Consider the following 54,821-nt stretch of genomic DNA (forward strand, 5'->3'; position numbering starts at 1 on the left):
CGGTCGCCGACATCGCCGGCCGGCTCCATCTGTCCGAGTCCACCGTCCGCAACTACCTCTCGGCGGCGATCGGCAAGACGGGCACCCGCAACCGGACGGAGGCGGTACGGGAGGCCCGGCAGCGGGGGTGGTTGTGACCGGGGTTTCTTCGGCGGCGATTCACTTCGTCACCTTCACGTCCTTGTAGGCCGTCCCGTCGGGGGCGGCGCACACGAACCAGTTCGCGGCGGGGTAGCCGTCCACCGGCACGATGGCGGGGTCCGGCACATTGTGCCGGTAGTTCACGGGCCCGCTCCGGACGACGGTCGTACGGCCGTCCCGCCAGGTGCAGGTGACCTCCCGCGCGGTGGTGGCGACCTTGCCGACCACGAGGCGCGACACCTCGTCGCCGCCGGACTCGATGGGGGCGGCCGCGGCCTCCAGGTCCGTGCCCCGCAGGTGGTCCGGGTTCTTCACCGTGTCGAAGGTGAGCTGCTGGGGAAGGCCGACACCGTACTTCCGGGTCACGAAGTGCGAGGTCTTGCCGATCAGGCCGGCCGGTGTGGTGGCGGCGGGCTTGAGTCCCCGCTCGGCCATGGCGTCGAACTGCCGGTCCGCCTCGTGTTCGTCGCGTGGCGCTCCCCACACCTGGATGTCGACGTACCAGGGCTTGCCGCGGTAGGTGCCCCGCGACAGCTCCGTCTCCTGCGGCTCGTACACATGCCGTGCCTCGGGAGACGCCGGCCGTGTCGCCACGTGCGCACCCCGGTCCCCGCGGTCCCCGGGCAGCCCGGCGACCGCCAGTGTCGCGCCCGTCGACCCCGCCAGGACCAGGGCCGTCGTCGCCGCGAGGGCCCAGCGGCGCGCCCTGCGGCGGCGGCCGCCGCGGACGACCGCCTGCACCGGGGCTATGCCGATCTCGACCTCGTCCGCGGCGTCCGCGAGGAGGAAGGCGATGTCCGACTGTGTCATCTCGTGGTTCTCCCGGTCCGCGCTCATCACTTCCGCCCTCCCTGCGTCACCGTCTCCAGCAGCCCCGGTATGGCCCGCAGTTTGGCGATGCCCTTGGCCGCGTTGCTCTTCACCGTGCCGACCGAGCAGCCCATCGCCTCGGCCGTCTGCGTCTCCGTCAGGTCCTCCCAGTAGCGCAGGACCACCGCCTCCCGCTGCCGCGCCGGCAGCTGGGCGAGCGCCTTCAGCAGCGCGCTTCGGTCGTCGGCCTGCGCGATCCGGTCGCCGGTGTCGGCCACCTCGCGCACCAGCCCCGAGTCGTCCTTCGGCGCCAGGAACTCCTTGAGCCGCCTGCGGTGCCTGCGTGCGTGCGCGTTGATCATCACGCGCCGTACGTACGCCTCCGGGTCGTCGGCCGAGCCGACCTTGCGCCAGTGCACATAGACCTGTTCGAGCGTCGACTGGACCAGGTCCTCCGCGGCGTGCTGCTGCCCCGTGAGGAGAAACGCCGTGCGCATCAGCCGCGGCCAGCGGCCGACGACGAAGCTCTGGAACTCCTCGTTCCGAGCCCTCTTCCCGTCCCCCATGGATTACCTCCTTGATGTCAGAAGGAGTCCACGGGCCGCCCGGACCGTTGCCTCAGTTCGCGGAACTCGCGGAAATTCTCCGCGGCAGCCACAGCAGCATGAGCAGCGCCCCGCCCAGCAGGACCGCCGTGCTCGTCCGGAAGGCCAGCGCGTAGCCGTCCGTCAGCGCCTCGGGGCCCGCCCCGCCGCCCGTGCCGGCCGCGGCGACGGTCGACATCACGGCCAGGCCGAGCGAACCGCCCATCGTGCGCGAGGTGTTGACCAGTCCCGACACCACGCCCGCCTCCCCGGGGGCCGCCCCCGACGTGGCCAGCGACGCGAGCGGGGTCGCGGCCAGGCCCGCGCCGAGCATCATCAGGATCCCCGGGACCATGATCGCGGTGACGTACGCCCCGTGCGCGGTCATCGTGGACTGCCAGCCGAAGCCGGCCGCGGCCACCAGCGTGCCGAGCACCGCCACGTTCCGCGCGCCCGCCCGCCGCATCAGGCGCGGCGCGACCTTGGAGCCGGCGACCACCGCCAGCGAGCTGGGCACGAGGGCGAATCCGGCCTCCAGCGGCGTGTAGCCGAGCACGTTCTGGGCGTACAGCGTCATGAAGTACCACATGCAGAACATCGCCGAGCCGGAGAGGAACATCGCGGCGTTCGCGGACGCCACGGAGCGCAGCCGCAGCACGCCCAGCGGCATCAGCGGGGCCGCCGTACGCGCCTCGACCAGCAGGAACAGGGCGATCAGCAGCAGCCCGGCGAGCAGCGGCAGCAGCGTGGCCGCCGCCGTCCAGCCCTCGGCCTCCGTCTGCGAGATGCCGTAGGCCAGGGTCGCCAGGCCCGCCGTCACCAGCAGTGCGCCGGGCAGGTCGAGCCGGCGCCGGTCCCCGGCCCGGCTCTCCGTCAGCCACCGCACCGAGCCGGCCAGGACCACCGCGCCGACCGGCACGTTGATCAGCAGGACCCACCGCCAGGACAGGGTGTCCACCAGGACCCCGCCGACGAGTCCGCCCGCCGCCCCGCCGCCCGCGCCCACGGCGGTCCAGGTGGCTATCGCCCGGGCCCGCGCCGGTCCCTCCGCCACCGCCGAGGTGAGCAGGGTCAGCGTCGACGGGGCCAGTACCGCCGCGCCCAGCCCCTGCACGGCCCGTGCCAGCAGCAGCTGCCAGCCCTCCTGGGCCAGGCCGCCGCCCAGGGAGGCCAGCGTGAACAGGGCGAGCCCCACCAGGAACATCCGCTTGCGGCCGTACAGGTCGCCGGCCCGGCCGCCCAGCAGCATGAACCCGGCGAAGGCGATGGCGTACGCGTTCACCACCCACTGCAGGCCGGACGGGCTCAGCGCGAGGTCGGTCCGCATCGAGGGCAGGGCCACGTTCACGACGGACACGTCGAGCACGACGAGGAACTGACCGGCGCAGGCGAGTGCCACCACCAGCCAGGCCGGGGGTGCGGCGCGGCGGAGTGTCCGGGGCGGGGCAGGGGTGGCTTCCAGCATGGGGGTCATGCTCTCAACCCGGTTACGGTCCTTGCATCGGCATTTCGGCCCAGCCCCGCCCGGGCGGCGGCCTAGGCCCCGCGACCTACGACGGCACCCGGACGGCGGCCCGGCGGACCAGGCCCGCGACGGCGCCCGGACGACGGCGCGGGCTCCGGGCGTCCGGACGGAGGCCCGACCTCCGGGCAGCCGGACGGCGGCCCGGCTCCCACGGCCTCCGGCGGCGCCCTGCACCACTGGCCCCGCCTTAGTGCCCTCGCGATGCCATCGCCTCACCGCCGGGCCGGCACCGCACCGCACCGCCCCGGGCCCCGGCACCGCTCCACCACCGCTCCACCACCGGGCCCCGTCACCACTCCATGACCGAGCCCCGCCACCGCCCGCCGCCGAGGTCCTACGCCGCCCGCAGCACCGTCACCACCGCCGCGCCGCCCAGTCCGATGTTGTGGGCGAGCCCCGTGCGCGCCCCCGGCACCTGCCGGTCGCCCGCCTCGCCGCGCAGCTGCCACACCAGCTCGGCCGTCTGGGCCAGGCCGGTCGCGCCCAGCGGATGGCCCTTGGAGATGAGCCCGCCGGACGGGTTCACCACCCAGCGGCCGCCGTACGTCGTCGCGCCCGACTCGACCAGCTTCCCCGACTCCCCCGGGGCGCACATGCCGAGCGCCTCGTACGTCAGCAGTTCGTTGACCGAGAAGCAGTCGTGCAGCTCGATCACGTCGACGTCCTCGATGCCGAGCCCGGCACGGTCGTACGCCTGCCGGGCCGCCCGCCGGGACATGGGCTGCCCGACGACGTCGATGCAGGAGCCGGACGCGAAGGACTCCTCGGTGTCCGTCGTCATGGCCTGCCCGGCGATCTCGACCAGCCCGGTCAGGGACCGCTCCTCGGCGAACCGTTCCGAGACCACCACGGCCGCCGACGCGCCGTCCGAGGTCGGCGAGCACTGGAGCTTGGTCAGCGGCCGGTGGACCGTGCGCGAGGCGAGCACGGCGGCCACGTCGTACACGTCCCGGAACTGGGCGTAGGGGTTGTGCGCGGAGTGGCGGTGGTTCTTGGCGGCGACCGCGGCGAGCTGCGCCTCGGTCGTGCCGTACCGCTCCATGTGCTCGCGGGCCGCGTCGCCGAAGATCTGGGCGGTGGGCGGGGTCGCCTCGAACCCGTGCCGGGCGGCCATGATCCCGTAGTGCCGGCCGACGGGTGAGGTGGCGAAGTCGCCGCCGTCGGCCCCTCCGCCGAGCGCTCCCCGCCGCATCTTCTCAAAGCCGAGTGCCAGCGCGCAGTCGCAGGCGCCGCCCTCGACGAGCTGCCGGGCGAGCATGAGCGCGGTCGCGCCGGTCGCGCAGTTGTTGTTGACGTTGTAGACGGGGACGCCGGTGAGTCCCAGCTCGTACGCGGCGCGCTGGCCGGCGGTGGAGGGCTGGAAGCAGTAGCCGACAGGAACCTGTTCCACGTCCGTGTAGGAGACCCCGGCATCCGCGAGCGCCGCGCCCCCGGCCTCCCGGACCATGTCCCAGTACTGCCATTCACGGGTCTCGGGCTTCTCGAACCTGGTCATCCCGACCCCGGCGACATAGGCCTTCATGGCGCGCAGAGTAGAACGTGTTCCACCAACCCACCAGACCTGACGGAAGATCAGAAACCCATGGAAAGGTCAAGTCTTCATTAGAGGCCCGAAGCAACGGAATAGTTGCCTGTGCATACGAGGTTTACCGAGCACTTATGTTCAGGAGGCCTCACCCAATGACCCGTACGACGACCGATCAACCGACCCGGAAGGCCGGCGGGACCGTGGTCCCGGTGCTCGCCTTCGCCGGCATCGTGGTCGCGGTGATGCAGACGCTGCTCGTGCCGGTCATCAAGGACCTGCCGCAGCTGCTGGACACCGCCCCCAGCAACGCCACCTGGGTCCTGACCTCGACCCTCCTGTCCGGTGCCGTCGCCACCCCGATCATGGGCCGGCTCGGCGACCTCTACGGCAAGCGGCGCATGCTGATCCTCAGCCTCGCCGTGATGGTGGTGGGCGCCCTGGTCAGCGCGCTCACCAGCCAGCTGCTCACCATGATCGTGGGCCGTGCCCTCCAGGGCTTCGCCATGGGCGCGATCCCGCTCGGCATCGGTCTGATGCGGGACATGCTGCCGCGCGAGCGGCTCGGCTCGGCCATGGCCCTGATGAGCTCCTCGATCGGCGTCGGCGGCGGTCTCGCGCTGCCCGCGGCGGCCCTCGTCGCCCAGCACAGCGACTGGCACTCCCTGTTCTACGGCGCCGCCGGCCTCGGCGTGGTCGCGATCCTCCTCACCCTCCTCGTGGTGCCCGAGTCCCCGATGCGCGCCGAGGGCTCCTTCGACCTGCCGGGCGCCATCGGCCTGTCCACCGGACTGGTGCTGCTCCTGCTGCCGGTCACCAAGGGCAGCGACTGGGGCTGGTCCTCGGGGACGACGCTGGGCCTGTTCGCCGCGGCCGTGGTCGTGCTCCTGCTGTGGGGCCTGTTCGAACTGCGCGTCCAGGCGCCCCTGGTCGACCTGCGCACCACCGCCCGCCGCGAGGTGCTGCTCACCAACCTGGCGTCGATCATGGTCGGCGTCAGCTTCTACGTCGTCTCGCTGGTCCTGCCCCAGCTGCTCCAGCTGCCGAAGGCCACCGGCTACGGTCTCGGCCAGTCCATGGTCGTCGCCGGTCTGTGCGTGGCCCCCCTGGGCCTGACCATGATGTTCACGGCGCCGGTCTACGCCCGGCTGTCCGCCCGGTACGGCCCCAAGGTCACCCTCATCATCGGCCTGCTGATCATCGCCCTCGGCTACGGCGGCGGCCTCGGCCTCATGGACGCGGCCTGGCAGACCATCGTCACGTCGGTCGTCCTCGGCGCCGGTATCGGCCTCGCCTACTCCTCGCTGCCCGCGCTGATCATCGGCGCGGTCCCGGCGTCCGAGACCGGCGCGGCCAACGGCCTCAACACGCTGATGCGGTCCATCGGCACGTCCGTCTCCAGCGCCGTCATCGGCATGGTGCTGGCCAACACGGCGAACACCGTGGGCGGCTTCGAGATCCCGACCATGCACGGCTTCCGGGTCTCCTTCCTGATCGCCACCGCCGCCGTCGCGGTCGGCCTGCTGCTGGCCGTCTTCCTGCCGAAGGCCCCGCGGCCGGCCCAGCACGCGCAGCTGCGGGCGAGCAGCGAGGAGGACGCGAACCTGCTGCGCGCCGAGGAGGTGCTGCGCGGCTTCCGGGGGCGGGTCCTGGACGCCGGCGGCGCTCCGGTCGCCCGGGCCAAGGTCACGCTGATCGACCGGCGCGGCCGGCAGGCGGGGGCCACCCTTTCCGCCGAGGACGGCTTCTACTCCCTCGCCGTGCCGGCCGAGGGTGCGTACGTGCTGGCCGCGCGGGCCGCCGGGCACGGACCGCTGGCCTCGTCCGCGAGCCATTCCGGGGCCGAGCACGCGGTGGACCTGGACCTCGCCCTGCCGGGTGAGACGGTCGACGTCTAGCGTGCCCCGCACCCCTTCCGGCCTCCTCCCCGTACCCCCTGGTCGTGCTGACGGCCAGGGGGTACGGCAGCATGGGCGGCCAGACAGCCGTACGACCGGAAGGCCGCCCATGTCCGCCGCACCCAAGCCCGAGATCCTGGCCGCGTTCGAGGCGGCCAAGGGGTTCATGCCCGTGGACGAGGGCCTGGCGCTGTACGCGGCCGCCGTGGAGGCCGGCGGGCTGGGGCTGCCGCTGCTGGAGGTCGGCACGTACTGCGGCCGGTCCACGGTGCTGCTCGCCGACGCGGCCCGGTCGGCCGGGGTCACGGCGCTGACCGTCGACCATCACCGGGGCAGCGAGGAGCAGCAGCCCGGCTGGGACTACCACGACCCGGAGACGGTGGACCCGGAGATCGGCCTGATGGACACCCTCCCTGCCTTCCGGCGCACGCTGTTCCGGGCGGGCCTGGAGGACCACGTGGTCGCCCTGGTCGGCCGCTCCCCGCAGATCGCGGCGATCTGGAACTCCCCGCTCGGCTTCGTCTTCGTCGACGGCGGCCACACCGACGAGCACGCCACCGCCGACTACGAGGGCTGGGCGCCGCACGTCGCCGAGGGCGGACTGCTGGTCATCCACGACGTCTTCCCGCACCCCGAGGACGAGTTCACCGGCCAGGCCCCATACCGCGTCTACCTGCGCGCCCTGGACTCCGGCGCGTTCACGGAGATCTCGGCGACGGGTTCCCTGCGCGTACTGCGCCGGACCGGCACGGGCATCTGACCTCCCGCCGTCAGCGAGCCGGACGGCGCGTCCGCCGCCGACCGCTCACCCGCACAACAGCGGTCCGGCGCACGGCGCTCCGCCTCCGCGCGCCCCGGCACCCGGCCGGCAGGCGGCGCGTCAGCCCCTCCCCCGCCGCGGCCGGCCGGCCGAAGCACCGGTCGGAGTCTGTGCGGGCGGGGCGCGTCGGACCGTAAGGTGGCAGCGTGTCGTACGTAGGCCCGGACTTCGATCCCCCACAGCCGCGCCGGTCCCGGCGCGGGCCGCTGACCGTGGCGCTCGCCGCGCTGGTGCCCGGAGCGCTGCTCGGCTGGCTGGTGTACGAGGCGGTGGGCGGCGGCGGCCCGGAAGGCTCCGACCGCACGGCGGCCCCTGCCTCGCACTCGCCCTCGCGCACCGCCCCGGCGTCCCCCTCCTCGCCGTCGGCCCGGTCCGCCTCGCCCCGTTCCTCGGACGACGACGGCAAGCGGCCCGCCAAGTCACCGACGGCCGCCGCCTCGGGACCGCTCAAGGGCAAGGTCGTCGTCATCGACCCGGGGCACAACCTCGGCAACTTCCAGCACACGGCCCAGATCAACCGCCAGGTGGACATCGGGACGAACCGGAAGGAGTGCGACACCACCGGGACGTCCACCAACGCCGGTTACCCGGAGGCCCGGTTCACCCTCGATCTGGCGCACCGGCTGCGCACGCTCCTGGAGCAGCAGGGCGCCACGGTGAAGCTGACCCGCGACGGGGACAGCCCGGTCTGGGGGCCCTGCGTGGACGAGCGGGCCCGGATCGGCAACGCGGCGCACGCCGACGCGGCCATCTCCCTGCACGCCGACGGCTCGGCGCCCGGCAACCGCGGCTTCCACGTCATCCTGCCGGGATCGGTGCACTCCGGCGCCGCGGACACCCGGAAGATCGTCGCCCCCTCGCACGACCTCGGGGTGCGCATCGTGGGCAACTTCGTGCGCGAGACCGGTGAACCGCCCTCCAACTACCTCGGCGGAGGTACCGGTTTCGTCACGCGTACGGACCTGGGTGGTCTCAATCTGTCAACAGTCCCCAAGGTGTTCATCGAGTGCGGCAACATGCGCGATAGCAAGGACGCGGCACTACTGACCAGCGGCGCCTGGCGGCAGAAGGCGGCGCGGGGGATCTCCGAGGGAATCGCCGGGTTCCTCGATCACTGACTTTGTCGACATGTAAACGCTCTGGCTTCCCTCAACTTGATTGCGATGCGCAACACGCGCTTGCTTGACTGACCTCGACCAAGCGCGAAGTTTCTGCACTTCACGCAATTAAGGGGGATCAGGTGAAGCTTCAAATGGTGTGGCGCGGGATCACTGCCATCGCACTCGCAACCAGCCCGCTCGCCATGACGGCCTCAGCGCACGCCGCGCCGAACGCCCACTCGAGCGCCTCGAGCCCCGTCAAGCCCGGCATCGGCGGCGGATTCAAGCGGCTGTCCAATGTCCACGTCATCGGCTCCACATGCGGTAAGCACGTGATCGCCTCGGCCGACGGCCCGGGAGGCACGACGTTGCGCATCGACCAGACCCACTCCGCGGGCACCGTGCTCTCGAAGAACATATCGGCGTCCAAGGGCGTGATCAGTGCCGGTGTCGGCTGGGACGTGACGAAGTCGAAGAGCATCACTGTCAGTGGAGCCAGGGAGGTGCCCAAGGGCAAGCACGGCACCCTCGACGCGTACACGAAGTACCAAGTCAAGCGGTTCAACGTGCAGGTCCTGATGGTCGACACGTTCGTCACCATCCAGAAGAACAAGACCGCCTCCGAGCCCATCGGCGTCTGCTTCAAGTACCACCAGCGCTAGAGGCGGGGATCGCTGCGGCCACGTCCCGCGCGGTCTCAATCTGTCAACGGTTCCCGGGATGTTCCTCACATCCCGGGGACCGTGCGATAACAAGGACGCGACAGGGGGCGGCGCGGAAGGATCTCTGCGGGAATCGTGAGTTTCCTGCGCACGTAGTGATCGGCCGACGGATCCGGGCGGACATCGTGACCATGTGGACGATAGTGTCATCCGTATCATGAGGGGTCACCCCCGCGCGTCACACCGGGGCCTGACGGCGACAGGGTGACGGCGACGCCTCTACCGATGACGAGACGACTCACGAAGGACCTGAAGTGAATATCCGCTCCCTCACTAGAGGCGACGGCGTGGTGATCGGAGCAGCGGTGTTGCTGTTCATCGCGTCGTTCCTCGACAACTACTCGTACAACGGAGCTCCTTCCAGTTTCGAGATCCCGAGCCTCTGGGCAAGCGGGCCCGTCCTGCTCAGCGTTGTCCTTGCCGGGCTCATCGGTACTGCACTGGTAGTCGTCGCCCGGGCCCTGCCGCAGCCGCGCAAGGTTGCCGGTCTGGAACTCGGCCAGTTCGGAGTCGCCTTCACGGTCTTCGCCGCGTGGAGTGCGCTCGGCAACGTCATCGACCCGGCCGGCGGCGCCAACAACTTCAGCAGTTCGTCCGACGGACCGAGTGCGGGCACGGGCCTCATCATCGCCCTCATCGCCACCCTCGTCATGGCCGGAGCCGCCGTCGCCACGCCCCTGGTCCCCGCCCTCCAGGCCAGTCTGGTCCCCGCCCCCAAGCCGGTAGCCCCGCAGCCCTACGGTGCCCAGCCGCAGGGTGGTTACGGTTACCCGGGTGCTCAGCCGCAGCCGGGGCAGCCGTACGGTGCCCAGCCGCAGCCGGGGCAGCCGTTCGGACAGCAGCCGCCCGCCGGGCAGCAGCCGCCCGCCGGTCCCGCCGCTCCGGCGCCGCAGACCTCCGGCGGGGACTTCTCGCCGTTCTGGTTCGCCGTGCCGGTGCCGCGCCAGCTGTTCGCGGAGGACGGCTCGACGAACCCGATCGCCGAACTGGCGCCGGGCACCTGGTACCTGGCCGTCGAGCAGCGCGGTGCCGCGCTGGTCGCACAGACCCAGGACGGCCGCCGCGGTGTCCTCCAGGACACCTCCGGCATCCAGCGAGGCTGAGTCCCGCATCTCGCCGTACTCCGGCCCCTCGCCCTTCCGGGCGGGGGGCCGTTGTCGTACAGTCGCCTCCCGGTCGGTGAACTGACGCTCCGTCAGGAGGCAGGCGTATGCGGCTCGGTCTCGCACTCGGCTACTGGGGACGCGGTCCGGACCCCGGACACGTGGCGCTCGCCCAGGAGGCGGAGCGGCTCGGGTACCACTCGGTGTGGACGGCGGAGTCCTGGGGCTCGGACGCCTTCACCCCGCTGACCTGGATCGCCGCGCGGACCTCGACGATCCGGCTGGGTACGGCCGTCGCCCAGATGGCCGCCCGCTCGCCCGCCGCGACCGCGATGCACGCGCTCACCCTGGACCACCTCTCCGGCGGGCGGACGCTGCTCGGGCTGGGCCTGTCCGGGCCGCAGGTGGTGGAGGGCTGGTACGGCCGCCCGTTCCCGAAGTCCCCGCTGACCGCGACCCGGGAGTACGTGGACGTCGTACGGCAGGTGCTGCGCCGCCGGGCGCCGGTGGAGGTGGACGGGCGGTTCCATCCGCTGCCGTACCGGGGGCCGGACGGGACGGGGCTCGGCAGGCCGCTGAAGCCGATCACCCATCCGCTGCGGGCCGAGCTGCCGGTGCTGCTCGGCGCCGAGGGGCCGAAGAACGTCGCGCAGACGGCCCGCATCGCCGACGGCTGGCTGCCGCTGTACTGGTCGCCGAGCCGGCCGGAGGTGTACGGGGACGTCGTGCGGGAGTTCTCCGAGGGGTTCCTGGTGGCTCCGATGGCACGGGCGAAGGTGTGCGACGACGTCGCGGAGGGGCTGCTGCCGGTCAAGGCCATGCTCGGGTTCTACATCGGCGGGATGGGGCACGCGGCCCGCAACTTCCACGCCGACCTCATGGCCCGCATGGGGTACGAGGAGGAGGCCCGGCGGATCCAGGAGCTGTTCCTCGCCGGACGCCGGGAGGAGGCCGTACTGGCCGTCCCGGACGCCTTCGCCGACGAGATCTCCCTGGTCGGCCCGCGCGAACGCATCGCGGAAAAGCTGGAGTTGTGGCGCAAGGGCCCGGTGACGGACCTGCTGGCCCTGTCACCGGACCCGCACACCCTCAGGGTGCTGGCGGAGCTGAACTCCTAGCCCTGGGTGAGCTGCGACGTCGAGGGGACCTTGTTCTTGACCTCGGCGCCGGCGCTTTTCCCCGCGTCCTTCACCTGGTTGATGATGTCGTCGAAGGAACTCGCCGCACCCTCGTCGCCCTTGCGCAGCTTGGACGGCAGGCTCTTGAGGGACGCGATGCCCGCGGTGAGCGGCGCGAGTGCCTTCGACAGCAACGGATCGCCCTGGGCGTTCTTCTGCGCGGCCTTGAGGCGGTTGTAGGCGAAGGCACCGGCGAGACCGGCCTTCACCAGGGACAGCTTGCGGCCGTGGGCGCCCTTCTTGAACTTGCCGGCCTTCCAGGGCTTCACGATCCACTGGTAGGTGGCGCCGGCGGCGAGGCCTGCGTTCGCGACGAAGCGGGTCTTGGCGAACTTCTGGCGTTCGGCGGAGGTGGACGGGCTGGGAGTGGCCTCCTGCGCGGCGGCGACCGCCGAAGCGGCTGTCTTCGTACTGCCGGTCTTCTCACTGCTGCCGCAGGCGGTGGCGCCCGCCACCAGTGCGCAGCAGAGGGTGAGCGCCACGAAGAGGCGCCGTATCGGTACGGGCACGGGGTCCTCCGGACGTGTTTCCCCGAGCGGTCTGCTTCCTCCGGCAGGTTCACCCGAACGGCCGCGTCCCGCCACTCGGGGAGGAACGCCGTCGGCGCGCCCTGCCCGGTTTCACGGGCCCGGAAGCGGCAATCCGAAGAACATGTCTCGATATCGCACGGGCGCGAATCAGGCCGGGACGGTCGTGGCGATCGTCGCCGACGTCATGGCCTTCATACTCGGCCTCTGGATTCTGATGTACCTGTTGGACGCGAACCGGGCGAACAGCCTGGTGCAGTTCGTCCATGACGCCGCCGCCTGGCTGGCCGGCTGGTCCCACGACCTCTTCACGTTCGACGAGGCCTGGGCCCGGGTGGTGGCGGGCTACGGTCTCGCCGCGGTGGTCTACCTGTTCGTCGGCCACGCCATCGCCAGCCGGATGCAGCGGCACTGAGGCGGCACGCGGCACGGTCCCCGGGGGGCCGTGCCGCTCGCGTCGGCTAGGCGCAGCAGTCGGGGTCCAGGCCGGTCGGCAGGCGGTCGCCGCCGAAGACCGCGCAGGTGGCGTCGTGGCCGCCGAGCGCGGCCACGGCCAGGAGGAGCGAACCCGCGGTCCAGGTGGTCAGCTCGCGGGGCCAGACCGCGTCGTCGTCGAAGACGTAGCCGGTCCAGTACAGGCCGGTCGCGGGGTCGCGCAGGTGCTGGATGGACTGCAGGATCTCCAGGGCGCGGTCGGACTCCCCGACCGCCCAGAGGGCCAGGGCGAGTTCGCTGGACTCGCCGCCGGTCACCCACGGGTTGGGGATCACGCAGCGCACGCCGAGGCCGGGGACGACGAAGCGGTCCCAGGACTCCTCGATGCGGGCCTTGGCCTCCGATCCGGTCAGCGCGCCGCCGAGGACCGGGTAGTACCAGTCCATCGAGTAGCGGTCCTTGTCGAGGAACCGCTCGGGGTGCCGGCGGATCGCGTGGCGCAGCGCGCCGACCGCCAACTCCCAGTCGGGCTGGGGCTCTTCGCGCTGCTCGGCGATGGCGAGGGCGCAGCGCAGGGCGTGGTGGACGGAGGAGCTTCCGGTGAGCAGGGCGTCGGCCGTGGGGGTGCCGTCGTCCTCGCGCCGCCAGCCGATCTGCCCGCCGGGCCGCTGGAGCCGCAGCACCCATTCGACGGCCGCGTAGACGCAGGGCCACATGCGGTCCAGGAAGGTGTCGTCCCCCGTGGACAGGTAGTGGTGCCAGACGCCGACGGCTATGTAGGCGACGAAGTTCGACTCGCGGGCGCGGTCGGTGACGTCGTCGTGGGCGCCGTCGGCGTAGGCCGCGTACCAGGAGCCGTCCTCGAGCTGGTGCCGGGCGAGCCAGTCGTAGGCCCGCTCGGCCGCCTCGTGCTCGCCGGCCGCGTCCAGGGCCATGGCGGCCTCGGTGTGGTCCCAGGGGTCGAGGTGGTGCCCGCGGAACCACGGGATCGCGCCGTCCTCCCGCTGCGCGGCGAGGATGCCGTGTACGGTCGCGGCGGCCTGCCCGGCGGTGAGGACCCCGGGCAGGACCAGGTGTTCTGTCCGGGGCGTCGTCACTTGGCGGCCGCCCCGTCGGTCCCGTCGAGACGCGGCAGGTGCGGCTTGGTCGCGTAGACCACGAAGCTCTTGCCGATCAGCGGGTTCAGCGCCTGCTCGGCGACCCGTGTGGCCAGGGGCTTCTTCATGATGTCCCAGACCAGCAGCTTGTGGTACGCCCGGACCGGCAGCGCCTTGTCGTTGTCGACGCCGAAGGCGCACTTCAGCCACCAGTACGGCGAGTGCAGGGCGTGCGCGTGGTGGCTGCCGTACGGCTTCAGGCCGGCCTCGCGGATCTTCCCGACCAGCTCGTCGGCCTTGTAGATGCGGATGTGGCCGCCCTCGACCTCGTGGTAGGCGTCGGACAGCGCCCAGCAGACCTTCTCGGGGCCGTAGCGCGGCACGGTGACGGCGATCCGGCCGCCCGGCCTGAGCACGCGGACCATCTCCGCGAGGACACCCTTGTCGTCGGGGATGTGCTCCATCACCTCGGAGATGATGACGACGTCGAAGGACTCGTCGGGGAAGGGCAGGGCCAGGGCGTCGCCCTCCATGGCCGTGGCGGTGGCGCCCTCGGGGGCCTCGCCGGCCTCCTTCATCGCCGCGAACCACTTGGCGACCTCGCGGATTTCCTCGGCGTTCTGGTCGAGGGCCACGACCTGGGCGCCGCGCCGGTAGCACTCGAAGGCGTGCCGGCCGGCCCCGCAGCCGAGGTCCAGGACACGGTCGCCCGGGGCGAGCGGGAACCGGGAGAAGTCGACGGTCAGCACGTGGCCCTGCTTTCGGTGTAGACGCCGGTGTCACTGGCCGAGATCGTGGACGCGTCGCTCCGGGACGCCGTGACCGCGACACTCGGTGAAGCCGCGGAACGGCCGGGACCGGGGGCCGTCGCGCCGCCGGCCGTGGCGTGGGCGCCGTCGCCGCCCGCGGAGCGTGCGACGGCCTCGCGGTAGCGGGCCACGGTGCCTTCGGCGGCGCGTGCCCACGTGAAGTTCCTCAGCACCCGCTCGCGGCCCGCGGCGCCGAGCCGGGCGCGCAGTTCCGGGTCTCCGAGCAGCCGGCCGAGGCCGGCGGCCAGGGCTCCGGCGTCGCCGGGCGGCACGGCCAGGCAGGTCTCGCCGTCGCGGCCCGCGACCTCGGGGATCGCGCCGCCGGTGGTGGCGACCAGGGGGGTGCCGGTGGCCATGGCCTCGGCCGCGGGCAGCGAGAAGCCCTCGTACAGGGAGGGCACGCAGGCGACCTCGGCCGAGCGGATCAGGTCGACGAGCTCGGCGTCGGAGATGCCCTTGACGAACTCGACGGCGCCTTCGAGGCCGTAGCGCTCGACGGCCTGGGCGACCGGGCCCTCGGTGGGGCGCTTGCCGACGACGACGAGGTGGGCGGCCGGGTGCTCGGTGCGCACCTTCGCCAGCGCCTCCACCAGGAAGACCAGGCCCTTGAGGGGGACGTCGGCGCTGGAGGTGGTGACGATCCGGCCGGGCACCTCGGGAACGGCCGGATTCGGCGCGAACAGGTCGGTGTCGGCGCCGATGTGGACGACGTGGACGCGCTCCTCGCGGACGCCGAGGTGGTCCACGATCTCCTGCCGGGAGCTGCCGGAGACGGTGAGGACGGAGGGCAGCCGGCGGGCGGTGCGCTTCTGCATGCGGGTGAAGGCGTACCAGCGGCGCACCGAGTAGCGGCGCTGCCAGCCCTCGGCGGCGTCCAGCTCCAGCTGCCGGTCGACGGTGATGGGGTGGTGGATCGTGGTCACCAGGGGCGCGCCGATGTCGCCCAGCAGGCCGTAGCCGAGGGTCTGGTTGTCGTGGACGACGTCGAACTCGCCGCGGCGGGCGCGCAGATGGCGGCGGGCGCGCAGCGAGAAGGTCAGGGGCTCGGGGAAGCCGCCGGTCCACATCGTCGCCACTTCGAGGGCGTCGATCCAGTCCCGGTACTCGTCGCGCCCGGGGGTGCGGAAGGGGTCGGGCTGGCGGTACAGGTCGAGGCTGGGCAGCTCGGTCAGGGTGAGCGCGGGGTAGCCCTCGTCGAGGACGGGGTACGGCTGCGAGCCGATGACCTCGACGCGATGGCCGAGGCGGGCGAGCTCACGCGAGAGGTGCCGTACGTAGACACCCTGGCCGCCGCAGAACGGGTTCCCTTTATAGGTGAGGAGTGCGATGTGGAGCGGTCGCTTGCCGTCGGCTGCGGAGTCCTCCTGGGCACCCGCTTCCCGGGCCTCGGCGGTCACTCGGTGCCCCCTTCTGCATGCACGGTCCCGCGAGACTACGACGGGACGCTAATCTAGAACAAGTTTCAGACTTGATCGTTCAAGAGGCTCTGAATCTACCGGCAGGTAGGGGCGCTGTGAGCAGTGGATCAGGTGATTCACGCCACGACATCGGCCCCCTCCGCGCCGGGTGATCACATGCCCCACCGACACCCTCACCGACTGTCACGGAACGGGACCCATGCCTGCGGAAGCCAGTACGTCGCGGCCGCCGTCGCCGCCGCTCACCGAGCGGCAGGAGGCCCGCCGCCGCAGGATCCTGCGCGCGAGCGCCCACCTGGCCAGCCGGGGCGGTTTCGACGCGGTGCAGATGCGTGAGGTGGCCGAGTCCTCGCAGGTGGCGCTCGGCACGCTGTACCGCTATTTCCCGTCGAAGGTGCACCTGCTGGTCGCCACCATGCAGGACCAGTTGGAGCACATGCACGGCACGCTGCGGAAGAAGCCGCCGGCGGGGGACACGGCGGCCGAGCGGGTGGCGGAGACGCTGATGCGCGCCTTCCGCGCCCTCCAGCGCGAGCCGCACCTGGCGGACGCGATGGTCCGGGCCCTGACCTTCGCCGACCGCAGCGTCTCCCCCGAGGTGGACCAGGTCTCCCGGCAGACGACGGCGATCATCCTGGACGCGATGGGCCTGGCGGACCCGACGCCGCAGCAGCTCTCCGCCGTCCGGGTCATCGAGCACACCTGGCACTCGGCCCTCACCACCTGGCTCTCGGGCCGCGCCTCCATCGCCCAGGTCAAGATAGACATCGAAACGGTCTGCCGCCTGATCGACCTGACGGAGCCGGGGGCTTCGCGCTAGGGCACACCCCCGGCCGCCGGACCCCCGCCCCGTTACTCCTCCGGTGGGAACACCGTCTCCCCCGTGTCCAGGAGGGTCAGGGTGATCGCCTCCACCGGGCAGCTCTCCGCGGCCGCCAGGATCGCCTCGTTCGCGTCGGTGGCCGGGTCCACCGGGTGGGACTGGCGGGCCGTGTCGAGGCGGAAGGCGGTCGGGGCGTGGTGGAGGCACTGGGCCGAGCCGATGCAGACGGAGCGGTCGACCTCGACGTGCCAGCGGTCGCCCATCCTCACGCCCCCGCCGGCAGGTGGATCATCTTGTGCTCCAGGTACTCGCCGTACCCCTCCGGGCCGAACTCCCGCCCGAGGCCCGAGTTCTTGTAGCCGCCGAACGGGCCGAGCATGTCCAGGCTGAAGGTGTTGACGGAGAACGTGCCGGTGCGCACACGGCGGGCCACCTCGATGCCGTGTTCGACGTCGGCCGTCCACACGCTGCCGGACAGACCGTAGTCGGAGTCGTCGGCGATCTTCAGGGCCTCGGCCTCGTCGCCGTACGGGAGCAGGCAGATCACCGGGCCGAAGATCTCCTCGCGGGCGATCCGCATGGAGTTGTCCACGTCGCCGAAGAGGGTCGGCTCGACGTACCAGCCCCGGTCCGGGGCCGCCGGCCGGCCGCCGCCGGTGAGGATCTTGGCGCCCTCCTCCTGGCCGATGCGGATGTAGTCGAGGCTGCGCTGCTGCTGGCGCCGGGCGACCAGGGGGCCGACCTGGGTGGCCGGGTCCAGCGGGTCGCCGACCGTCAGGGCGCTCGCCGCCTGCGCGAAGGCGTCGGCGAACTCGGCGTACCGGGCGCGCGGCACCAGGATGCGGGTCTGGGCCACACAGGCCTGGCCGTTGTTCATGAAGGCCGCCGGGACGATGCCCGCCACCGCCGTCCCCAGGTCCGCGTCCGGGAGCACGACCGCCGCCGACTTGCCGCCGAGTTCCAGCGTGACCCGGGTGAGGTTGCGGGCGGCGACCTCCATCACGCGCCGGCCGGCGGCGACCGAGCCGGTGAAGGAGACCTTGTCGACGCCGGGGTGGCCGACCAGGTACTCGCCGACCTCCCGGTCGGCGGGGAGGATGGACAGCACTCCCTCCGGCAGCCCGGCGTCGCGCGCGATCTCACCGAGGAGGTAGGCGTCCAGCGGGGACTCCGGGGACGGTTTGAGGACGACGGTGCAGCCGGTCAGCAGCGCCGGGGCGAGCTTGGCCGCGGCGACGAACTGCGGGACGTTCCACGGGACGACGGCCGCGACCACGCCGACGGGTTCGCGGCGGACGAGGAGCGGGCCGAGGACGCCGGCGCGGCGCTCCTCGTACGTGAAGTCCCGCGCGACCCGGATCGCCGAGTCCCACACCATCATCGCGCCGAGCGCCTGGGCGAGGACGCTCCAGGAGTACGGGGAGCCGTTCTCGGAGGAGATCACGCGGGCGATCTCCTCGTGCCGCGCGGCGATGCCGTCCTTGATGCGGGTGACGACCTCGATCCGCTCCTCGAGCGTGGACCGTGGCCAGGGCCCCTCGTCGAAGGCGCGGCGCGCGACGGCCACCGCCCGGTCGACGTCCGCCCGTGAGGCGTGCGGCACCCGGCCGATGACCTCCTCGCTGTGCGGGGAGACCACCTCGATGACGTCCGTGCCGAGGGGGTCGGTCAACTCCCCGCCGATGAACAGCTGTCCGTGTTCCACGAGCTCGGTCATGGCCGACTGCCTCCCACCGCACCGCGCGTATCTGACGCCGTTTCAGAACTGATACCAGTTCTAGTTACAGCGGGCAATGGCCGACACCGGTCGGGGCCGCACCGGCGGATCACCCGCCGGTGCGGCCCCGACCGTCGCGCGGTGAAGCGGACTCAGTCGCAGTACCGGTTGTAGGCCGAGCTGTAGCCCCGGTTGTAGCCGTCGACGTAACCGTGCGCCCACGAGGAGTCGTGGCCGGACGAGTAGCCGGAGCTGTAGCCGTCGCGGTCGCAGTCGGAGCGCGCGTCGGAGAAGCCGTCGCGGAAGCCCTGCCGGAAGCCCTGCTGGTAGTGGCTCTGCTCGGGAGCAACCGCCGCGGAACTCACCTGCGTCGGGGCTGGTGACGCGAACGCCGGCTGCACGCTCAACGGCATGAGGGCGACACCGGTCGCCACCAGAGCGGAGCTGAGGGCCGCGGCCCTCTTGATCGTCCTTCGCTGCATGAGCTCTCCCCAGATACGCTCATATGGGATGTTTCCACTCTAGTAGGCCGAAAGCATGACGCAAGTCGGGGTGCCCGCCCGCACGTCCCCTCTGTCACCCCCAACTGACGTTGCGTCAGTTCTGGTTATAGTGAACAGGATCGAAAGGCTGCGGGCGGCGGGGCGGAGGAACCTGATGACGAAGACGTTCGATCACGGCGGGGGCGTGCGGTCCCTTCAGGTGCCCATCCCGGACAACCCCCTCGGCCACACGCTGGTGTACGTCGTGGACACCGGCCGGGGACCGGTGCTGGTCGACACCGGCTGGGACGATCCGGCGTCCTGGGACGTGCTCGTGGCGGGCCTGGCGGCCTGCGGCACGGCGGTGTCCGAGGTGTACGGCGTGGTCGTCACCCATCACCACCCCGACCACCACGGGCTGTCCGCACGGGTGCGCGAGGCGTCCGGCGCCTGGGTGGCGATGCACGAGGCCGACGCGGCGATCGTCCGGCGAGCCCGGGAGACCCGGCCCGAGCGCTGGTACGCGTACATGGCGGACAAGCTCGCGGCGGCCGGAGCGCCCGAGGAGCACATCGCCCCGTTGCGGGCCGCCCGGGGCCGCCGTACCCTGCCCGGTCTCTCCCCCGCCCTGCCGGACCGGGACGTCGTGCCCGGCGAACTCCTCGACCTGCCCGGCCGCCGGCTGCGCGCCGTCTGGACCCCGGGACACACCCCCGGCCACGTCTGCCTGCATCTGGAGGAGGGCCATCCCGCGCGACTCGCGGGTCGCGGGCGCCTGTTCAGCGGCGACCACCTGCTGCCGGAGATCACCCCGCACATCGGTCTGTACGAGGACCCCGACGACGCCACGGTGACCGATCCGCTCGGCGACTACCTCGACTCCCTGGAGCGGGTGGGCCGGCTCGCCCCGGCCGAGGTGCTCCCCGCCCACCAGTACGCGTTCACCGACGCGCCCGCCCGGGTACGGCAGTTGCTCGACCACCACGAGCAGCGGCTGGCCGGGCTGCTCGCGCTGCTGCGCGAGCCCCTCACACCCTGGCAGCTCGCGGAGCGCATGGAGTGGAACCGCCCCTGGGCCGACATCCCCTACGGCTCCCGGAACATCGCCGTCTCCGAGGCCGAGTCCCATCTGCGCCGCCTGGTGAAGCAGGGGCGGGCCGAACCGCTCGCCGGGAGCGAGCCGGTGGCGTACGTGGCCGTGTGAGCGACGTGCGCCGTGGCGGGGCCGTCCCGCCCCCGTCCTGGACGCGGGGTCAGGTACGCCCGGCGTCCTCCACCCGCTCCGCGGAGATGATCATCTCGGCCAGGTCGGCGAGGGTGGCGAGCTGGTGGGCGTTCATCTGCGGGGCGCGGGCGGCGAGCCGGACCAGTCCGTTCTGGCGCAGCCGCAGCAGCGGGTCGGCCTCGGCCTCCAGGTTCTGCAGCACGGGTTGCAACGCCTCGTGCAGCGCTTCCGGTTCGTCGGCGGTGAAGAACCCGGCGGGCAGGCCGAAGAAACGCCGCAGCCGGTCGGTGTGGGCGAGGCTCGGCATCCCGCTCTTGCGCCACTCGCTCAGCCACTGCCGGCTGGTGCCGGCGATGGCGGCCAGCTCGCCCAGGGAGTACCGCTTTCCGTCGGGCCGACGCCGGTTCTCGCGGATGAAGTCGAGGCGCTGGCGCACCCGTTGGGCCAGCATGGTCTCGGGAGCCCGGCCGCCGTCGAGGAGTTCGGCGACGACGGCGACGGGAACACCGGTGCGGCGGGACAGATCGGCCACGTCGAGGGCCTCCGGCAGCCGGCCCGGCCGGCCGGTCAACTCGCCCAGCCGGCGCAGGACATCGGCCAGGTCGGCGTACGCGTCACTCACCGAGTTCTCCCTGGGCTGTCGTCCGTTCGGTGTCGGGCTGACGCGAGGCTACCGGGTCGGTCGGTGACCGACCAGAGGTGACAGCGCTTCCTACGGAAGTGGGCAGCAATCGTTGACAGTCGCGCGAGCGGTGGGTGAGGATCTCGGCACGGAGAGCGAGACACGACCGCCCCGGGTGCCGGTCACGGGGGAGCGGCATCCGGGGTGCACCACACCCGATCGCCTCGGCCGGCCGTATGCGGCGACGGACCGGGCCTCGACGCCCGAGCCGGCCCTCGCGGTCCCCGGCGCGGCACCCACACGTCGTCGATCCCGTGCGCGCCGGCCGTACGGCCCGAGCCCGTCGAGAGCGTGACGCCGGTCACCGGGCCGGTGTGCCCACGGCCACCCCTCGGGCCGTGCGGGGCTGCCGGTAAAGTGGCGGAGTCGTCATCACACCCGTACGGGGGGAAGCCGGTGCAATTCCGGCGCTGACCCGCAACCGTGAGCCGCCCGGCGGGCGGTGAGCCGGACCGCCCCGGGCGGGACGTTGACCGGCTCACGTGCGTCGGCGGCCCGCCGCGCACGGCACCGTCGAGGTTTACGGGGCCGAGCCGCCCGGGTGTTCCCGTGCGCTGCAGGCTCCCCGCAGGAGAGGCAGTCGCCGACCATGAACGTTCGCCGCAGCGCCGCGGCTCTCGCCGCCATAGGCGTGCTGGCCGCCGCCGCGCCCGCCACGGCCGCCGACGCGTCCCCGTCCCCGAAGGTGGCGGTCCCGGACGGCCTGTACGGCAAGGCGGACCCGACGTACGACGGCGTGTGGCGGCAGTCGCTGACGCTGCTCGCCCAGCGCACCCTCGGCTACCGGCCGGCCCCGAAGGCCGTGGACTGGCTCACCGGGCAGCAGTGCGCGAACGGCTCCTTCGCCGCCTTCCGTGCCGCGCCCGGCAAGGCCTGCGACGACAAGACGCAGGTGGACACCAACAGCACGGCGGCCGCCGTGCAGGCCCTGGACGCCGTCGGCGGACACGAGCGCGAGGTCCGCAAAGCCCTGGTCTGGCTGAGCACCGTGCAGAACAAGGACGGCGGCTGGGGGTACACGCCGGGCGGCCCGAGCGACACCAACTCCACCAGCGTCGTCATCGGCGCGTTCGCCGCGGACGGCCAGGACGTCGCGAAGCTGCACAACAGGAGCAGGACCCCGTACGACCTGCTGGCCGCGCAGGCCGTCCCCTGCGACCAGGACGGCGGTGGCGCCCTCGCCTACCAGCCGGACAAGAAGGGCAAGCTGCTCGCCAACGCGGACGCGACGGCGGCCGGCCTGCTGGGCTCGCTCGGCAAGGGCTTCGCCGCGGAGGCCGGCAAGGCGCCCGCGAAGGACACGTGCGTCAAGGCCGCCCACCTCACCCCGGCCCAGCTCGCGGACAACGCGGGCGCCTACCTGGCATCGGCCGTCGCCAAGACCGGTCACCTGAAGTCGACCCTGCCCGGCGCCAAGGACCAGCCCGACTTCGGCAACACCGCGGACACGGTCGTCGCGCTCGCCGCGGACGGCCGCACCGACCGGGCGAAGAAGGTGTACGCCTGGCTGGAGAAGAACGCCACCCAGTGGGCGGCGCAGAGCGGCCCGGCCGCGTACGCGCAGCTGATCCTCGCCGCGCACGCGGTGGGCGCGCAGCCGGACGACTTCGGCGGCACCAGCCTGGTCCGCTCCCTCAACGCCCAGGGCCCGGCCCCGCAGGCGGAGAAGGCCGCCGGGAAGAAGGCCGAGGCGTCCGACGACGACTCGAACACCGGCGTGTGGTGGATCGTCGGCGTCGGCCTCGTGGCGGGCGTCGGCATCGGCTTCCTGCTCAGCGGCCGGAAGAAGAACCGGCCGTGACCCCCGTCCGCCGTGCCGCGACCCTGCTGGTCGCCACGCTCGTCCTGCTGCTTCCCGCGACCGCGGCCCACGCCACCGGCTACCGCTACTGGTCGTTCTGGGAGCGCTCCGGCGGCCACTGGACGTACGCCACGCAGGGCCCGTCCATGGTGCGGCCGGACGACGGCGCGGTCCAGGGTTTCCGGTTCGCCGTGAGCGCGGACTCCGCGGACGCGACCCGGCCGCGCGGTACGGCGGACTTCACCACCATCTGCGCGGACACGCCCGCGAAGGCGGGCACCAAGCGGGTGGCGCTGGTCCTCGACTTCGGCACGCCCGCCGACGCCCCGTCCGGCGAGCGGCCGCCCGCGCGCCGCTCCGCGTGCGCCCGCCTCTCGCCGGACGCGACGAGCGCGGACGCGGTGGCCGCGGTCGCCAGACCCCTGCGCTACGACACCAACGCGCTGCTCTGCGCGATCGCCGGGTATCCGCACCAGGGGTGCGGGGAACAGGTGTCGGCGGACCGCGAGCCCGCGGCCGCCGCACCGAAGAAACACGGGCCGGACGGCGGGTCCGGCGGTGGGCCGTCGCTGGGTCTGCCGGTCGGCGTGGGAGTGGTGGCCGTGCTGGCGGGCGCCGCGGTGTGGCAGGCGCGGCGGCGGCGCGATGACTCCGGGTAGCTGCGGCCCGTCCTGCGACAGCGGGTGCGCCGTGGCTGATCGCGCCGTTCCCCGTGCCGCCGGGAAGCCGAGGCCGCCGGCCACCGCACGGCACCGGTACCGGGCCCGGCTGCACCCCGGTGCCTGGTGGCTCTGGGCGCTCGCCCTCGGTACCGCCGCCACGCGCACCACCAACCCGCTCCTCCTCGCGCTCCTCGTCGCCGCCTCCGCCTACGTCGTGGCGACGCACCGCTCCCCGGCTCCCTGGGCCCGCTCCTACGCCGCGTTCGTCAGGCTCGGCCTCGCCGTCCTGCTGGTCCGCCTGCTCTTCGCGGTGGCCCTCGGCTCCCCCGTCCCCGGCACGCACACCCTGTTCACCCTCCCCGAGATCCCGCTCCCCCACTGGGCGCAGGGCATCCGGCTGGGCGGCCGGGTCACCGCCGAGGCGCTCGTCTTCGCCGGCTACGACGGACTGAAGCTGGCCACCCTGCTGATCTGCGTGGGCGCGGCGAACGCCCTCGCCAGCCCCTCCCGGCTGCTGAAGTCGCTGCCCGGGGCGCTGTACGAGACGGGGGTGGCCGTCGTCGTCGCCCTCACCTTCGCGCCGCATCTCATCGCCGACGTACGGCGGCTGCGGGCCGCCCGACGGCTGCGGGGCCGCCCCGACCGGGGCGTGCGGGGCCTGCTCCAGGTCGGACTGCCGGTCCTGGAGGGGGCGTTGGAGCGCTCGGTCGCGCTCGCCGCCGCGATGGAGTCCCGCGGTTACGGCCGCACCGCCGAGGTGCCCGCCCGCGTCCGCCGTACCACCGCCGCGCTCACCCTCGGCGGACTGCTCGGGGTGTGCGCGGGAACGTACGGGCTGCTCACGGCCGAGGGCGGCACGTACGGGCTGCCGGTGCTGCTCGCCGGTGTGGCCGCCGCGCTCGCGGGTCTGCGCCTGGGCGGCCGCCGTTCCCTGCGCACCCGGTACCGCCCGGACCCCTGGGACGTACGGGCCTGGCTGGTCGCGGGGTCGGGCGTGGCGGTCGCCGCGCTGCTCACGCTCGCCTCGGTCCGCGATCCGGACGCGCTGCACCCGGGGGTGGTGCCCCTGGTCGCGCCCGTGTTCCCGCTGTGGCCCGCGGTCGCCGTGCTGCCGGCGCTGCTGCCCGCCTTCGTCGTCCCCCGGGCACCCGAGGTGCCCCGGATCCCCGAGGAGCCGTCGTGATCCGCTTCGAGAACGTCGGCGTCACCTACGACGGCGCGGCCGAACCCACCGTCCGGGGCGTCGACTTCGAGGTGCCCGAGGGTGAACTGGTGCTGCTCGTCGGCCCGTCCGGGGTCGGCAAGTCGACCGTGCTCGGCGCGGTCAGCGGACTGGTCCCGCACTTCACGGGCGGCACCCTGAGCGGGCGGGTCATGGTCGCCGGCCGGGACACCCGTACGCACAAGCCGCGGGAACTCGCCGACGTGGTCGGCACGGTGGGGCAGGATCCGCTCGCCCACTTCGTGACGGACACCGTCGAGGACGAACTCGCCTACGGCATGGAGTCGCTGGGCCTCGCGCCCGCGGTGATGCGGCGCCGGGTGGAGGAGACCCTGGATCTGCTGGGCCTGGCGGGGCTGCGGGACCGGCCCATCGCCACGCTCTCCGGCGGGCAGCGGCAGCGGGTCGCGATCGGTTCGGTCCTCACCCCGCACCCCCGGGTGCTGGTCCTGGACGAGCCGACCTCGGCGCTGGACCCGGCCGCGGCGGAGGAGGTGCTGGCCGTGCTCCAGCGCCTGGTGCACGACCTGGGGACGACCGTGCTGATGGCGGAGCACCGGCTGGAACGCGTGGTGCAGTACGCGGACCGGGTCGTCCTGCTGCCCGCGCCCGGCGAAGCCCCGGTGGTCGGCGCCCCGGCCGAGGTGATGGCCGCGTCCCCGGTGTACCCCCCGGTCGTCGCCCTGGGCCGGCTGGCGGGCTGGGCCCCGCTCCCGCTGACGGTGCGGGACGCCCGCCGCCGCGCCGCTCCGCTGCGCGACCGGCTGGCCGGGGCCGCCGTGGACCGCGCGGCGGCACCCGGCGAGCGTGGGCGAGCGGCCCGGCTCCCCGCCCAGCGGCGGCGGGTACCGAAGGACTCGGCCGGGCCGGCCCGCCGCGGCCTGTTCGGGCGCCGCCCCGCCGCACCGGTACCGCACACCCCGCACATCGCGGTCCTGCACGAGGTCACCGTCCGCCGCAACCGGACGGAGGCCCTGCACCGCGTGGACCTGACCGTCGCCCCGGGCGAGACCGTCGCCCTCATGGGCCGCAACGGCGCCGGCAAGTCCACCCTGCTCAACTCGCTCGTCGGTCTGGTCACCCCCACCACCGGCACGGTCGACGTGGGCGGAGCCGCGCCGCACCGCACTCCGCCCCGCGAACTGGTCCGCCGCGTCGGCCTGGTCCCGCAGGAGCCGCGCGATCTGCTGTACGCCGACACGGTGGCCGCCGAGTGCGCGGCCGCCGACCGGGACGCGGGTGCCGAGCCCGGCACCTGCCGGGCGCTGGTGTCCGGGCTGCTGCCGGGCATCACGGACGGCACGCACCCGCGCGACCTGTCCGAGGGCCAGTGCCTGGCGCTCGCCCTGGCCGTGGTGCTCACCGCCCGTCCTCCCCTGCTCCTGCTGGACGAGCCGACGCGCGGCCTGGACTACGCGGCGAAGGCCCGTCTGGCCGTCGTCCTGCGGGACCTGGCCGCCGAGGGGCACGCGATCGTGCTGGCCACGCACGATGTGGAGCTGGCCGCCGAGATCGCCCACCGGGTGGTGCTGCTCGCCGAGGGCGAGGTGATCGCCGACGGCCCGACGGCCGAGATCGTGGTGTCGTCGCCGTCCTTCGCGCCGCAGGTGACGAAGATCCTGGCCCCGCAGCCCTGGCTGACGGTGGCCGAGGTGCGGGAGGCACTGGCATGACGTCCACCCGGGTGCGCGCCGTTCGCCTCGGCCCCCGCTCCCTCGCCGCGCTGGCGCTGGTCAGCTCGGTGGGGGTGGCGGCCTTCGGCTGGCCCTTCCTGGCCCCGCCCACCGCCCAGCTGAACGCGCACGCCCAGGACGCGCCCTGGCTCTTCGCGGGCCTGCTGTTGCTGCTGGTCGCGGTGGTGGCGGCGACGATCTCGGAGTCGGACCTCGGACCGAAGGCCGTGGCCATGCTGGGGGTGCTGGCCGCGACCGGGGCGGCGCTGCGCCCGATCGGCGCGGGCACGGCCGGCATCGAGCCGATGTTCTTCCTGATGGTGCTCAGCGGGCGGGTGCTCGGACCGGGATTCGGTTTCACGCTGGGCTCGGTGACGATGTTCGCGTCCGCGCTGCTCACGGGCGGGGTCGGACCGTGGCTGCCGTTCCAGATGCTGTCGATGGGCTGGTTCACGATGGGCGCCGGTCTGCTCCCGGGCCCGGTGCGGCTGCGCGGCCGGGGCGAAGTGCTGATGCTGGCCGGGTACGGCTTCCTGGCCGCCTTCGCCTACGGCACGATCATGAACCTGGCCGGCTGGCCCTTCCTCGGGGCCGCGGCGTCGAACATCTCCTTCGACCCGCGGGCGGCGGTGCCCGCGAACCTGGCCCGCTTCGTCGCGTACTGCCTGGCCACTTCCCTCGGCTGGGACCTGGGCCGGGCCGTCTGCACGGTGCTGCTGACCGTGTTCCTCGGTCCGGCGGTGCTGCGCGCGCTGCGCCGGGCCACCCGACGGGCCGCGTTCGAGACCGCGGTCACATTCGACGGTCCGGGCGCGTGACCGGCGGCACAGCCGGCCGCGCCGCTGCGTGAGGCGCCGAATCCGCCCCGTGAGCGAGTCGGTGAAGCACCCCACATGACGCACATCACCTACTACGTGGGGCCGTAGTCCGTTTTGCCCGATACGTCCCTTCCGGCACCCCCTCTGACCTGCCGATTGAGAGCCACGCCACAGGGTGGACGTTCCCCGCCGATCCGGCCACAACTAGTAAAAGGGGTCATTGCGGACGGGTTTCCGGCCTGCTTGTCTGGACGACGTCGCCAGGCGCCACGAGCCCACCCGGGCCGCGGCGCCGACGCATACGGCCACAGCGCGTGGTCCATCCATGCGGGCGATCCACCGTCCCCGACGCAAGAGGTTCTCCGTGTCCGTCTCCTTCATCCGCCGCATCGCTTCCCCGAAGAAGGCCCTCACCGCCGCCGCCGTGGCCGCCGCCACCGCCGGTATGGCACTGAGCGCGGCGCCCGCCCAGGCCGCCCCGAGCTCCGCCTCCTCCGCCCAGGCGATCGCGCACAAGATGATCCCGGACGCCGCGCAGTTCAACGCGTTCAGCAAGATCGTCGAGCACGAGAGCGGCTGGAACGCCAGCGCCACCAACAGCTCGTCCGGCGCCTACGGCCTGGTCCAGGCCCTGCCGGGTTCGAAGATGGCTTCCGCCGGTGCCGACTGGAAGACCAACCCCGCCACCCAGATCAAGTGGGGCCTGGACTACATGAAGTCCCGCTACGGCAGCCCGGCCCAGGCCTGGAGCTTCTGGCAGGCCAACGGCTGGTACTGAGCCGCACGCCACTGAGCTCCACCTGAGCGCTCGCCGCCGAGCCGCATCCCTCCGCCGAGCGCTCCACCCGGCTCGCCCCCTCCGAGCCTCCCCCCACGCTTCCGCACCCTCGCCCCGCCGGGCGGGGGTGCGCGCGCGTGTCCGGCCCCCGGCCCCCCGGCGCCCCGCCCAACGGCGTGGTGGAGTGGTCACCGACTCGTCCGTCGGGCCAGCGGGAGCAACCATGACGACAGCGCAGGCAACGGCGCCGGACCCGGAGGTGCGCGGGGTCCGCCTGGTGGCCGTACTCCTGGTGCTGACCGTGGTGAGCGGGCTGATCGACGCCGTCAGCTATCTGGGCCTGGGCCGGGTCTTCACCGCCAACATGACCGGCAACGTGGTCGTCCTCGGCCTCGCCGCGGCCGGCGCCCCCGGCTTCTCCGTCCTGCACACGGCCACCTCGCTGGTCTGCTTCCTGCTCGGCGCGGCGACGGGTGGCAGGGTGGCGGCCCGTCTCGGATCCGGCTCGCGCCGCAGGTGGGCGCGGCTGGCCCTGGCCGCGGAGGCCCTGCTGGTCGGAGTGTCGGCGGCGGTCGCCCTGATCCGTCCGGGCACCACCGGCTCGGTCTACACCCTCATCGCCCTCACGGCCTACGCGATGGGCCTGCGCAACGCCACCGTCCGCAGACTGGGCGTCTCCGACCTGACGACCACGGTCCTGACCATGACCCTGACCGGCCTCGCCGCGGAGTCCCGGCTGGGAGGCGGTACCGGACACGGCTCTCCGCGCCGGACGGCCTCCGCGATCGCCATGCTGGCCGGTGCCTGTCTGGGCGCCTGGCTGGTGCTCCACCACGGTCTGGGCGTCCCGCTGCTGGTCGCGGCACTCGCCTCGACGGTACTGGCGCTGACGGCCTCGGGCCGGGAGTAGGCGGCGACAGTACGCGGCGGACCTCGGGGGAGGCAGGAACGGGCGTAGGGACGAGGGTGCTCCTGCCTCCCTCGGGGTGGGCCGACGGCACCGGCTCCGTCGGCCGCGGCCGTGCGGTCAGCCGGTGGTGACCTGGAGTTCCTTGACGCCGTTGATCCAGGCCGAGCGCAGGCGGCGCGGGTTCTCCGCGAGCCGCAGGCCGGGCATCGCGTCGGCGATCGCGTGGAAGATCAGGTCGATCTCCAGGATCGCGAGGGACTTGCCGAGGCAGTAGTGCGGGCCGCCGCCGCCGAAGCCGAGGTGGGGGTTGGGGTCCCGGGTGATGTCGAAGCTGTCAGGATCGGCGAAGACCTCGGGGTCGTGGTTGGCGGAGGCGTAGAAGAGGCCGACCCGGTCGCCCTTCCTGATCTCCATCCCGCCCAGCTCCGTGTCCTGCGTGGCGGTCCGCTGGAAGGCGTTGACGGGTGTGGCCCAGCGCACGATCTCCTCGGCCGCGGTGGCGGGCCGCTCCCGGGTGAAGAGGTCCCACTGGTCGCGGTGGGTGAGGAAGGCGTGCATCCCGTGGGTGATGGCGTTGCGGGTGGTCTCGTTGCCGGCCACCGCGAGCATGAGCACGAAGAAGCCGAACTCGTCGGAGTTCAGGTTGCCCTCGTCCTCCGCCGCCACCAGGGTGGACACGATGTCGTGCGCCGGGCAGCGCTTGCGCTCGGCGGCCATGTTCATCGCGTAGGCGATGATCTCGGCGGCCGACTGCGCGCCGACCTCCTCGGTGATCGCGTACTCGGGGTCGTCGTAGGCGATCATCCTGTTGGACCAGTCGAAGATCTTGGAGCGGTCCTCCTGGGGGACACCGATCAGCTCGGCGATGGCCTGAAGGGGCAGTTCGCAGGCGACCTCGGTGACGAAGTCGAACGGCCCGGAGTGGGCGCGGGCACCGGCCACGATCGCCTCCGCGCGGGCGCGCAGCCGGTCCTCCAGAGCGCGTATCGAGCGCGGGGTGAAGCCCCGCTGCACGATCTGGCGCACGCGGGTGTGCTCCGGCGGGTCCATGTTGAGCAGGATCAGCCGCTGCGCGTCGATCGCGTCGCGCTCGATGTGCTCGTTGAACCGGATGATCGCCGTGTTGAGGGTGGAGGAGAACAGCTCCGGGTGGGTGGAGACGTACTTGACGTCGGCGTGCCGGGTCACCGCCCAGTAGCCGGTGTCGGCGAACCCCGCGAGGCCGTGCGGCTGCGGGATCCAGCGGACCGGCTCGGTGCGGCGCAGCTCGGCGAACTCGGGGAGGGGCACGCGGTGGTGCAGCAGGTCGGGGTCGGTGAAGTCGAACCCGTCGGGCAGCGCGGGGCAGTGCATCGGCGGCTCCCGTCGTCCGGTCTGACGGCCCATCAGGAATACAGGCTGCCGTGAAGGTAGTAACGGGTTCTACAAGTGGCAAGACATTCCGCCGACCCAATTGCGTGCGGAATTCGTGCAGATGGCGACTTCAAGACCTGCAAGACCCTTGCGGTGACGGGCGCCGCCTCCGCAGACTTCAGGCAGAACTAGAACGCGTACTAGTTCTGGAGCCGAGCCTCGGAGAGGACCCGCGCCCATGGCCGCCGAACCCGTGATCGTCGAAGCCGTACGGACCCCGATCGGCAAGCGCGGCGGTGCGCTCGCCAATCTGCACCCCGCCTACCTCCTGGGCGAGACCTACCGTGAACTCCTCGGCCGTACCGGCATCCCCGCCGACGCGGTCGAGCAGGTCGTCGGCGGCACGGTGACCCACGCCGGCGAGCAGTCCATGAACCCCGCCCGCACGGCCTGGCTGGCCATGGGCCTGCCGTACGAGACCGCGGCGACGACGGTGGACTGCCAGTGCGGTTCCTCCCAGCAGGCCTCGCACATGGTGGCCAACATGGTCGCCGCGGGCGTGATCGACGTCGGGATCAGCTGCGGGGTCGAGGCGATGTCCCGGGTGCCGCTGGGCTCGGGCTCGAAGCACGGGCCGGGCAAGCCGTTCCCGGACGAGTGGAACGTCGACCTGCCCAACCAGTTCGAGGCGGCCGAGCGGATCGCCCGGCACCGCGGCCTGACCCGGGAGAACGTGGACGCGCTGGGCCTGCTCTCCCAGGAGCGCGCCGCCCACGCCTGGGCCGAGGAGCGCTTCAAGCGGGAGACCTTCGCCGTACAGGTCCCCACCACCGAGGAGGAGCAGCACGCCGGGCAGGGCATGTGGCGCCTGGTGGACAAGGACGAGGGGCTGCGGGACACCTCCATGGAGGCGCTGGCCGGGCTCAAGCCGGTCATGCCCACGGCCGTGCACACGGCCGGCAACTCCTCGCAGATCTCCGACGGCGCGGCGGCGATCATGTGGGCGTCGAAGCGGATGGCGCGTGCGCTGAAACTGCGACCGAGGGCGCGGATCGTGGCGCAGGCCCTCGTGGGCGCCGACCCGCACTTCCATCTGGACGGGCCGATCGACGCGACGAAGGCCGTGCTCGGCAAGGCGGGCATGTCCCTCAAGGACATCGACCTCGTGGAGATCAACGAGGCCTTCGCGTCCGTCGTGCTCAGCTGGACCCGCGTCTTCGAGCAGGACCTGGAGAAGGTCAACGTCAACGGTGGTGCGATCGCGCTGGGGCACCCCGTCGGCGCGACGGGGGCCCGCCTGATCACCACCGCGCTCCACGAACTGGAGCGCACCGACAAGGAGTTCGCGCTCATCACGATGTGCGCGGGCGGCGGCCTGGCCACCGGGACGATCATTCAGCGGATGTAGCCGACGTCCAGTCGATGAAGCGGGTGAAGGTGGCGGGGCCGATCGTGAGGATCGGTCCCGCGGGGTTCTTGGAGTCGCGAAGGGCGACAGCGGCTTCCGCCAACTCGGCGACCTCGACGCACTCGCCGCCCTGGTCTCCGCTGTAGCTGGACTTACGCCACTTGCTCTCCATAGCGGTCCTCCATCACGCGCCGGATCAGCCCCGCCGAGTCCTTGATCGAGAGCGCGGCGGCTCGAAGATGATCGTATCGGAGCGAGCAGTCCTTGACGGTGCTTGGATTCGCGGTCGGATGCCCGCTGCTGCAGCTCTCCGTGTAGACGATGGGGGGATCGCCGGCAAAGCGGAAGACGGTGAACGGGCCTTGCAGTCCGGCGTGTTCCCCAGCTGTGAAGGGCAGGATCTGCACGTTGATCCCAGGGTCACCCTCCAAGGACAACAGCTTGGCCAGTTGCTCGCGCATGACCTCGCGGCCGCCGATCTCCTGGTACAACGCAGCCTCGCCGAGCACCATCCAGAAGACTGGTGGCTCTCCCTTCTCAAAGATGCGCTGGCGAGCCAGCCGAACAGCGGAACGGTCACCGAGGTTGACCTGATCGAGGACTCCGAGCACCGAGCGAACGTAGGACGCGGACTGAAGCAGGCCATGGATCACGTGAGTCTGGAACGTGCAGATCTCGGTCGCCCGCGCCTCCAGCTCCGCCACCTCCCGGAACCATGCCGGAAGCTGGCTGCGCAGCACCAGGTCGACCAGCCGCGACAGCAAGCCCCCCGTCCCCAGTGCCATATCCACACGTTCGCTGAACTCGGGCGTCGGTACCTTCCGCGCCGTCTCCACCTGCCCCACCAGCGACCCCGTGTAATTGACGATGTCCCCCAGCTGCCGCTGCGTCAGCCCCGCCGCCTCCCGGTGGCGGCGGAGTTCGAAGCCGTAGTAGTCGAGCGGCGAGGCGCCGGGGTCGAGGGTGTTGATGTGGGCCACGGACGGTCCTCCCGGGCAACTCGGTCCACAGCCGGACGCGTTGTATCCGATCTGTAGCCCAGAGTAGTGAGACGAGGTCAGCCTCGTACCGTGAAACTCAACATTCCGCGCACCGCCCAGTACCGCCTGCACCTCACCGTCGGCGAGCACTCGGTGCACCACATCCGCCGGATCGTCCGCTCACTGCTGCGCGAGTGGGGGCTGGCGGAGCTGACGTTCGCCGTGGAGCTGGGCGTGAGCGAACTGGTGACCAACGTCGTGCGGCACGTCCCGGACCGCCGCTGCACGGTCGTGGTGGCCCGGCGGACGGCGGGGGTGCGGGTCGAGGTCACCGACGGCTTCCGCCGCCTCCCCTCGATGCCGGACGCGCCGGACCCCGAGTCGGAGAGCGGGCGGGGACTGGCCCTGCTCGACGCCCTGACCGGGAAGTGGGGGGTGACACCGTGGGCCGGGGGCGGCAAGACGGTGTGGTTCGAGTGCGGGAACCCCTGACGAGAACTCTGCCCCTTATATGCAATTCTGTCCGGATAACCGCAGCGCGCGGGCGCTGCGGTTCCACGGCGGTGGCGCGACAAGGATCACAGGAAGCGGCAGGCATACCGCCGCGCGGATGGGCAGACGTACCTGCATACACGCCCTTTAGCTGCACTATGCATCGATGTGCATACACGACGTAAGGGGCGCAAGTCGGCCTATGGTCGATTTTCGGCCCGTCGCACGTCATCGCCGCCGTCCGGGCCGCGTACCTGTCCCCGTCGAAAGGTAGGCGAGCCTCGTTTTGGCGACCGTCACAGCCGTCTCCCCGTCCCTGAAGATCCCCCGGGCCCGCAAGGCCCAGGACGTCACCGTCACCGACCCCGCGCTGGTCAAGCGCGCCGTGAAGGCGGCCGCGCTCGGCAACGCGATGGAGTGGTTCGACTTCGGTGTCTACAGCTACATCGCGGTCACCCTGGGCAAGGTCTTCTTCCCGTCGGGCAACCCGACCGCCCAGCTGTTGTCGACGTTCGGCGCCTTCGCCGCGGCCTTCCTGGTCCGCCCGCTGGGCGGCATGGTCTTCGGTCCGCTGGGCGACCGCGTGGGCCGCCAGAAGGTGCTCGCCCTTACGATGATCATGATGGCGGCGGGCACGTTCGCCATCGGCCTGATCCCGTCGTACGCGACGATCGGCGTCGGCGCGCCGCTGCTCCTGCTGGCCGCCCGGCTGGTGCAGGGCTTCTCCACCGGCGGCGAGTACGCGGGCGCCTCGACGTTCATCGCCGAGTACGCGCCGGACAAGAAGCGCGGCTTCTTCGGCAGCTGGCTGGAGTTCGGCACGCTCGCCGGTTACATCGGCGGCGCGGGCCTGGTCACCCTGATGACGGCGCTGCTGTCCACGGACGACCTGCTCTCCTGGGGCTGGCGCATCCCGTTCCTGATCGCGGGCCCGATGGGCATCATCGGCCTCTACCTGCGGATGCGGCTGGAGGAGACCCCGGCGTTCGCGGCGGAGGTCGAGAAGGCGGAGGCCTCCCGGCCGAAGGTGCCGCTGCGCGAGATGGTGGCGGGCCAGTGGAAGGCGCTGCTGCTGTGCATGGGCCTGGTGCTGGTCTTCAACGTCACCGACTACATGCTGCTGTCGTACATGCCGAGCTACCTCACCAGCGAGCTGAAGTACGACGAGACGCACGGGCTGCTGGTCGTGCTCGGTGTGATGGCGCTGATGATGATCGTCCAGCCGTTCGCGGGCGCCCTGACCGACCGGGTGGGCCGCCGTCCGGTGATCGCGGCCGGCTGTGCGGGCTTCCTGCTCCTGTCCGTCCCGGCGATCCTGCTGATCCGCCAGGGCAGCCTGGTCGCGGTCGCGCTCGGCATGGGCGCGCTCGGTCTGCTGCTGGTCTGCTTCACCGCGGCCATGCCGGCCGCGCTGCCGGCGCTCTTCCCGACCCGGGTGCGCTACGGCTCCCTGTCCATCGGCTTCAACGTCTCCGTGTCGCTGTTCGGCGGTACGACTCCGCTGGTGGTCACCGCGCTGATCGGCGCGACGGGCGACATGATGATGCCCGCGTACTACATGATGGCCGCGGCCGTCGTGGGCGGGTTCGCGGTGTGGCGCATGTCGGAGTCGGCGGGCCGTCCGCTGCCCGGCTCGGCGCCGTCCGTGGAACAGCGGTAGGCACCGACGAGCGGTTCGGGCTCGTGGCCGTACCCCGGCCGCGGGCCCGTCGTCGTCGGACGGGCCGGAACCGTTCCCCCACGCGCACCGTCTGTAGCGCTGTGACTCGCGCCCGGATACTCGTCGCCGTTCTCGCCCTGCTCGGCATCCAGTTGAGCTGGTTCATCGCCCCCGCGTACGCCTGCGGATGCGGCGCGATGATCCCGGACGCGTCCCGGCGGATCAGCGTGTCCGAGGAGCAGTCCGTCCTGCGCTGGGACGGCCGGCGCGAACAGATCGTCATGCGGCTGACGGTGGACGGCGACGCCGCGCACGCCGCCTGGATCATGCCGGTTCCGCACCGGGCGACCGTCCGGCTGGGGGACGCGGCCCTCTTCGACCAGCTCGCCCAGGCCGTCGCCCCCGTGCACCGCACCCGCTACCACTTCTGGCCGGGGACCGGGGACTGGCCCTTCGACGGCCGCGACCTGGCCGCCGACGGCGCGCTCCCCGCCGCGGGCGGTGTCTCGGTGGTCGGCCGGCAGCGGCTCGGGCCGTTCGACGTGGCCCGGCTGACCGCCACCGACCCGGCCGCCCTGGGCGACTGGCTGCACCGTCACGGCTTCTCCCTGCCGGCCCGGCTGAAGACCGCGCTCAGGCCGTACGTCGACCGGCACTGGGAGTACGTCGCCGTGCGGCTCGCCCCCCGCGCCGGCGGCACCCCGCTGCACGGGGCCCTGGACCCGCTGCACCTCACCTTCGACGCCGACCGGCCCGTCTACCCGATGCGGCTGTCCCGCCTGGCCCGCACCCCGCAGTCGCTCGGCCTGTACGTCCTGGCCGCGCACCGCATGGAGACCAGCACGGCGATCGGCGGGGCACCGCCCCGGGTCGTCTTCGCGGGCAGGCTCGCCCCGCACGACGGCGCCCTGGGCGAGCTGTCCGCCGGCACGCCCTACCTGACGGCGTTCACCCAGCGGTTCCCCGACCCCGCGCGCATCTCCGGCGACCACGAACTGCGCCGTGCCGCCGCCGACACCCCGGTCCGGCAGGTGATCGTCGACGGCGAGCTGCGCCGGATCGCCGGGATCCCGGCCTGGCTGCTGACGGTCGGGGGCGGCCTGCTCATGGTGGTCGCGGCCGTCGCCGTGGCCGTCGTACGGCACGCGCGGCGGCCGGTGACTCCCCCGCCGCCCGTGCAGCCACCGCCGCCGGTCGCCCCGTCCGCGCCGCTCGGCTGAGATCATCGACCTGGGCAGGTCCGAACAGCCTCGGGAAGACACTCCGGAAAGGCAGCAGACGCATGAGCGGGTCGCAGCTCTGGGACGACGTCGACGACTACTTCATCAGCCACCTCTCCCCCGACGACGAGGCGCTGCAGCTGGCGCTGGCGGACAGTGAGGCCGCCGGGCTGCCGTCCATCGGGGTCACGGCCGCCCAGGGCAAGTTCCTGCAGCTCCTCGCGCAGGTGCAGGGCGCACGCACCATCCTGGAGATCGGCACGCTCGCCGGGTACAGCACGATCTGGCTGGCCCGCGCGCTGCCCGAGGACGGCCGGCTGATCTCGCTGGAGTACAGCGCCAAGCACGCCGAGGTGGCCACCCGGAACCTCGCGCGGGCGGGCCTGGAGCGGATCGCGGAGGTACGGGTGGGCCCGGCCCTGGAGTCGCTGCCCAAGCTCGCCGACGAGAACCCGGCCCCCTTCGACCTGGTCTTCATCGACGCCGACAAGGCCAACAACGGCCACTACGTGGAGTGGGCGCTGCGCCTGACCCGCGCCGGCAGCCTGATCGTCGTGGACAACGTGGTGCGCGGCGGCCGGGTCGTCGACGCGGCCAGCACCGAGCCGGACGTGGTCGGCACCCGGGCCGCGATCGACCTGATCGCGACCCATCCGAGGCTGAGCGGCGCGGCGGTCCAGACGGTCGGCAGCAAGGGCTACGACGGCTTCGCGCTGGCCCGGGTGCTCGGCTGAACCCGGCCGGGGTTCACGCCTCGTGGTAGAAGCCGACGTTGACGCTGCGCGGCGCGGTGCGGTCCTGGACGACGATCTCGCCGGACCCGCCGTGCGGCAGGACGACGCTCCCGCCGTAGACGAGGGGCTGGGTGTACTCCCCGACGATCACCCGCACCTCGGACGCCGGGTCGGCCTGCGAGCCGCGCAGCCAGGTCAGCTGCCAGGCGCCGTCGGCGCCGCACAGGAACTCCAGGTGGACCCGGGAGATGAAGAGCCAGTCGTCGGGGGTGACCAGCCGGCACACGGAGGCGTCGCGGCCGACCCGCAGCGCGGCCCCCGGCTCGGAGGGCGCGTCGGCCATCGTCATGCCTGCGGTGGCGCCGGCGTCCTCGCCGGAGACGGTGGCCATGGTGAGTTCGAGCACGCCTGTTCCCCCTGAAGCTGTGGCGCGGCCGCAGCGTCCGTACGTCATGGTGCGGTGGCCGGATCGCCGTGCCGCCGCCGAATGATAAAACGCTCGGCCGGGCCGCGTCCGGCACAATGGGCTCATGACCGAGCGAAAGCCACCGGGCGTCCCGTTCGAGTCCTGGGTGGACCGGCAGATCCGCGACGCTCAGGCGCGCGGGGAGTTCGAGCGGCTGCCGGGGGCGGGCGAGCCGCTGCCCACCGAGCTCGAGTCCGGTTACGACGAACTGTGGTGGGTCCGACGGAAGATGGCCCGCGAGGGGCTGGCCGTGCTGCCGCCCGCCCTCGCTCTGCGCAAGGAGGCCGAGGACGCGCTCGTCGCGGCGTACGCGGCGCCGTCGGAGCGGATCGCGCGGAAGATCGTCGAGGACGTCAACGTCAGGATCCGCGACATGATGTTCAAGCCGCCGCCCGGCCCCCCGCTGGGGAAGAAGCCGTACGACGTCGAGGAGGTCGTACGCGAGTGGCGGCAGCGCAGGGCTGCCGCCACGGGTGAGGTGCCGGGTCCGTCAGACGTGTAGCAGGCGCCCGGCCAGCTCCCGGTAGTCGCGCAGGGCCAGCCGCAGCTGCTCGGTGTCGGCAGCGGCGGCGGGACCGTGTCCGTCGGTGTGCTCGCCGTCCTGCCAGGACGTGCGCAGGGTGCGGCGGCGCCGGGTCACGGCCTCGGTGAACCGCTCGGCGATCTCCTCCAGCGCCCGGTCGGCCTCCTCCACGGCCGTCCGCGGCTCCTCCACGAACCCGGCGAGCACCTGGTGCATCCGCTGCTCCCAGCGGTCCGCCTCCTCGTCCGCGAGCAGCGGCGCGCCCACCCCGGAGGGGGCGGTGGTGCTCTCTCCGACGCCCTCGGTCGCGGTACGGGTGGCCTTGCCGGGCGTCTTGGCGCCCAGGCCCTCCGTGCCCGGCCGCAGCCCCTCGGAACCGTGCGCCGAGCCGTGCCCGGGCAGCGGCTGTGCCGCGTGGTCCGCCGACCGGTCGACGGCCGGGGCGGTGATGGCGGCCGGGGCCCGGTCGTCGTCGGCCGTGCCCGTGCCGCCGGGGCCGGTGGAGTCGGGGAGGCGGCCGTCCGCGCTCCCGTCGGGGGCCGGTTCGCCGGTCAGGTGCTTCTCCGACCGGGGACCGGCCGGGGTGCGGCCGTCCGGGGTCCGCTCGTCGTGCGGCGGCCGGGTGAGGCGTCCGGCAAAGTGGCGCTCGTCGCCGGGGCCGGTCGTCGTGTCCTTCATGACGCTCAACTCTCCTTCGGTCGGCTCCGGTGCAGCGCCCACGGGGTGTGGGAGCGGCCGTGCGCATGGCTGGAAGTTTCGGCCGGCTGCTTCGCCGAGCCCGCGGGCGCACGGTGGCGGCCGCTGTCCGCGTGGGAGCCGGTCAGTTCGTCGAAGAGGGCGCGGGCGCCCATCAGGGCCGCCCGCAGTTCCTCGGTGCCGCCGCCGTTCCCGCTCGCACCGCCGTCCGCGTCGGTGCGGGACATCCGGTGCACCTGCCGGTAGCCGTCGACGTGGCCGGCGTGGTGCACGGAGAGCGCGGCGAGCTGCTCCTCGTAGCGCTCGCCGTCGGGGTACCCGCGGTCGGCGGCGAGCTCGGCGAGCAGCCGGTCGGCCTCGGCCACCGCACCGCGCGGCGACTCGACGAAGTGTTCCTGCACGGCCGTCCAGCGGGCCGCGTACCGCTCGCGCTCGTCCTCGCCCAACGGCCGCTCCTGCAGGTCGCCGTGGCGTTCGACGCGCTCGGTCAGTTCCCGTTCGGCGGCCTTGGTGTCGCCGTCGTGCCGGGCCACGGTCCGCTCGTACTCGGGCCCGAAGCGCCGCTTGAGACTCGCGCCGCCCCGCCGCCCGCGGCCGAGGACCAGGGCCGCGCCGACGACCACGACCGCCGCGATCACGATCAACAGAATGATCAGACCTGTGGACATGGTTCCCTTCCGGGTCGGACCGGCCCCGCTGGCCGGTTCTCCCTTCGTGTGACCCGGAAGTGGCCCGACAAACGGCGCGTGTTGCACCGCGGACCGCGCCCGGCCCTGCCCGCGCCGGTCCCGCATATCCGGTTGCGCGGGGTGCGCGCCGGCGTCCCAGAATGGCCGCCATGACCTGGACGATCGCACCGGAACCGTACGACTCCCCGGCCGCCGCCGCGCTGTGGCGGGCGTACTACACCGAGGTCAGCGACCGCTGGTACCTGCTGCACGAGGGGCGCCGCACCGACCCGGACGAGCTGGAGCGGGAGATCGCCGCGCACACCGGGTCCGAACTGGGGCCGCCGCGGGGGCGGTTGCTGATCGGACGGTACGACGGGGAGCCGGCCGGCTCGGCGGGCGTACGGCTGCTGGACCCGGACACGGCGGAACTCACCCGGGTGTTCGTGCTGGAGGGACGGCGCGGCACCGGCGGGGCCGCGCCGCTCGTGGCGGCCGCCGAGGAGGCCGCCCGCGCCCTCGGAGCCCGGCGGATCGTCCTCGACACCCGCTCCGACCTGGTCGAGGCCCGCGCGCTGTACGCCCGCCTCGGCTACACCGAGACCGGTCCGCACAACGACGACGTCTACGCCGAGCACTGGTTCCGCAAGGAGCTGGGGACGCCGGAGCCGGTCACCCGCTCGTCGTGACCGTGGTGTCGTGCGGGCGTTCCCGCTCGGCGCCGCACAGTTCACCGGTGAGTTCCCTGACCAGTTGGCTCAGGTCGGTCGAGCGGCCCGGCTGCCACCAGTCGCCCAGCAGCTCGGCCAGGGAGTCCTCACGGGCCCGGGCGAGCCGTTCGGCGACCTCGCGTCCGCGGTCGGTCAGCACCAGGTCCAGGCCCTCGCGGCGGGCCAGGTTCCGCCCCTCCACCTGGCGGGCGGCGGCCATGACCACCTGGAGCGGGACCGGGCTGCGCTCGGCGAGCACACCGGGTTCGACGGAGCCGTACCTGCGGACGCGCAGCAGCAGCCAGCTGGACTCGGGCAGCAGGTCGTAACCGGCCCGTTCGGTGATCTTCCGGTAGATCTCCCGGCGGCCCTCGCGGGTGCCGAGCAGCGACAGGGCGCGGCACACCTCGTCGTACGAGGAGCGCTGGACCGGGTTGGGCGGGATGGTCTCGGAGACGTCCGGCGCGGTGACCGAGCCGCGCAGCCGGTCCTCCTTCAGGAACCAGGCCAGCAGGAACCCGACGGCGGCCACGGGGGCGGCGTACAGGAAGACGTCGGTGATGGCGGACGCGTAGGCGTGCAGGGCGGCCGGGCGCAGCGCGGGCGGCAGGGTGGCGATGCCCCGCGGGTCGGACTCCAGCGTGGTCGCGCCGACGCCGGGCGGCAGGTTGATCCCGCGGAAGGCGGCGGCGAGCTTGTCGCCGAGGCGGCTCGCGAAGACCGTGCCGAAGACGGCGACGCCGAAGGAGGCGCCGATGGACCGGAAGAAGGTGGCGCCGGAGGTGGCGACGCCCAGGTCCTCGTAGGAGACGGCGTTCTGCACGATGAGCACCAGGACCTGCATGACCAGGCCGAGTCCGAGACCGAAGACGAAGAAGTACACGCTCATCTCGGTGGTGGAGCTGTGCTCGTCCAGCCGGTGCAGCAGGAGCAGGCCGATGGCGGTGACGGCGGTGCCGGTCAGCGGGAAGACCTTCCAGCGGCCGGTGCGGCTGACGATCTGCCCGGACACCGTGGAGGACAGCAGCAGCCCGATCACCATGGGCAGCATGTGCACGCCGGACAGGGTGGGCGAGATGCCGTGCACCACCTGGAGGAAGGTCGGCAGGTAGGTCATCGCGCCGAACATGGCGAAGCCGACGATGAAGCTGATGACGGCGGCGAGGGTGAAGGTGCGGATGCCGAACAGCTTCAGCGGCAGCACCGGTTCGGCGGCCCGCCGCTCCACGGCGACGAACGCCACGGCGAGCAGGACGCCCAGCACGCACAGCCCGACGATCTGCGCCGAGCCCCACGCCCACGTCGTACCGCCGAGGGAGGCCACGAGCACCAGGCAGGTGGCGACGGCGGCGATCAGGAACGTGCCGAGGTAGTCGATGACGTGGTGGGAGGTGCGACGCGGGATGTGCAGGGCGGCGGCGATCACCGCGAGCGCGACGATGCCGACGGGCAGGTTGACGTAGAACACCCAGCGCCAGCTCAGATGCTCGGTGAGCAGCCCGCCGAGCAGCGGTCCCAGCACGCTGGTCGCGCCGAACACGGCACCGAACAGCCCCTGGTAGCGCCCCCGTTCCCGGGGCGGCACGAGGTCCCCGACGATCGCCATGGACAGCACCATCAGCCCGCCGCCGCCCAGGCCCTGCAGCGCCCGGAAGGCGATGAGCTGCGGCATGTCCTGCGCCATGCCGCACAGCGCCGAGCCGATCAGGAAGATCACGATGGCCGTCTGGAACAGCCGCTTGCGGCCGTACTGGTCGCCGAGTTTGCCCCACAGCGGGGTGGCGGCGGTCGCGGCCAGCAGATAGGCGGTGACCACCCAGGACAGATGCTCCAGTCCACCGAGATCACTGACGATGGTGGGCAGCGCCGTCGAAACGATCGTCTGGTCGAGCGCGGCGAGCAGCAGGCCGAGCAGGAGGGCGCCGATCGGGACGAACACGCTGCCCTGAACGTGTTCGCTCTCCTTCGCGTCCTTCGCCGCGCCGTGCGTGTCCAGGGCCATGGAGACCTCCCGGGGCTCGGTGCACCTCTTCCATCGTGAGCGGTGTCACCGTTTATGGCCTGTTGAGTCCTGCGGATGTGAAGGAGATCCGCATAGTCTCTGAATTTCGTGAGGGGAGGGGACGAACGCGTGACTGATTCCGAGGGCCGCACCTGCCCGGAGTGCGGGGCGCCCAGGGGCCTCGACCGCACCCCGACCTGCGACTGCACCGAGCGGACGGCCGAGGCCCTCCACGAGGCCCGCTCGGCCGAAGCGGCGGCGGCCGAGGACTTCGACCCCTTGCGGATACGTCCCTACGTCGACGTGGAGCGGCCGCGCCCGGCCGGAGGGCGCGCGGCGCCGGGTGCGCAGGCGGGGTCGTCCGGCGCTCCGGGGAGCGCGGAGGAGCCCGGGCGGCGGCCCGGCACCCGGACGTACGGCGAGCCGTCCTCGCCCGCCGCCGGGCAGCACCCCGAGCCGTCCCCGTCGCACGCGTCGCCCGCCCCCGGGACGGGCACCCGCCCCGGACCGCCGCCGGACGCGGAGCCCCGCCCGGCCCCGGAGGCCGGGACCACCGCACCACCACCCACCGGCGCCCACCCGAGCACTCCCCGGGAGCCCGGGCCGGGCGGACCCGGCCCGGCCGACACTCGGACCTCCACAACGGCACGGCCCGGCGACGTCGGCCCGACCGCTCCGCGAGGATCCGGGGCCGACGGGCCGGGCGACGCTCGGGCGTCGACAGCCGGCGGGCCGGGCGACGCCGTCGGCGCGGCCCCTCCGACCGGAATCCATGGGCCGAGCCCGGCCGGGACCACCGACCCGCGGGCGTCCACGGCTCGCACCTCCGCGCCAGCACAGCCCGGCGACGCAGCGACGGTCGGCTCTCGGGGGTCCGCGGGCGGCGGGGCGGCCGAGGACGGCGCGGACGGTGCCCGGAGTTCCGCGGCGGACGGGGCAGCCGGACCGGCGGCCTCCGGCGGACGGGGAGAGAACGGGCGGCGGCGGTCGCGGCGCACGGTGCCGGCGGTGGTCGCCGGTGCGGCCGTGGCGGTCGTGGCGGCGGCCGGATGGGCGAGCGGGGTGTTCTCGTACCACGCCCCGGCCCGGGACCAGGCGGCCGAGGAGGTCAGGCAGGGCGTCCCGGACGTCACCACACCGGGCCCGGCGTCCACGACGGCGACCGGTGCGCCGGTCGCGCCCCGCCCGCCCTCGCGGACCCCTTCTCCTTCGCCCTCGTCGAGCAGCCCGTCGGGCTCACCGTCGCCGTCGCCCAGTCCGTCCGCGTCCCACGGCGCGTCCGCTTCCGCCTCCCCCTCGAAGACGGCCGCGACGTTCTCCGCGAGCCCGCTGGACACCCCGGACCCCGGCCCGGTGCTGCGGCTCGGCGACAAGGGCCCCGAGGTCACCGAACTCCAACAGCGGCTGAGGCAGTTGAACCTCTACGTCGGCGAGGTCGACGGCGTCTACACCCGTCCCGTCGAGAACGGCGTGCGCACCTACCAGCTGGCCCGGGGCATCACCGGCGACGACTTCGGGGTCTACGGTCCGCCGACCCGGGCGAGCCTGGAGGCGGAGACGTCGGAGCCGTAGGCGTACGGACCGCTGCCGTCAGCCGACGCGCAGCAGGATCGTCCCGTCGGCCGCCCCCTCGACGCTCACCCGCGTGAGGTCGGGCACCACGACGTCGGGCCCGTGGACACCGGCGCGCGGACCGACGCCCACCACCCGCATCCCCGCGGCGCGCCCCGCCGCGACACCGGCGCCGGAATCCTCGAACACGACGCAGTCGGCCGGGTCGACGCCCAGCTCGGCGGCGCCCTTCAGGAAGCCCTCGGGATCGGGCTTGCTCGCGCCGACCGACTCCGCGGTGATCCGGACGTCGGGCAGGGGCAGCCCGGCCGCGTCCATGCGGGCGGTGGACAGGGCCACGTCGGCGGAGGTCACCAGGGCGTGCGGGAGCCCGCGCAGGGCGGCGAGGAAGACACCCGCGCCGGGGACCTCGACCACGCCGTCCATGTCCGCCGTCTCCTCCGCGAGCATGCGGGCGTTGTCGGCGAGGTTCTGGGCCACGGGCCGCTCGGGCAGCAGCACGGCCATGGAGGCGTGCCCCTGCCTGCCGTGCACGACCTTCATCGCCTCGTCGCCGTCCAGCCCGTGCCGCTCGGCCCAGCGCCGCCAGATGCGCTCGACCACGGCGTCGGAGTTGACGAGGGTGCCGTCCATGTCGAGCAGGAGGGCACGGGCGGTGAGGACGGTGGGCGTGGCGGTGGCCGGCATCGGCAGCTCCAAGCACGGGCGAGGGTCGTACGGGCGGCCCCCCTGGGCCCCCGGGGTTCCGGAGGGGACAAGGCGGCCCCGCCCGCCGGTCAGGGAGAACGGGCGGGAGCCACTTTGTTTCTCTACGGTACAAAACCGGGAGCGGGTTGCGCCACCGCCCCCCGGAAGGGTTCACCCGGCGTTCAGCTCGGCAGCCGCCGCCTCGCGGATCAGCCCGCCACGGCCTCGTAGAGGCTCCACACGCCGAGACCCAGCATCAGCAGGGCCGCGATCTGCGTGATCAGCCGCAGCGGCACCCGCCGCATCAGGGCCTTCCCGCCCACGATGCCGAGACCGGCGACGGCCCACAGGCCGAGCACGGCGCCGAGACCGACGGAGATCGGGTCGTCGTAACGGGCGGCCAGGTTGGCCGTCATGATCTGCGTGAGGTCGCCGAACTCGGCGACCAGGATGAGCATGAAGCCCGTGCCCGCGACCTTCCAGAAGGACTGGTCGGCGGGCTTCTTGATCTCCTCCTCGCCGTCGCCCTTCTTCAGCAGGAGCACCGCGGCGCCACCGAGGAAGAGGACACCGGTGAGCGCGTGCACGATCTGCTGCGGCAGCAGGGTCAGCACGCTGCCCGCCGCGACGGCGAGCACCACGTGCAGCAGGAAGGCGGCGGCGACGCCCGCGAAGACGTACGAGGCGCGGTAGCGCGTGCCGAGGACGAGACCGGCGAGCGCGGTCTTGTCCGGCAGTTCGGCGAGAAAGATGACGCCGAAGACGAGCGCCGTCACGGTGATGCTGATCAAGGTCCCTCAATCGGTCGGGGCTGCCCCACCGAGAGTGCGGTACATCACGCGAAAACACCTCGGCACGGCAGCGCACTCGGCGCCCGTGCCGGGGGCACGGGCGTGCACTGCTTGCCGAAGGTCTCGCTGGCGGCCTGCTCGAGGTCCGCCTCCGGGCGCCGGCTCAGGCTCGCTGAGCAGTATGTCGACGGTCCGGCGAAGAGCTACTCCCCTTCTGCGCGACCCATAGTACGGGACGCGAAAGTTGCGCCCCACACCTTGTAGTGACATGAACACGTCACTAGTTTCTCACCGAGCGCTCATCCTCCGGCAACACGGCCTCGCGAGCATTCCCTCGCTCGTGCCCCAACACCCCCACCCCACAAGGGAGTTCGCATGCGGAAACTCTACGCGCGTCGACGTCTGAGCATACTCGCCACCCTCACCGGCCTGATAGCCTCCGCCGCCCTCTTCAACTCCCCGAGCGCCTCGGCCGCCCTGCCCACCCCGGTCAGCGGCGCCACCGCCCGCGGCTACCTCGCCCAGCTCACCGTGGCCACCGAGAACCGCACCGGCTACAACCGCGACCTGTTCCCGACCTGGATCACCATCAGCGGCACCTGCAACACCCGCGAGTACATCCTCAAGCGCGACGGCACGAACGTCGTCACCGACTCCGCCTGCGTCGCCCAGAGCGGCAGCTGGTACTCGCCGTACGACGGCGCGACCTGGACCGCCGCCTCCGACGTCGACATCGACCACCTCGTCCCGCTCGCCGAGGCCTGGGACTCCGGCGCGAGCAAGTGGACCACCGCCCAGCGCCAGGCCTTCGCCAACGACGTCACCCGGCCCCAGCTCCTCGCCGTCACCGACAACGTGAACCAGGCGAAGGGCGACCAGGACCCGGCCACCTGGATGCCGTCGCGCACCGCCTACCGGTGCACCTACGTCCGCGCCTGGGTGCAGGTGAAGTACTACTACAACCTCTCGGTCGACTCCGCCGAGAAGAGCGCCCTGACCAACTACCTGGCGAGCTGCTGACCCCCCGCAGCCGGCAGCGAACCGACGGCCGGCTGCGGAACCCCGCGCCCGCCGCACGCCGGTCGCACGGCTCCCCGCGGTCCACAGGGGAGCCGACGCGGCCGGCGGCAGGATGACGTCAGGAGACCGGGCGGCGGCGCATCAGGAAGCCCGCCGCCGCACCGGCCGCGAACAGCGCGGCCACCGAGACACCCGTGGCCACCCAGGTAGCACCCAGCCACAGGCCGCCGTAGTAACCGAGGGCGACGCTGTACGCGGCCCAGCACAGCCCGGCCAGGGCGGACCAGGGCAGGAAGTCACGGACGCGGCGATGGGCGGCGCCCGCGCAGAACGAGACGACCGAGCGGCCCGCCGGCGCGAAGCGGGCCAGCACGACCAGCGCACCGCCGCCCCGCGCCAACGCGTCGCCGAGACGTTCCTGCGCGGTGGTCAGCCGACGCGAGCGCGCTATCGCCCGGTCCAGCCGCTCCCCGCCCCGCCAGGCCAGCCGGTAGGCCACCAGGTCACCGAGGACCGAGGCGGTCGCCGCCGAGAGGATCAGGGCCAGGGTGTCCGGCACGTCGTGCGGCACGGCGCCCGCCGCCGCGCCCGAACCGGCGGCCGCGGCCGTACCGGCCGTGATCACCAGCACTCCGCTCGGCAGCACCGGCAGGAACACGTCGAGCAGCACCGACAGGGCCACCACGGCATAGATCCACGGCCCGGCCGCGATCGCCCCCACGCTCTCGAACACCACGACTCCCCTTGATCCCCCGTCGACAGCCATACAGCGTACGCCGAGGGTGTGACAACGGGTGCCCAGGGGGCGCGTGCGACCGACGCGCGACGACGCGGGTACGGCTCAGGCCGCCGCCACCGGAGCCCGGTCCGCGGCGGACCCGCCCGCCGCCGCCGTACGCCGGCCGACCAGCCGGTCGAGACCGAAGGCGCCGGAGCCGGTGAACACCAGCAGCAGGAACCCCCAGCAGAAGAGGGCGGGCAGCTCGCCCCCGTTCTGGATGGGCCACAGGGCGGCCCGCTGGTGGACGTCGAAGTAGGCGTACGCCATCGAGCCCGAGGCGATGAGCGCGGCCCCGCGGGTGCCGAGGCCGAGGAGCACCAGCCCGCCGGCGACGAGCTGGATCACCGCCGCGTACCAGCCGGGCCAGGTGCCGGCCGCGATGGTGCCGCCGTCCGTCCCCACGGCGCCGCCGAGGACGCCGAAGAGCGAGGCGGCGCCGTGCACCGCGAAGAGCAGGCCGATGACGATGCGGAAGAGCCCGAGGGCATAGGGCTGGGCGGAATCGAGGCGCGCGGACATGAGGGGGTCTCCACTTCGGTGTCGGTCGGACCGGCCAGGGGACTGATGGCCGGCCGTGGGGGGTCGGCGGTACCGAACGAGGGGCCCAGGTTAGGGGAACCTAATCAATGCTTGCAAGTTCAAGATTTGGCCATCCCACGGCGCCCGCCCACCTGATGAGGGCATGCCGAAGCGGCCCTCCGCGCACGGGACAGAAGACCTGAGGAGGCGTCAGCGGGCTAGGCCACGTCCTCCACGGAACGCTCGCGCACCCGCTGCCCCTTCACCTCCAGCCCGCCGAGCAGCTCCGCCGTGGCCCGGGCGACGGCCTCCACCGCCCGGTCGAAGACCTCGCGGTTGTGCGCGGCGGGGGCCCGGAAGCCCGAGACCTTGCGCACGTACTGCAGCGCGGCGGCGTGAATGTCCTCATCCGTGGCCTCTTCGGGCAGCACGGGCGGACGCAGCGTCTTGATACTCCGGCACATGCCCCCAGTCTCACGCAGGCCGCCCGCCCCTGCGATGATCGCGCCGAAGGCGGCCACCGACTCCCGGGGCCGACCGTCGAAAGGAACAGCCCCATGGCGAACCAGCGCACCGTGGCCGTCCTCGGCCCCGGCGGCACGGGCGGCCTCCTCGCCGCCCTCCTCTCCCGCTCCGGCCACCGGGTCGTCTGCCTGGCCCGGGAACACACCGCGGACACCCTGCGCCGCACCGGAATCACCGTCCGCAGCGCCCAGTTCGGCGAGTTCACCGCTCCCGTCGAGGCGGACACCGAGCTGCGCGAGGAGGTGGACGCCTGCCTGATCACCGTCAAGCACACCGCACTCGACGCGGCCCTCACCCGGATCCCGCCCACCGCCCTGGGCGACGCCCTGGTCGTACCGCTCCTGAACGGCGTCGAACACCCCGCCGCGCTGCGCGAGCGGTACCGCGCCGACCGGGTCGCCCCGGCCGTGATCCGCGTGGAATCCACCCGCGTCGCCCCCGGTGTGATCGAACACGGCAGCCCCTTCACCGAGATCGACCTCGCCGGCGACGGCGTCCCCCGCGCACGGCTCGACGCGCTCGCCGCACTCCTCACCGCAGCCGGCACGACCGCCCGCACGACCGGGGACGAGACCGCGACCCTGTGGGCCAAGATGGCCTTCCTCGCCCCGTTCGCCCTGCTCACCACCCGGTACGGGCTGCCGCTCGGCGAGGCCCGCACCCGGCACCGCGACGAACTGGAGGCACTGGTCGCCGAGACCACCGCCGTCAGCCGGGCCTGCGGCGCCCCCGCCGACCCCGCCCGGGCCCTGGCCCGCTACGACGCCTTCCCGCCCGGCGCCAAGTCGTCCATGCAGCGCGACGCCGAGGCGGGCCGTCCACTCGAACTCGACGCCATCGGCGGGGCGTTGCTGCGCGCCGCCGAGCGGCACCGCGTACCGGCACCGGTGGCGGCACGGCTCGTACGAGAACTGCGGGACGCCGGTCACTGACACCGAAACCGGTCCGGAGGGGGGGCGACCACTCGTTCGGCTGAATCGCCCCCCGAACCCCAGGAACGAGCTCGCCACCCAAAATCGAACAGGCGTACCATTGCCGGGTGGCTACGACCTATGAATTCCCCAGTGACCTCCTCGCCGGCCAGGAGGAGCTGCATCAGGTCCGGGCCGAGCTGTCGGCCCTGCTCAAGCGGCTGCCCTGGTCGGTCGAGCCGAGGGAGGGCTTCAGTGACGACACGGGCTGGCGCAAGGTGGAGCGGCCCGCCTCCCCGGGCTGGACGGCGGACGAGCAGGCCGAGGTGGAGAAGCTGCGGCGCCGCGAGCACGAACTCGCGGTGTTCGTGAGCACGCACCGCTTCTGGGCCGAGGTCGCGACACCGGACCGGACGGAAGCCCGCTCCAAGCTGAAGCACGCCCACGGCGAACCCCCGCGGGAGCACCCCTGACGGCGACGAGAACGGCCCCCCGGAGACAACTCCGAGGGGCCGACCGGTGGGCGCGGACGGTTTCGAACCGCCGACATCCTGCTTGTAAGGCAGGCGCTCTACCACTGAGCTACGCACCCTGAACACCCGGGCGACGAGCCCAGGAGGAGTGGACAGAGTACCTTGCCGGGCCCGGTGGACGGCAAACCCGTAACCGGCCGTGGGCTCTGCACGGCAGCGCGCTCACCGTCGACCGCTCCGAGCAAGCCTCGGGCGGCGACGGCTCGCTGACGGTCGCCGTGCCCAGGGCCGCGAACGGGTGTCGGCCCGCTCCTCCGGCGGGAAAGTCACGGTGTGCGGTGCGAACTGACCGGCCCGTGTGTTCGTCTTCAACGGGTGGGAGAATGACACCACCCAGGGCGAAGCACAGCACGGGAGAGGGATGTGACGGCGACACCGGGCACGCCATCGAAGCAGCCGTACCCACCGTCGTCCGCCGCGCGCCCCCCGCGCCGGCCCACGGCCCTGCGCGACACCCTGACCCTGATGAGCCTGCCGGTGCTGGCCGCGCTGGGGCTGTCCGCCGCGTTCGCCGGCGGGGGGACCCGGCGCTGGTTCGGCGGGCGGTCGGAGGGCCAGCGGGCGGAGGCGCAGGCGGCGAAGGACGCGGCGGCGGCCGCGTTCTACGAACTCGACACGGCGCAGCGGGATCTGAGGATCTCCATCGAGACGATCACGGCCGTGGACGACTCCCCCGCCGCCCGTCGTGCCGTCTCCGACTTCGAGGCGCTGGGCCGCCGTATCGACGAGGTCAGTCAGAACTACATCCAGGCGGTCGACGCCCATGATCTCGACCGGGACGATCTGGAGGCCGCGGCGGCGTCCCGGGCGCGTGCGCAGCTGAGCGCGGCCAAGGACGAGCTGGTGCGGGTCAAGCAGGAACTGGACCGGTTCGGTGGTTCGCTGGGTCCGCTGCTCGGCAAGGCCGAGACGCAGCTGGCCCGGCTGGCGCCCGCCGTGGAGCGGGCCCGGCAGTCGCTGCTCGCCGCGAGCAACGCGCTGGACGCCGTGCGGGAGAAGGGTCTGCGGGCCGATGATCTCGCGGCGCGGCTGGCCGCGCTGTCGCCGGAGCTGACCCGGCTGAACCAGGGGGCGGGTCAGCACGGGGTGACGGCGACGCTGGAGCGGGCCGAGCGGGTGCAGCGGGAGGCCGGGACGATCCGGGCCGAGGCGGAGCGGCTGCCGGAGAAGGCCGGCGAGATCGATCACCGGCTGGTGTCGCTGCGGACCCGGGCGCAGGCGCTGACGACGCGGGCCGGGCAGGTGGAGCCGGTGCTGAGCGAGTTGCGGCGCCGGTTCGCGGCCGCCTGCTGGCAGGATCTCCAGCAGGTGCCGGGGCAGGCCGGGGAGAACGTGCGGCAGGCCGAGCTGAAGCTGCGCGAGGCGCAGACGGCACGGGACGCCCAGCGCTGGGCGGACGCGACGTCGCTGTTGTCGACGGTGCGGGCGCTGCTGAACGGCACGGACGAGGCCGTCTCGGCTGCCGGTGATCGGCTGACCAGGCTGAACGCGGTGCAGAAGGATCCGCAGGCGGAGATCGAGCGCACCCGGTTCGCGATCCGGGACGCGCAGCGGCTGGCGATGACGGGGCGGACGAACCCGGATCCGCGGCATGCCGGGCCGCTGGACGACGCGGTGAGCCGACTGGAGCGGGCGATCGGGACGCTGGAGGGACGCCATCCGGACTACTGGCATTTCCTGACCGAGACGGACGCGGTGCGGCGGGCGGTGGCGCAGGTGGTGGCGCGGATCCGGGAGGAGCGCGGCGGCGCTCACTGAGCTTCCTGTGTTGCCGGGTGGGGTCGGGCGGGCGGATATTGATGTGGACGGATGGCCTCCGCTAATCGCCCGAGGGAGGCGGATATGGCCGCACACGCAGCGCATACCGAGGAACGGCCGCGGATGCGGCTGGACGACCACCTGCCCGTCGACCACCGGCTGAACCTTGTCTATCGGGTCGGCGCCGGTCTGATCGGCGGTTTCCTGGTCGCGTTCGGCATTCTCGGTCTGATCAACCACATCGGTTTCTTCGGCACCGGCGGCAACTCGGTCGCCGGGCTGAACAGCAACGGCACGCTCAGTGTGCTGTCGATCTGCATCGGCGCGCTGCTGCTGGTCGGCATGGTGATCGGCGGGAACTTCGCGTCGACCCTGAACATGGTGCTCGGAGTGCTGTTCCTGCTGAACGGCTTCCTGTTCCTCGGACTGCTGGACACCGACAGCAATTTCCTGGCGTTCAAGATCCAGAACGTGCTGTTCAGCTTTGTCGTGGGGCTGCTGCTGATGACCTTCGGGATGTACGGCCGCGTCGGTTCGACGTTGCCGCACGACAATCCGTACTGGCGGGCCCGGCACCCGGAGGCGGTGCAGCAGGAGGAGCGGCGGCGGGCGGCGGCACCGGGCGACCGGGCGCTGCGGGGCCCGGAGGACATGCGCCGGCGCGGCATGGAGTGACGTGGTGTGGCCCTGGGGCGAGCGCCCGGAGCCGGTTAATCTGTGCGCATGCCTCGCTACGAGTACCGCTGCCGCACCTGCGGCGACACGTTTGAACTGAGCCGTCCGATGGCGGAGTCGGCCGCTCCCGCCTCCTGTCCCGCGGGCCATGACGACACGGTGAAGCTGCTGTCGGCGGTGGCCGTGGGCGGCACGGCGGGCGCGTCCGCCCCGGCTCCCGGTGCGGGGGGCGGCGGCGGGGGCTGCTGCGGCGGTGGTTGCTGCGGCTGAGCCGCTGCCCGGCGGGAGCGGCTTGCGGCCGGTGGCCATCAGCTGTTGACCTACGGCCGGTGGCCATCACGTGTTGGCCTACAGCCGGTGGCCATCACGTGTTGGCCCACACCCGTTGGCCCACACCCGGTGGCCATCAGGTGTTGGCCAACGGGTGGTGTGTCCGTGCGCCGCGGCGCGTCAGCCGTGGCGGCCCGCCGTCGACGCCCGGGCGGCCTTCAGGAACTCCCGGGTGATCCGCTCGCCGGCCAGTACGCCCCGCTCGGGCAGTGCGCTGATCTGCGGGGCGGTCCAGTCGGTTTCGGCGAGTTCGCCGTGCCCGGGGCGCCAGCCGCGGTCCGCGGCGAGGAGCAGGTCGGCGTCGAGGAGGGAGTCCCCCGCGGCCAGGGTCAGCTCCGCGCCGGTGCGCCGGGCGACCTCGCGGACGGCGGCGCTCTTGGTGAGCGGCTTGGGGACGGCGTAGATCTTGCGTCCCTGGAGGGAGACCGTCCAGCCGCGGTTCTCCGCCCACGCGGCCAGTTCCTTCACCCATTCCTCGGGCAGCAGCTCGCGCTCGACGACGAGGTAGGCGAACAGGTCCTCGGCGACGCGGTGCTTGCGCACCCAGACCGGGTCGGCGGTCCGCAGCAGGTGCTCGCGGATCTCGTCGAGCGGTGCGCACTCGTCGGCGAGCCTGGCCTGGACGGCGGTGTGCCAGTCGGCGTCGGTGACGCCGTCGACCAGGAGATGGCCGCCGTTGGCGCAGATCGCGTATGTGGGGGCCGGGCCGGGCAGGTTGATGCGCTGGTACTGCTTGCGGGTGCGGGTCGTGGTCGGCATGAAGAGGGCCGTGTCGCCGAGGTCGGTCAGCAGCTGGGCCGCGGTCTCCGTCATGAAGGAGAGCGGCTTGGCCTCGTGCACCTCCACGCACAGCAGCCGGGGTGCCCGCGCGTCGGGCATGGTCAGCGCGAGGGCCGCCGCGGAGTAGATGAGCGTACGGTCGAGGTCGCTCGCCACCAGCACGGGCATCAGACGTTCACCGCCTTGCCGTCGGCGCCGGTCGCGCCGCGGGTGTACTGGGGGTGGATCAGTCCGACGCAGGTGTACGGCAGGTCGCCGACCTCCTCGACCGGGACGCCGCGCTGTTCGGCGAGCAGGCGCACGTGGTGCAGGTCGGCGCCGGCTCCCTGGCGCGCGAGGATCTTCCAGGGCACCCGGCGCAGCAGGACCCGGGTGGTCTCGCCGACGCCGGGCTTGACGAGGTTCACGTCGTGGATGCCGTACTCCTCGCTGATGCGCTCGACGGCCCGCCAGCCCTCCCAGGTCGGGGTGCGGTCCTCGGCCAGCAGTTCCTTCACGGCGTCGTCGACGGTGTCGGCGACGTCGGGGAAGCGGGCGGAGACGGCGTCGAGGAAGGCCACGGAGACGTCGGCGCCGGCGAGTTCGCGGTAGAACTTGGCGCCGTGGAAGTCGTCCGGGCCGACCAGGTCGGCGCGCAGGACGGTGCGGGAGATGAGCCCGGAGACGGTGGAGTTGAGGCAGGCGGAGGGGATGAGGAAGTCCTCGCGGGTGCCGTAGGTGCGCACGCAGGAGCCGGGGTCGGCGAGGACGGCGATCTCCGGGTCGAAGCCGGTGATGCCCTCCTTGGTCTCGAACTCCTGGATGGCCTGGGCGAGTTCGCGGGTGATGGCGCCCTTGCCGGTCCAGCCGTCGACGAAGACGACGTCGCGGGGGTCGTGGTGGGCGGCGAGCCAGCGCAGGGCGTTGGCGTCGATGCCGCGGCCGCGGACGATCGAGACGGCGTAGTGCGGCAGGTCGAGGCCGTGCCGGTACTGGGCCCAGCGGCGCATGAGGACGCCGACGGGGGTGCCGGCGCGGGCGAGGGAGACGAGGACCGGGCGGGGGGAGCGCTCGCCGATGACGGTCTCGGTGACGGCGCCGACCGCCTGGGCGATGCGGGCGGCGGAGGCGTCGAGGGCGCTGTGGAAGAGCCGCTGGTACTGCTCGGTGGGCTGGTACTCCACCGGCAGGGATTCGGCGTAGTGGGCGCCGCCGCTCTGGATGGCCTCCTCGCGTTCCTCGGTCGGCGCCTCCAGGGTGACGTCGGAGAGGTCCTGGAGCAGCCAGCCGACCTCCTCGGGCGCGTACGACGAGAAAGCCGGGCCGCGGAGGGGCTCGGGCAGCATGGCCTGCCTTTCGGGAGCGTGCTGGGGCTCGGGGACGTAGGAGGGGACGACCGCGAGCAGGACGTGCGGGGTGTGTGCCGCGAGGCGGGCCAGCAGGCCGTCGGGGGCGTGCAGGGCGGGGGTGTCGGCGGCGGAGTCGACGACGGCGACGACGGTGTCGAAGCCGGCGCCCGCGACGTTGTAGGCGTAGCGCTCGCCGGGGCCGTCGGCCGGGTCGTCGTGGGCGGGGAAGGTGAGGCGGGTGCGGATCGCGTAGCCGGGGTCGTCGAGGGCGAGGACGGGCGAGCGGGTGGTGGTGGAGAAGCGCACCTCCGCGCCGGTGGTCCGTTCCAGCTGCTCGGCGAGGCGCAGCGGGGCGTACATGAGTTCCTCGTTGCCGAGGACGAGGACGCGGCGGGCGTCGGGGGGCAGGGCGTCGGATATGCGCCCGGCCATGGCGGGGAGGGCGGCTTCGAGCCGGGTGCGGTGGGCGGGGGTGAATCCGTGCCTGCCGCCGTCGGGGAGCCGGGCGGGCCAGCCGAGGTCGACGCGGGGCGTGCCGTGGGGGCTCCGGGGTACCGTGCGGCCGGCCGGGGCGGGCTCGGAGCCGGCGGGCTCGGAGCCGGCGGACTCGTGGTGGGCGACGAGCCGCTGTCCCTTCTCCAGGACGTCGGCGGGGAGCCGTACGACTCCGCAGGCCGCGGCGATCAGGTCGACGCGGGCGCCGATCTCGCGGGCGAACGCGTCCATGCGTGCCGCGTCCTCGGGTGAGCGCATGTCGACCAGCGCGACGATGACGTAGCGGTGCCGGGGGTGGCGTTCGTGGAGGTCGCGGACGGTGTTGAGAACGGTGTTGCCGGTGGAGAACTCGTCGTCGACGAGGACGAGGGGTCCGGAGCCGGACAGCAGGGCGGGGTCCTCGGGCAGCAGCAGGTGCGAGGTGGCGTGGGAGTGGGCCTCCTCGAAGCCGCCCGCGGGGGCGAGGCCGGGGACCGGCCGGCGGGTGGAGTGCAGGTACGGCGCGGTGCCGAGGCCGTCGGCGACGGCGTGGCCCAGTCCGGTCGCGGTCTCCGCGTAGCCGAGGACGACGGCGGTGGCGGCCTCCGCCTCGCCGAGCAGGGCGGCGACCCGGCGGCCCAGGGCCAGTCCGTGGCCGTAGACCACGGAGGGCCTCTGGGGTACGTGCTTGCCGAGCACGTGGGAGACCAGCAGGTGGGCGCGCTTGGGGTTGCGGCGCA

57 protein-coding genes, 1 tRNA gene and 1 riboswitch (2 of these 59 cut by a window edge) are annotated in these 54,821 nt (G+C 72.9%); of the genes, 31 read left to right on the forward strand and 27 right to left on the reverse strand.

Translation table 11 applies throughout. The features are described 5' to 3' along the window. Window positions 1-137 carry the end of a response regulator transcription factor gene (locus tag ACF08B_RS09030; RefSeq protein ID WP_093478043.1) on the forward strand. The gene continues 505 nt to the left of window position 1, outside the view, so the window shows 137 of its 642 coding nt (coding positions 506-642); its start codon lies beyond the left edge, outside the window; its stop codon occupies window positions 135-137. Between the two features lie 22 nt (window positions 138-159). Here the strand turns inward: ACF08B_RS09030 and ACF08B_RS09035 are convergent, their stop codons facing one another. The 4 genes from ACF08B_RS09035 to ACF08B_RS09050 form a co-directional block, all read right to left on the reverse strand. Continuing rightward, the gene (locus ACF08B_RS09035; protein WP_392316754.1) at window positions 160-978 is read right to left on the reverse strand and encodes a hypothetical protein; all 819 of its coding nucleotides are present in this window, start codon (window positions 976-978) and stop codon (window positions 160-162) included. Continuing rightward, complete coding sequence (locus ACF08B_RS09040; protein WP_093478040.1) at window positions 978-1,517, reverse strand: SigE family RNA polymerase sigma factor; 540 nt, start codon at window positions 1,515-1,517, stop codon at window positions 978-980. The genes ACF08B_RS09035 and ACF08B_RS09040 overlap by 1 nt, the downstream gene beginning before the upstream one ends. A 52-nt stretch (window positions 1,518-1,569) precedes the next feature. Further along, on the reverse strand, window positions 1,570-3,009 hold the full coding sequence (locus ACF08B_RS09045) for an MFS transporter (RefSeq protein ID WP_392316755.1): 1,440 nt from the start codon (window positions 3,007-3,009) through the stop codon (window positions 1,570-1,572). Window positions 3,010-3,394: 385 nt separating this feature from the next. Then, on the reverse strand, window positions 3,395-4,582 hold the full coding sequence (locus ACF08B_RS09050; protein WP_392316756.1) for a beta-ketoacyl synthase N-terminal-like domain-containing protein: 1,188 nt from the start codon (window positions 4,580-4,582) through the stop codon (window positions 3,395-3,397). A gap of 158 nt (window positions 4,583-4,740) precedes the next feature. Between ACF08B_RS09050 and ACF08B_RS09055 the strand changes: the two genes are divergently transcribed. The 6 genes from ACF08B_RS09055 to ACF08B_RS09080 all read left to right on the forward strand — a co-directional run bounded on the left by ACF08B_RS09055 (window position 4,741) and on the right by ACF08B_RS09080 (window position 11,346). Then, the gene (locus ACF08B_RS09055) at window positions 4,741-6,483 is read left to right on the forward strand and encodes an MFS transporter (protein WP_392316757.1); all 1,743 of its coding nucleotides are present in this window, start codon (window positions 4,741-4,743) and stop codon (window positions 6,481-6,483) included. Window positions 6,484-6,592: 109 nt separating this feature from the next. After that, window positions 6,593-7,243, forward strand: coding sequence for a class I SAM-dependent methyltransferase (locus tag ACF08B_RS09060; protein ID WP_392316758.1), 651 nt, complete (start codon window positions 6,593-6,595; stop codon window positions 7,241-7,243). A 206-nt stretch (window positions 7,244-7,449) separates the two neighbouring features. Beyond that, window positions 7,450-8,421: an N-acetylmuramoyl-L-alanine amidase gene (locus ACF08B_RS09065; protein WP_392316759.1), complete on the forward strand. Its 972-nt coding sequence runs from the start codon at window positions 7,450-7,452 to the stop codon at window positions 8,419-8,421. 185 nt (window positions 8,422-8,606) lie between these two features. Next, window positions 8,607-9,065, forward strand: a complete 459-nt coding sequence (locus ACF08B_RS09070) for a hypothetical protein (protein WP_392316760.1) — start codon at window positions 8,607-8,609, stop codon at window positions 9,063-9,065. Window positions 9,066-9,379: 314 nt separating this feature from the next. Then, window positions 9,380-10,228: a hypothetical protein gene (locus ACF08B_RS09075; protein ID WP_392316761.1), complete on the forward strand. Its 849-nt coding sequence runs from the start codon at window positions 9,380-9,382 to the stop codon at window positions 10,226-10,228. 107 nt (window positions 10,229-10,335) lie between these two features. Continuing rightward, complete coding sequence (locus ACF08B_RS09080) at window positions 10,336-11,346, forward strand: LLM class F420-dependent oxidoreductase (RefSeq protein WP_392316762.1); 1,011 nt, start codon at window positions 10,336-10,338, stop codon at window positions 11,344-11,346. On the opposite strand, the gene ACF08B_RS09085 is transcribed toward ACF08B_RS09080, so the two are convergent. Next, window positions 11,343-11,915 carry a hypothetical protein gene (locus tag ACF08B_RS09085; protein WP_392316763.1) on the reverse strand — a complete coding sequence of 191 codons (573 nt, stop codon included), beginning with the start codon at window positions 11,913-11,915 and terminating at the stop codon, window positions 11,343-11,345. The two genes, ACF08B_RS09080 and ACF08B_RS09085, sit on opposite strands and share 4 nt — an antisense overlap. Window positions 11,916-12,057: 142 nt before the next feature. Between ACF08B_RS09085 and ACF08B_RS09090 the strand changes: the two genes are divergently transcribed. Continuing rightward, window positions 12,058-12,348, forward strand: a complete 291-nt coding sequence (locus ACF08B_RS09090) for a hypothetical protein (protein WP_073894127.1) — start codon at window positions 12,058-12,060, stop codon at window positions 12,346-12,348. A 46-nt stretch (window positions 12,349-12,394) separates the two neighbouring features. Here ACF08B_RS09090 and ACF08B_RS09095 read toward each other — a convergent pair whose 3' ends face one another. The 3 genes from ACF08B_RS09095 to ACF08B_RS09105 are packed head-to-tail and all read right to left on the reverse strand — an operon-like array spanning window position 12,395 to window position 15,671. After that, entirely contained in the window at window positions 12,395-13,465 is a 1,071-nt protein-coding gene (locus ACF08B_RS09095; RefSeq protein ID WP_392316764.1) for a prenyltransferase/squalene oxidase repeat-containing protein, read from the reverse strand. Further along, window positions 13,462-14,214 carry a class I SAM-dependent methyltransferase gene (locus ACF08B_RS09100; protein ID WP_073893474.1) on the reverse strand — a complete coding sequence of 251 codons (753 nt, stop codon included), beginning with the start codon at window positions 14,212-14,214 and terminating at the stop codon, window positions 13,462-13,464. Before ACF08B_RS09100 ends, ACF08B_RS09095 begins: the two co-directional genes overlap by 4 nt. After that, window positions 14,208-15,671, reverse strand: coding sequence for a glycosyltransferase family 4 protein (locus tag ACF08B_RS09105; RefSeq protein WP_392316765.1), 1,464 nt, complete (start codon window positions 15,669-15,671; stop codon window positions 14,208-14,210). Before ACF08B_RS09105 ends, ACF08B_RS09100 begins: the two co-directional genes overlap by 7 nt. A 220-nt stretch (window positions 15,672-15,891) precedes the next feature. On the opposite strand from ACF08B_RS09105, the gene ACF08B_RS09110 reads away from it, so the two are divergent. Continuing rightward, window positions 15,892-16,512 (forward strand): TetR family transcriptional regulator, encoded by a 621-nt coding sequence (locus ACF08B_RS09110; protein WP_392316766.1) that lies wholly within the window; start codon window positions 15,892-15,894, stop codon window positions 16,510-16,512. A gap of 32 nt (window positions 16,513-16,544) precedes the next feature. Here ACF08B_RS09110 and ACF08B_RS09115 read toward each other — a convergent pair whose 3' ends face one another. From ACF08B_RS09115 to ACF08B_RS09125, 3 genes are all read right to left on the reverse strand, one after another. Continuing rightward, on the reverse strand, window positions 16,545-16,778 hold the full coding sequence (locus ACF08B_RS09115; protein ID WP_392316767.1) for a ferredoxin: 234 nt from the start codon (window positions 16,776-16,778) through the stop codon (window positions 16,545-16,547). A 2-nt stretch (window positions 16,779-16,780) separates the two neighbouring features. Then, on the reverse strand, window positions 16,781-18,232 hold the full coding sequence (locus ACF08B_RS09120; protein ID WP_392316768.1) for an aldehyde dehydrogenase: 1,452 nt from the start codon (window positions 18,230-18,232) through the stop codon (window positions 16,781-16,783). Between the two features lie 152 nt (window positions 18,233-18,384). Beyond that, entirely contained in the window at window positions 18,385-18,714 is a 330-nt protein-coding gene (locus tag ACF08B_RS09125; protein ID WP_392316769.1) for a hypothetical protein, read from the reverse strand. A 175-nt stretch (window positions 18,715-18,889) separates the two neighbouring features. On the opposite strand from ACF08B_RS09125, the gene ACF08B_RS09130 reads away from it, so the two are divergent. Continuing rightward, window positions 18,890-19,918: an MBL fold metallo-hydrolase gene (locus ACF08B_RS09130; RefSeq protein WP_392316770.1), complete on the forward strand. Its 1,029-nt coding sequence runs from the start codon at window positions 18,890-18,892 to the stop codon at window positions 19,916-19,918. Window positions 19,919-19,967: 49 nt separating this feature from the next. On the opposite strand, the gene ACF08B_RS09135 is transcribed toward ACF08B_RS09130, so the two are convergent. Beyond that, window positions 19,968-20,561, reverse strand: coding sequence for a transcriptional regulator (locus ACF08B_RS09135; protein WP_093696182.1), 594 nt, complete (start codon window positions 20,559-20,561; stop codon window positions 19,968-19,970). A gap of 406 nt (window positions 20,562-20,967) precedes the next feature. Next, a riboswitch (cobalamin riboswitch) is annotated at window positions 20,968-21,096 on the forward strand. Between the two features lie 114 nt (window positions 21,097-21,210). On the opposite strand from ACF08B_RS09135, the gene ACF08B_RS09140 reads away from it, so the two are divergent. The 7 genes from ACF08B_RS09140 (at window position 21,211) to ACF08B_RS09170 (ending at window position 28,485) form a co-directional block, all read left to right on the forward strand. Then, window positions 21,211-22,422, forward strand: a complete 1,212-nt coding sequence (locus ACF08B_RS09140) for a prenyltransferase/squalene oxidase repeat-containing protein (protein WP_392316771.1) — start codon at window positions 21,211-21,213, stop codon at window positions 22,420-22,422. After that, window positions 22,419-23,081: an SCO2322 family protein gene (locus ACF08B_RS09145; RefSeq protein WP_392316772.1), complete on the forward strand. Its 663-nt coding sequence runs from the start codon at window positions 22,419-22,421 to the stop codon at window positions 23,079-23,081. The genes ACF08B_RS09140 and ACF08B_RS09145 overlap by 4 nt, the downstream gene beginning before the upstream one ends. Window positions 23,082-23,112: 31 nt before the next feature. Further along, window positions 23,113-24,267 carry an energy-coupling factor transporter transmembrane component T gene (locus tag ACF08B_RS09150; RefSeq protein WP_392316773.1) on the forward strand — a complete coding sequence of 385 codons (1,155 nt, stop codon included), beginning with the start codon at window positions 23,113-23,115 and terminating at the stop codon, window positions 24,265-24,267. Next, window positions 24,264-25,979 carry an ABC transporter ATP-binding protein gene (locus ACF08B_RS09155; protein WP_392316774.1) on the forward strand — a complete coding sequence of 572 codons (1,716 nt, stop codon included), beginning with the start codon at window positions 24,264-24,266 and terminating at the stop codon, window positions 25,977-25,979. Before ACF08B_RS09150 ends, ACF08B_RS09155 begins: the two co-directional genes overlap by 4 nt. Continuing rightward, window positions 25,976-26,797: an ECF transporter S component gene (locus tag ACF08B_RS09160; protein WP_392316775.1), complete on the forward strand. Its 822-nt coding sequence runs from the start codon at window positions 25,976-25,978 to the stop codon at window positions 26,795-26,797. Before ACF08B_RS09155 ends, ACF08B_RS09160 begins: the two co-directional genes overlap by 4 nt. A gap of 364 nt (window positions 26,798-27,161) precedes the next feature. After that, the gene (locus tag ACF08B_RS09165; RefSeq protein WP_093480904.1) at window positions 27,162-27,575 is read left to right on the forward strand and encodes a transglycosylase SLT domain-containing protein; all 414 of its coding nucleotides are present in this window, start codon (window positions 27,162-27,164) and stop codon (window positions 27,573-27,575) included. Between the two features lie 223 nt (window positions 27,576-27,798). Further along, on the forward strand, window positions 27,799-28,485 hold the full coding sequence (locus ACF08B_RS09170) for a YoaK family protein (RefSeq protein WP_392316776.1): 687 nt from the start codon (window positions 27,799-27,801) through the stop codon (window positions 28,483-28,485). A 117-nt stretch (window positions 28,486-28,602) separates the two neighbouring features. On the opposite strand, the gene ACF08B_RS09175 is transcribed toward ACF08B_RS09170, so the two are convergent. Then, a complete protein-coding gene (locus ACF08B_RS09175) occupies window positions 28,603-29,838 on the reverse strand; it encodes a cytochrome P450 (protein WP_392317275.1) in 1,236 nt (411 codons plus the stop codon). Between the two features lie 238 nt (window positions 29,839-30,076). Here ACF08B_RS09175 and ACF08B_RS09180 point away from each other — a divergent pair, with 238 nt between their 5' ends. After that, window positions 30,077-31,246: a steroid 3-ketoacyl-CoA thiolase gene (locus ACF08B_RS09180; protein ID WP_392316777.1), complete on the forward strand. Its 1,170-nt coding sequence runs from the start codon at window positions 30,077-30,079 to the stop codon at window positions 31,244-31,246. On the opposite strand, the gene ACF08B_RS09185 is transcribed toward ACF08B_RS09180, so the two are convergent. Then, window positions 31,230-31,418: a DUF397 domain-containing protein gene (locus ACF08B_RS09185; protein WP_392316778.1), complete on the reverse strand. Its 189-nt coding sequence runs from the start codon at window positions 31,416-31,418 to the stop codon at window positions 31,230-31,232. The two genes, ACF08B_RS09180 and ACF08B_RS09185, sit on opposite strands and share 17 nt — an antisense overlap. Then, window positions 31,399-32,226, reverse strand: a complete 828-nt coding sequence (locus ACF08B_RS09190; protein ID WP_392316779.1) for a helix-turn-helix domain-containing protein — start codon at window positions 32,224-32,226, stop codon at window positions 31,399-31,401. The genes ACF08B_RS09185 and ACF08B_RS09190 overlap by 20 nt, the downstream gene beginning before the upstream one ends. Before the next feature lie 90 nt (window positions 32,227-32,316). On the opposite strand from ACF08B_RS09190, the gene ACF08B_RS09195 reads away from it, so the two are divergent. The 4 genes from ACF08B_RS09195 to ACF08B_RS09210 all read left to right on the forward strand — a co-directional run bounded on the left by ACF08B_RS09195 (window position 32,317) and on the right by ACF08B_RS09210 (window position 36,332). Beyond that, the gene (locus ACF08B_RS09195) at window positions 32,317-32,718 is read left to right on the forward strand and encodes an ATP-binding protein (RefSeq protein WP_392316780.1); all 402 of its coding nucleotides are present in this window, start codon (window positions 32,317-32,319) and stop codon (window positions 32,716-32,718) included. A gap of 286 nt (window positions 32,719-33,004) precedes the next feature. After that, a complete protein-coding gene (proP, locus tag ACF08B_RS09200; RefSeq protein ID WP_392316781.1) occupies window positions 33,005-34,378 on the forward strand; it encodes a glycine betaine/L-proline transporter ProP in 1,374 nt (457 codons plus the stop codon). Between the two features lie 101 nt (window positions 34,379-34,479). Further along, the gene (locus ACF08B_RS09205) at window positions 34,480-35,598 is read left to right on the forward strand and encodes a DUF2330 domain-containing protein (protein WP_392316782.1); all 1,119 of its coding nucleotides are present in this window, start codon (window positions 34,480-34,482) and stop codon (window positions 35,596-35,598) included. A gap of 62 nt (window positions 35,599-35,660) precedes the next feature. Next, complete coding sequence (locus ACF08B_RS09210) at window positions 35,661-36,332, forward strand: O-methyltransferase (RefSeq protein WP_392316783.1); 672 nt, start codon at window positions 35,661-35,663, stop codon at window positions 36,330-36,332. A gap of 13 nt (window positions 36,333-36,345) precedes the next feature. On the opposite strand, the gene ACF08B_RS09215 is transcribed toward ACF08B_RS09210, so the two are convergent. Then, window positions 36,346-36,738, reverse strand: a complete 393-nt coding sequence (locus ACF08B_RS09215) for a hypothetical protein (RefSeq protein ID WP_073893526.1) — start codon at window positions 36,736-36,738, stop codon at window positions 36,346-36,348. Between the two features lie 124 nt (window positions 36,739-36,862). Between ACF08B_RS09215 and ACF08B_RS09220 the strand changes: the two genes are divergently transcribed. After that, a complete protein-coding gene (locus ACF08B_RS09220) occupies window positions 36,863-37,300 on the forward strand; it encodes a DUF1992 domain-containing protein (protein ID WP_392316784.1) in 438 nt (145 codons plus the stop codon). Here the strand turns inward: ACF08B_RS09220 and ACF08B_RS09225 are convergent. Together ACF08B_RS09225 and ACF08B_RS09230 are read right to left on the reverse strand one after the other, a co-directional pair. Continuing rightward, window positions 37,289-37,999 carry a hypothetical protein gene (locus tag ACF08B_RS09225; protein WP_392316785.1) on the reverse strand — a complete coding sequence of 237 codons (711 nt, stop codon included), beginning with the start codon at window positions 37,997-37,999 and terminating at the stop codon, window positions 37,289-37,291. The genes ACF08B_RS09220 and ACF08B_RS09225 overlap by 12 nt on opposite strands. 5 nt (window positions 38,000-38,004) lie before the next feature. Then, entirely contained in the window at window positions 38,005-38,685 is a 681-nt protein-coding gene (locus tag ACF08B_RS09230; RefSeq protein WP_392316786.1) for a hypothetical protein, read from the reverse strand. 170 nt (window positions 38,686-38,855) lie between these two features. Between ACF08B_RS09230 and ACF08B_RS09235 the strand changes: the two genes are divergently transcribed. Continuing rightward, window positions 38,856-39,374: a GNAT family N-acetyltransferase gene (locus ACF08B_RS09235; protein ID WP_392316787.1), complete on the forward strand. Its 519-nt coding sequence runs from the start codon at window positions 38,856-38,858 to the stop codon at window positions 39,372-39,374. On the opposite strand, the gene ACF08B_RS09240 is transcribed toward ACF08B_RS09235, so the two are convergent. Then, window positions 39,358-41,397, reverse strand: coding sequence for a DHA2 family efflux MFS transporter permease subunit (locus tag ACF08B_RS09240; protein WP_392316788.1), 2,040 nt, complete (start codon window positions 41,395-41,397; stop codon window positions 39,358-39,360). The genes ACF08B_RS09235 and ACF08B_RS09240 overlap by 17 nt on opposite strands. A gap of 129 nt (window positions 41,398-41,526) precedes the next feature. On the opposite strand from ACF08B_RS09240, the gene ACF08B_RS09245 reads away from it, so the two are divergent. Then, window positions 41,527-42,969 (forward strand): peptidoglycan-binding protein, encoded by a 1,443-nt coding sequence (locus ACF08B_RS09245; protein ID WP_392316789.1) that lies wholly within the window; start codon window positions 41,527-41,529, stop codon window positions 42,967-42,969. 18 nt (window positions 42,970-42,987) lie between these two features. Here the strand turns inward: ACF08B_RS09245 and ACF08B_RS09250 are convergent, their stop codons facing one another. Next, a complete protein-coding gene (locus ACF08B_RS09250) occupies window positions 42,988-43,656 on the reverse strand; it encodes an HAD-IA family hydrolase (protein ID WP_392316790.1) in 669 nt (222 codons plus the stop codon). Between the two features lie 209 nt (window positions 43,657-43,865). Further along, window positions 43,866-44,447: a TMEM165/GDT1 family protein gene (locus ACF08B_RS09255; RefSeq protein WP_392316791.1), complete on the reverse strand. Its 582-nt coding sequence runs from the start codon at window positions 44,445-44,447 to the stop codon at window positions 43,866-43,868. A gap of 375 nt (window positions 44,448-44,822) precedes the next feature. Here ACF08B_RS09255 and ACF08B_RS09260 point away from each other — a divergent pair, with 375 nt between their 5' ends. Further along, a complete protein-coding gene (locus tag ACF08B_RS09260; RefSeq protein ID WP_392316792.1) occupies window positions 44,823-45,467 on the forward strand; it encodes an HNH endonuclease family protein in 645 nt (214 codons plus the stop codon). Window positions 45,468-45,585: 118 nt separating this feature from the next. Here ACF08B_RS09260 and ACF08B_RS09265 read toward each other — a convergent pair whose 3' ends face one another. The 3 genes from ACF08B_RS09265 to ACF08B_RS09275 all read right to left on the reverse strand — a co-directional run bounded on the left by ACF08B_RS09265 (window position 45,586) and on the right by ACF08B_RS09275 (window position 47,231). Further along, complete coding sequence (locus ACF08B_RS09265) at window positions 45,586-46,200, reverse strand: DedA family protein (RefSeq protein ID WP_392316793.1); 615 nt, start codon at window positions 46,198-46,200, stop codon at window positions 45,586-45,588. A gap of 108 nt (window positions 46,201-46,308) precedes the next feature. After that, a complete protein-coding gene (locus ACF08B_RS09270; RefSeq protein WP_392316794.1) occupies window positions 46,309-46,767 on the reverse strand; it encodes a DoxX family protein in 459 nt (152 codons plus the stop codon). A gap of 218 nt (window positions 46,768-46,985) precedes the next feature. Beyond that, entirely contained in the window at window positions 46,986-47,231 is a 246-nt protein-coding gene (locus tag ACF08B_RS09275; RefSeq protein ID WP_392316795.1) for a DUF2277 domain-containing protein, read from the reverse strand. A 93-nt stretch (window positions 47,232-47,324) separates the two neighbouring features. On the opposite strand from ACF08B_RS09275, the gene ACF08B_RS09280 reads away from it, so the two are divergent. Both ACF08B_RS09280 and ACF08B_RS09285 read left to right on the forward strand, forming a co-directional pair. Next, window positions 47,325-48,224 carry a ketopantoate reductase family protein gene (locus ACF08B_RS09280; RefSeq protein WP_392316796.1) on the forward strand — a complete coding sequence of 300 codons (900 nt, stop codon included), beginning with the start codon at window positions 47,325-47,327 and terminating at the stop codon, window positions 48,222-48,224. Between the two features lie 107 nt (window positions 48,225-48,331). Beyond that, the gene (locus ACF08B_RS09285; RefSeq protein ID WP_392316797.1) at window positions 48,332-48,676 is read left to right on the forward strand and encodes a hypothetical protein; all 345 of its coding nucleotides are present in this window, start codon (window positions 48,332-48,334) and stop codon (window positions 48,674-48,676) included. Between the two features lie 47 nt (window positions 48,677-48,723). Here ACF08B_RS09285 and ACF08B_RS09290 read toward each other — a convergent pair. Then, window positions 48,724-48,795 (reverse strand) — tRNA-Val (locus ACF08B_RS09290). 304 nt (window positions 48,796-49,099) lie between these two features. On the opposite strand from ACF08B_RS09290, the gene ACF08B_RS09295 reads away from it, so the two are divergent. From ACF08B_RS09295 to ACF08B_RS09305, 3 genes are all read left to right on the forward strand, one after another. Beyond that, window positions 49,100-50,494 (forward strand): hypothetical protein, encoded by a 1,395-nt coding sequence (locus ACF08B_RS09295; RefSeq protein ID WP_392316798.1) that lies wholly within the window; start codon window positions 49,100-49,102, stop codon window positions 50,492-50,494. 84 nt (window positions 50,495-50,578) lie between these two features. Continuing rightward, the gene (locus tag ACF08B_RS09300; RefSeq protein WP_392316799.1) at window positions 50,579-51,169 is read left to right on the forward strand and encodes a DUF4383 domain-containing protein; all 591 of its coding nucleotides are present in this window, start codon (window positions 50,579-50,581) and stop codon (window positions 51,167-51,169) included. A 48-nt stretch (window positions 51,170-51,217) separates the two neighbouring features. Beyond that, the gene (locus ACF08B_RS09305; RefSeq protein WP_073893566.1) at window positions 51,218-51,439 is read left to right on the forward strand and encodes a zinc ribbon domain-containing protein; all 222 of its coding nucleotides are present in this window, start codon (window positions 51,218-51,220) and stop codon (window positions 51,437-51,439) included. A gap of 180 nt (window positions 51,440-51,619) precedes the next feature. Here ACF08B_RS09305 and ACF08B_RS09310 read toward each other — a convergent pair whose 3' ends face one another. Together ACF08B_RS09310 and ACF08B_RS09315 are read right to left on the reverse strand one after the other, a co-directional pair. Further along, window positions 51,620-52,447 (reverse strand): HAD family hydrolase, encoded by an 828-nt coding sequence (locus ACF08B_RS09310; protein WP_392316800.1) that lies wholly within the window; start codon window positions 52,445-52,447, stop codon window positions 51,620-51,622. Continuing rightward, a protein-coding gene (locus ACF08B_RS09315; RefSeq protein ID WP_392316801.1) for a phosphoribosyltransferase crosses the window boundary here: on the reverse strand, window positions 52,447-54,821 show its 3' portion. Its footprint extends 109 nt past the window's final position; only the last 2,375 of its 2,484 coding nucleotides appear in the window; its start codon lies beyond the right edge, outside the window; it ends in the stop codon at window positions 52,447-52,449. Before ACF08B_RS09315 ends, ACF08B_RS09310 begins: the two co-directional genes overlap by 1 nt.

Source organism: Streptomyces sp. NPDC015139 (assembly GCF_043079785.1).
Lineage (GTDB): Bacteria > Actinomycetota > Actinomycetes > Streptomycetales > Streptomycetaceae > Streptomyces > Streptomyces albidocamelliae.

Bases quoted from the DNA above. Each gene is read 5' to 3' on its own strand.
- ACF08B_RS09035 (WP_392316754.1), bottom strand. From the start codon at position 978: ATGAGCGCGGACCGGGAGAACCACGAGATGACACAGTCGGACATCGCC.
- ACF08B_RS09040 (WP_093478040.1), bottom strand. From the start codon at position 1,517: ATGGGGGACGGGAAGAGGGCTCGGAACGAGGAGTTCCAGAGCTTCGTC.
- ACF08B_RS09045 (WP_392316755.1), bottom strand. From the start codon at position 3,009: ATGACCCCCATGCTGGAAGCCACCCCTGCCCCGCCCCGGACACTCCGC.
- ACF08B_RS09050 (WP_392316756.1), bottom strand. From the start codon at position 4,582: ATGAAGGCCTATGTCGCCGGGGTCGGGATGACCAGGTTCGAGAAGCCC.
- ACF08B_RS09055 (WP_392316757.1), top strand. From the start codon at position 4,741: ATGACCCGTACGACGACCGATCAACCGACCCGGAAGGCCGGCGGGACC.
- ACF08B_RS09060 (WP_392316758.1), top strand. From the start codon at position 6,593: ATGTCCGCCGCACCCAAGCCCGAGATCCTGGCCGCGTTCGAGGCGGCC.
- ACF08B_RS09070 (WP_392316760.1), top strand. From the start codon at position 8,607: ATGACGGCCTCAGCGCACGCCGCGCCGAACGCCCACTCGAGCGCCTCG.
- ACF08B_RS09080 (WP_392316762.1), top strand. From the start codon at position 10,336: ATGCGGCTCGGTCTCGCACTCGGCTACTGGGGACGCGGTCCGGACCCC.
- ACF08B_RS09090 (WP_073894127.1), top strand. From the start codon at position 12,058: ATGTCTCGATATCGCACGGGCGCGAATCAGGCCGGGACGGTCGTGGCG.
- ACF08B_RS09110 (WP_392316766.1), top strand. From the start codon at position 15,892: ATGCCTGCGGAAGCCAGTACGTCGCGGCCGCCGTCGCCGCCGCTCACC.
- ACF08B_RS09115 (WP_392316767.1), bottom strand. From the start codon at position 16,778: ATGGGCGACCGCTGGCACGTCGAGGTCGACCGCTCCGTCTGCATCGGC.
- ACF08B_RS09120 (WP_392316768.1), bottom strand. From the start codon at position 18,232: ATGACCGAGCTCGTGGAACACGGACAGCTGTTCATCGGCGGGGAGTTG.
- ACF08B_RS09125 (WP_392316769.1), bottom strand. From the start codon at position 18,714: ATGCAGCGAAGGACGATCAAGAGGGCCGCGGCCCTCAGCTCCGCTCTG.
- ACF08B_RS09130 (WP_392316770.1), top strand. From the start codon at position 18,890: ATGACGAAGACGTTCGATCACGGCGGGGGCGTGCGGTCCCTTCAGGTG.
- ACF08B_RS09140 (WP_392316771.1), top strand. From the start codon at position 21,211: ATGAACGTTCGCCGCAGCGCCGCGGCTCTCGCCGCCATAGGCGTGCTG.
- ACF08B_RS09160 (WP_392316775.1), top strand. From the start codon at position 25,976: ATGACGTCCACCCGGGTGCGCGCCGTTCGCCTCGGCCCCCGCTCCCTC.
- ACF08B_RS09170 (WP_392316776.1), top strand. From the start codon at position 27,799: ATGACGACAGCGCAGGCAACGGCGCCGGACCCGGAGGTGCGCGGGGTC.
- ACF08B_RS09175 (WP_392317275.1), bottom strand. From the start codon at position 29,838: ATGCACTGCCCCGCGCTGCCCGACGGGTTCGACTTCACCGACCCCGAC.
- ACF08B_RS09180 (WP_392316777.1), top strand. From the start codon at position 30,077: ATGGCCGCCGAACCCGTGATCGTCGAAGCCGTACGGACCCCGATCGGC.
- ACF08B_RS09185 (WP_392316778.1), bottom strand. From the start codon at position 31,418: ATGGAGAGCAAGTGGCGTAAGTCCAGCTACAGCGGAGACCAGGGCGGC.
- ACF08B_RS09210 (WP_392316783.1), top strand. From the start codon at position 35,661: ATGAGCGGGTCGCAGCTCTGGGACGACGTCGACGACTACTTCATCAGC.
- ACF08B_RS09220 (WP_392316784.1), top strand. From the start codon at position 36,863: ATGACCGAGCGAAAGCCACCGGGCGTCCCGTTCGAGTCCTGGGTGGAC.
- ACF08B_RS09225 (WP_392316785.1), bottom strand. From the start codon at position 37,999: ATGAAGGACACGACGACCGGCCCCGGCGACGAGCGCCACTTTGCCGGA.
- ACF08B_RS09230 (WP_392316786.1), bottom strand. From the start codon at position 38,685: ATGTCCACAGGTCTGATCATTCTGTTGATCGTGATCGCGGCGGTCGTG.
- ACF08B_RS09235 (WP_392316787.1), top strand. From the start codon at position 38,856: ATGACCTGGACGATCGCACCGGAACCGTACGACTCCCCGGCCGCCGCC.
- ACF08B_RS09240 (WP_392316788.1), bottom strand. From the start codon at position 41,397: ATGGCCCTGGACACGCACGGCGCGGCGAAGGACGCGAAGGAGAGCGAA.
- ACF08B_RS09250 (WP_392316790.1), bottom strand. From the start codon at position 43,656: ATGCCGGCCACCGCCACGCCCACCGTCCTCACCGCCCGTGCCCTCCTG.
- ACF08B_RS09260 (WP_392316792.1), top strand. From the start codon at position 44,823: ATGCGGAAACTCTACGCGCGTCGACGTCTGAGCATACTCGCCACCCTC.
- ACF08B_RS09270 (WP_392316794.1), bottom strand. From the start codon at position 46,767: ATGTCCGCGCGCCTCGATTCCGCCCAGCCCTATGCCCTCGGGCTCTTC.
- ACF08B_RS09275 (WP_392316795.1), bottom strand. From the start codon at position 47,231: ATGTGCCGGAGTATCAAGACGCTGCGTCCGCCCGTGCTGCCCGAAGAG.
- ACF08B_RS09280 (WP_392316796.1), top strand. From the start codon at position 47,325: ATGGCGAACCAGCGCACCGTGGCCGTCCTCGGCCCCGGCGGCACGGGC.
- ACF08B_RS09300 (WP_392316799.1), top strand. From the start codon at position 50,579: ATGGCCGCACACGCAGCGCATACCGAGGAACGGCCGCGGATGCGGCTG.
- ACF08B_RS09305 (WP_073893566.1), top strand. From the start codon at position 51,218: ATGCCTCGCTACGAGTACCGCTGCCGCACCTGCGGCGACACGTTTGAA.
- ACF08B_RS09310 (WP_392316800.1), bottom strand. From the start codon at position 52,447: ATGCCCGTGCTGGTGGCGAGCGACCTCGACCGTACGCTCATCTACTCC.